Raw genomic sequence first — 57,671 nt, forward strand, 5'->3', positions numbered from 1 at the left:
GGCTTCCGGCGCCCGGGACGCCCCGGGCGCCGGAAGCCCGCACAGCCGGCCAGGCCACCCGGCCAGCGGGCCGGCGGGGCGCACCACCCGGTCAGCGGGCCGCACGGGACCTGACCCCACCCGCTGCGGCCGGCGACGGGCCGCACCACGCCCACCGGCCGGGGACGCCCGGGCCGCAGCACACCACCCACCGGCCCGCACACGCCGCACCGCACCGCGCCACCCGCGCCACCGGCCCGCACACCCGCACCACGCCACGGCCGGCCCGCACACCCCGCACCGCACCACCCCGCCCGCGCCACCGGCCCGCACACCCGCACCACGCCACGGCCGGCCCGCACACCCCGCACCGCACCACCCCACCCGCACACCCCGCACCGCACCCCCGCACCGCACCACCCCGCCCGCACCACCCCGCCCGCGCCACCGGCCCGCACACCCCGGGCCGTGCCACGGCGGGCCCGCACCACGACCGGTCCGCGCCGCCGGCCCGCCACGCCCCGGCCTCCGGCCGGAGCACCAAGGACCACGGGCGGCCCCGGCCGTCGGACGTCATCTCGTAGGGAGCCTCACGCATGGACCGCGACATCACCCTCACCGATGCCGACGCGGATGCCTACGAGGTACTCCGGCGACGGCTCCAGGAACAGGCCGCCGAGCTGGTCAGGCGGGCCGAGGCGCTCAACGCGCGCCGGACCGAGGAGTTCGGCTCCGCCGCGCTGCACCTGCTCGCCACCGAGCAGGTGCGCACCGGGCACCCGTCGGTGGCCCGCGACCTCGTCGCCGTGGGCGGGCGCCTCCTGTTCGGCTTCGAGCGCGGCCCGGGCGCGCGTGAGGACACCGGCGTCGGTGACGTGCTCGTGCTGCGCGACCCCGGCCTGGAGGAGGCACGGGACGGCCTGCTGGACGACGAGTCCTTCGTACGGGAGTTCGCGGGCCTGCACCGCTACTACCGCGACGCCCGGCTGCTCCGGCTGCGGCGCGTCAACGGCCGGCTGCTCGCCGTGTTCCGTACCGGCGACACCGACGACGACATCCGCGTCCTGCGCTGGGAGCTGGGCGCCGACGGCGCGCCCGGCGCCTTCCTCGACGCCCGGGGCGACCGTGACCACGTCTTCCCTCCCTCGCACGACGTCGACTGGACGCCCGCGGGGCGGGACGCCCATGTGACCGGTCGGCACCCGTACATCTCCGTCCTGGACACGGTCTTCGTGGACACGCTGGGCGGCACCCTCACGGTCAGGACCACCGGCGACACGGAATCCCCCGACGGGATCCACGAGGAGCCCGTCGACGAGCCGTTGCAGTCCCTGGCCGACGCGGCCGTCGAACACGCCGTGGCCGGGCCGCTGATCCTGCTGCGGGTGCGCCCGTACAAGGAGGAGGCCTGGCGCTACCTGGTCTTCAACACCCTGCTGTCCACCGTCGTACGCCTCGACGCGATCGGCCCGTCGCTCCGGCGGCTGCCCGAGGACCAGGGGATCATCTTCCCCGGCGGCTACCACCTGACGACCGGCAGGACCAGGACCTTCGACACCGCCGGGGAGCTCGGCGACCCCGTCTTCGAGGGCGCGGTCCGCTCGCCCAACGGCGAGGACGTGCTGTACGTCTTCCGCTCCCGCGACGAGAACCGCACCCTGCTCCTCCCCTACAACCTGATCCGGCAGGAGGTCGCCACCCCCCTGCTCGGCCGGGGCCACGCCCTCCTGGACGACGGCACCCTGGTCCTGCTCAAGGACGGCGCGGACGGCCCCGGCCGCGTCCACCCGCTCCAGCGGTGGCGGACCCCGTACGTCTCCGACACCTACGCCGCGTCCCGCCCCGCCGGCACCGGCCCGCTCGCCCGTACCGGCAACGCCGACCTGGTGCGCGGGATCTCCGACTGCCTGGCCCTGGCGCACGGCGTACGGGACATGACGCCGACCACCGCCGTGTACAGCAGGCTCGTCGAGGACTGCGGCCGGGCGGGCGACCGCTACCACTGGCTCACCGACCCCGGGCTCGGCGCGCTCGCCGAACCGCTGGGGGAACTGCGGGACACCGCCCGCCAGGTGCTGGCCGAGTTCGGGACGGTCCAGGAGCTGACCGCGCAGGCCGCCGCCGCACTGGAGGAGGCGGTCACCGGGCTCACCGCCCTGGTCCGCCGCACCCGGGGCGAGTCCCCGCGCACCGCCGCCGCGTGGGTGGACAGGCTCACCGAACTCCGGCGCTCCCACGGCCGCCTGGCGACCCTCGCCGACATGCGGTACGCCGACACGGACCGCATCGCCGCCCTCAGCGAGGAGACCGGCCGGGACCTCGAATCGGCCGCCCAGCGGGCGGTCGCCTTCCTGGCCCGCGAGGACGCGTTCGCCGGGTACCACGAGGACCTCGGGGAGATCGCCGCGACCGCGGGCGCGCTGGACACCGTCGCCGCCGCCACGTCGGCCGGTGAGCGGCTGGCGGAGCTCACGGACGGCCTGCGGACCGTCACGGACGTCGTCGCCGGGCTGGACATGGGCGACGCCACCGTCCGTACGGCCGTCCTGGAGCGGATCGCCGAGGTCCTCGGCGGCGCCAACCGTGCCCGCGCCACGCTCGACGCCCGGCGCCGGGAGCTGGTGTCCCAGGAGGGGCAGGCCGAGTTCGCCGCCGAGTTCGCCCTGCTCGGGCAGGCCGTCACCGGGGCACTCGCGTCGGCCGACTCCCCCGGCTCCTGCGACGAGCAGCTCGCCCGGGTGCTTCTCCAGCTGGAGGACCTGGAGTCCCGTTTCGCGGAGTCGGGCGACTTCCTGTCCCGCCTGTCCGAGCGCCGCACCGAGGTGTACGAGGCGTTCTCGGGCCGCAAGCAGACACTCCAGGACGCGCGGGCCCGGCGCGCGGAGCGGCTCGCGGAGTCCGCGGCCCGGGTCCTGGAGACGGTCTCGCGGCGGCTGACGGGGCTGGAGGATCTGGACGCCGTCCACACCTACTTCGCCTCCGACCCCATGGTCGCCAAGGTCCGCCGCACGGCGGACGAGCTGCGCGCGCTCGGCGACCCCGTGCGTGCCGAGGAGCTGGACGGCCGGCTGAAGGCGGCCCGGCAGGAGGCCGGGCGCGCCCTGCGCGACCGGGGCGAGCTGTACGCGGACGGCGGGTCGGTGATCCGTCTGGGCCGCCACCGGTTCGCGGTGGAGAACCGGCCGTTCGACCTGACCCTGGTCCCGTCCGGGGACGGCGTCGCCTTCGCGCTCACCGGCACGGACTACCGGTCGCCCGTCACCGACCCGGAGTTCGCGGCGACCCGTGCGCACTGGGACCAGCTGCTGCCCTCGGAGAACCCGGACGTCTACCGCGCGGAGCACCTGGCCGCCCGGCTCCTCGACGAGCACGGCGCGGACGCCCTGGCCGGGGCGGACCTCGGCGCGCTCGTGCGGGAGGCGGCGGCCGCCGCGTACGACGAGGGGTACCAGCGGGGTGTCCACGACGAGGACGCCCTGACCGTCCTGACCGTCCTGCTGCGCCTGCTCGCCGGGGCGGGCCTGCTGCGCTTCCCGTCCTCGGTGCGGGCGGCGGCGCAGCTCTTCTGGGCGTACGAGGCCGACGACGCCCTGCGCACGTCCTGGGCACGGCAGGCCGGGTCGCTGGCACGGGCCCGCGACACGTTCGGCCTGGCCCCCGCCATCGCCACGCTCCAGGAGGAGTGGGCCGCGGCGATGGGGGCGGGGAAGGACACCGCCGAGTACCTCTTCGAGGAGCTGGCGGGCGGACCCGCCGGGTTCGTCACGAGCGCCGCGGTCCGGACGCTCCTGGACAAGTTCCGCCGCGCCGTGGGCACCTCGGCGTACGACGAGGACCTGGCGGCCCTGACGGACGACCTCCCGGCCCGGCGCAGGCTGGTGGAGGGCTGGCTCACCTCGTACGCCGCCGCGAGCGGCTCGGACGTGGACGACGGGGACCTCGCGGAGGCGGTCGCCGTGGAGCTGTGCCCGGAGCTGGAGCGCTACGACCGCGACGCGCCGCTCACCGCGACCGCGGAAGGCCTCCTCGGCGACCACCCGCGCGTGGTGCGGGGACGCATGACGGTCAGGCTGGACGAACTGCTCGCCCGTACGGCCGCGTTCAGGGCCCGCACCGTGCCGGCCTTCCGTGCCTACCAGCGGCTGCGCACCACCCTGGTCGCGGCGGAGCGCTCCCGGCTGCGGCTGGACGACCACCGCCCGCGCGCCCTGCCGGCGTTCGTCCGCAACCGGCTGCTGGACGAGGTCTACCTGCCGCTGATCGGGGACAGCCTGGCCAAGCAGCTCGGCACCGCCGACGGGGACCGGCGCACCGACTCGCAGGGCCTGCTGCTGCTCATGTCGCCGCCCGGCTACGGCAAGACGACCCTCGTGGAGTACGTCGCGGAGCGGCTCGGGATGGTCCTGGTCAAGGTGAGCGGGCCGAACCTCGGCCACGAGGTGACCTCCCTCGACCCGGCCCTGGCTCCCGGCGCGACCGCGCGCCACGAGATCGAGAAGATCAACTTCGCGTTCGAGTCGGGCGGCAACACCCTGCTCTACCTGGACGACATCCAGCACACCTCGCCCGAGCTGCTCCAGAAGTTCATTCCGCTCTGCGACGCCACCCGCCGCGTGGAGGGGGTGTGGGACGGGCAGCCGCGCAGCTACGACCTGCGGGGGAAGCGGTTCGCCGTGGTGATGGCGGGCAATCCGTACACCGAGTCCGGCGCCAGGTTCCGGATTCCGGACATGCTCGCCAACCGGGCCGACGTCTGGAATCTCGGTGAGGTGCTGGGCGGCCGGGACGAGGTCTTCGCCCTGAGCTTCGTGGAGAACGCCCTGACCGCCAACCCGGTGCTGGCCCCGCTCGCCGCCCGCTCCCGGGGCGACCTCGACCTGCTGGTGCGCCTCGCCCGGGGCGGCGGTCCAGACGCCCGGGCGGACCGCCTCGAACACCCGTGCAGCCCGGCCGAACTGGACCGGATCCTCTCCGTCCTGCGCCATCTGCTCACCGCCCGGGACACGGTCCTCGCGGTGAACGCGGCGTACATCGCGTCGGCGGCGATGACGGACGCGACGCGCACCGAACCGCCGTTCCGGCTACAGGGCTCCTACCGCGACATGAACAGGATCGCGCAGCGGATCGTGCCGGTCATGAACGACGCCGAGCTCGCCGCCGTCATCGACGACCACTACGCGGGGGAGGCCAGGACGCTCACCTCGGACGCCGAGTCGAACCTGCTGAAGCTGGCCGCCCTGCGGGGCACGCTCACCCCGGAGCAGGCGGAGCGCCGGGCGGCGGTCACCTCCGCCTACGTACGCGTGCGGGCACTCGGCGGCCCGGAGAGCGACCCCGCCACCCGCGCGGTCGGGGCGCTGGGGCTGCTGGCGGACCGGATCGAGGCCGTCGAGGCCGCGATCGAGCGCGCCACGGGCCCCCGCCGTCCCGACGCGGGTCCACGTCCCCGTCACGCGATGATCACCGATACGCCCGACTGAAACGGTGGGAGCAAGGCATGCTGGGTTCCGTGTCCTCACTTCCTCAACAGCCCCAACGCCCCCCGAGCAGTGGCCACATGGTGGTCTGCGGCGACGACACCCTCGCCCGCCGGCTCGCCGTGGAGCTGCGCTACGTCTACGGGGAGCGGGTCACCCTCCTGGTGCCGCCGGGCCGCGACGCACGCCGGCCGGAGCTGCCGCTGACCCAGCGGGCGCGTGCCGGAGCCCTGTTCGGGCGGATGTCCGCGGCGATGAGCCGCAACGCGGCGGGCGGCGGGGACGGCGACACGAACGCCGGGGTCGAGGCCGTCCGGATCATGGAGGCCCACGAGCCCTCCGACGACGTGCTGGAGGAGGCCGGTGTCGAGCGGGCCGCCGCACTCGCGCTCGTCTACGACGACGACGAGCTCAACATCCGCGCCGCGCTGACGGCCCGCCGGCTCAATCCGCGCCTGCGCCTGGTCATCCGGCTCTACAACCGCAAGCTCGGCCAGCACCTGGAGACCCTGCTCGACCAGGCGGCGGCGGTCTCCATGACCGGCCTCGACCCGGCCGTGGCGGACGCCTCCACCACCGTCCTGTCCGACGCCGACACCGCCGCACCCGCCCTGGCCGCCACCGCGCTCACCGGCAGCAGCAAGGTGATCCAGGCCGAGGGCTTACTCCTGCGCGCCGTCGAACGCACCCCGCCCCGGCCCGGTGAACTCGCCGACCCCGGGCTGTGCACCCTGGCCCTGCTCTCCTCGACCAGCCAGGACCCGGCCGGCGCCGAGGGCTCCGACAGCAGCGGCGCGGAGGGCCCCCAGCTCCTGCCCGACCTGGCGACGGTGAACGCCGCCACGGGCCGGGGCACGATCGTCCTGGAGGCCATCAGCCAGGCCGGGCCCGACAGGGGCCCCACCCGCATGGGCGGCAGGGGCGCGCCGCTCGGCCAGGTGTTCTCACGCCGGCTGCGCTGGTCGGCGCTGGGCGTCGCGGCGGCCGTCGTCGCCCTGGCCGTCGCCTCGGTGATCACGACGGGCGACAGCCCGCTGCACGCCGCCTACCTGACCCTCCTGGACCTGCTGGCGATGGGGGACCCCGCGGTCGAGGACACCGACTCCTCGTCCCGGCAGATCATCCAGCTGCTCTCCGGCGTGGCCGGTCTCCTGCTGCTGCCCCTGCTGGTCGCCGCCGTCCTGGAGGCGTTCGGCTCGCTGCGCAACGTCTCCGCGCTGCGCCGCCCGCCGCGCGGCCTGTCCGGCCACGTGGTCCTGCTGGGGCTCGGCAAGATCGGTACACGCGTCCTGGTGCGCCTCCGCGAACTGGACATCCCGGTGGTGGTCGTCGAGGAGGACCCGGAGGCGCGCGGCATCCCGCTGGCCCGCGGCCTGCACGTCCCGACGGTCCTGGGCGACGTGACCCAGGAGGGCGTCCTGGAGGCGGCCAAGATCCGCCGGGCCCGCGCGCTGCTCGCCCTGACCAGCGTCGACACCACGAACCTCGAAGCCGCGCTGTACGCACGCTCGGTGAAGCCGGACCTCAGGGTGGCCCTGCGGCTGTACGACGACGAGTTCGCCACCGCCGTCTACCGCACCCTGCGCACGGCCCACCCCGGGGCCCTGACCCGCTCCCGCTCCGTGTCGCACCTGGCCGCGCCGTCGTTCGCGGTCGCCATGATGGGCCGGCAGATCCTGGGCGCGATCCCGGTCGAGCGCAAGGTGATGCTGTTCGCGGCCCTGGAGGTGGCGGGCCACCCCCAGCTGGAGGGCAGGACCGTCGACCAGGCGTTCCGGGCGGGCGCCTGGCGGGTCCTGGCCCTGGACGCCACCCCGCCCGCCGACCGCCTCCCGGACCTGGCCGCCCCACCGCCGTACGACCCCCTGGACCCGTCGGGCCAGGCAGGGCCCGACCGCCCCTCCGGCCTGGTCTGGGACCTGCACCCGGGCTACGTGCTGCGGCCGTCGGACCGGGTGGTGATCGCCGCGACCCGGCGCGGTCTGGCCGAGCTGCTGCGCGGCCGGCGTTCCGTGGCCCGCCGCTGAGACCGGCGCGGGTGGCGCGCCGGTGCCTCCGGGGGCGGGGCGCGCCCCTCAGCGGAACATCCCCATCGCGTCCCGCACCTCCCGCAGGGTCGCCTCGGCCACCGCGTTCGCCCGCTCGTTCCCGGCGCGCAGCACGTCCCGTACGTAACCCATGTCCCGGGCGTACTCCGCCCGCCGGGCGCGGATCGGGGCCATGCGCGCGTTGACGGCCTCCGTCACGGTCCGTTTGAGACCGGCCGCGCCGCCGTTCCCGATCTCCTCGGCCACCTCGTGCGGTTCACGGCCGAGGCAGAGCGCGGCCAGCAGCACCAGGCTCGACACCCCGGGCCGCCGTCCGGGTTCGTAGGTGATGTGCCGCTCGGCGTCGGTGGTGGCGCCCTTGATCAGCCGGGCGGTCTCGTCGACACCGGCCCCGAGGGCGATGGCGTTGCCGCGGCTCTTGCTCATCTTGGTCGCGTCGGTGCCCAGCAGCAGGGGCGCGGCGGAGAGCAGCGCCTCGGGCTCGGGGAAGACCTCTCCGTACCGCTCGTTGAAGCGCCGGGCCACGGTGCGGGTGATCTCCAGGTGCGGCAGCTGGTCCTGGCCGACGGGCACGACGTCGCCCTTGCAGAACAGGATGTCGGCGGCCTGGTGCACCGGGTAGGTGTACATGAGCCCGCTGACGGCGGACTGCCGGGAGTGCGCGATCTCGTCCTTCACGGTGGGGTTGCGGCCGAGCTCGGCGACGGAGACGAGGGACAGGAAGGGCAGCAGCAGCTGGTTGAGCGCGGGCACGGCGCTGTGGTTGAAGACCGTCGAACGGGCCGGGTCGATCCCGATCGCGAGGTAGTCCAGGAGCAGCCCCTCCACGTGCTCGGTGAGCCGCTCGGCGACGTCCCGGTCGGTGAGGACCTGGTAGTCGGCGATGAGCACGAAGACGTCAGCGCCGAGGTCCTGGAGGCGCACCCGGTTGTGGAGGGTGCCGAAGTAGTGCCCGAGGTGCAGGGCCCCGGTGGGCCGGTCCCCGGTGAGGACCCGGAAGCGGCCCGGGTCCAGGGCGAGCCGCTGTTCCAGTTCGGCGCTGCGGCGCCGGGCAGGGGCGACGGACGGGTCGGTGGTCGTGGTCATGGGGGCTCTCCTCGCCGGTGGTGTGCACGTGGAGGACGGCCCACCGCGGGGGCGCCGGGGCAGCGGAAAGGGCCGTCCATGTCGAACGGCCCTGGTTCCGCGCAGATGAAGGTGGCCGCTCCTAGGAGGAGCGCCACCGGTTCCGGCACGGTACGGAGGTCATGGCGCCGAGTGTAACGCGCACGGGTCCCCCGGCCGCCGTGACCGCACGGCCCGGGGACGTCTACGGGGGCGGCGGCGCATGCCGCCGGTCGGCGTGTCCGCCCGCGCGGGATGTGTGCGCCCGCGCGGAGGAGGAGCATGGCGAGAGACGCGCCGCGAGGACGGGCAGCCCGGCGCCGCGCTCCCTCCGGCGTGCGCTCCCGCTCGCCGGTCACCCTGGCGCGGCGGCCGCGCACGGGCCCCGTCCACGTCGAGCGGAGCGGACATGGGGGCCTCCCTGAACGGGGGCGGAATAGAGAAAGCCGGTGCTCCGTTGTAGGGTGTGTTCACATAGTTCAACGTTCAACCAACCTCGCTCAACACTTTTGGAGGCGGGCGCCATGCAGTTCGGGATCTTCACCGTCGGGGATGTCACCACCGACCCCACGACCGGTACGACGCCGAGCGAGAACGAGCGGATCAAGGCGACCCTCGCCATCGCGCTCAAGGCCGAGGAGGTCGGCCTGGACGTCTTCGCGACCGGCGAGCACCACAACCCGCCGTTCGTCCCGTCCTCGCCGACGACCACGCTCGGCTACATCGCCGCCCGCACCGAGAAGCTGCTCCTCTCGACCTCCACCACGCTGATCACCACCAACGACCCGGTGAAGATCGCCGAGGACTACGCCACGCTCCAGCACCTGGCCGACGGCCGCGTCGACCTGATGATGGGCCGCGGCAACACCGGGCCGGTCTACCCCTGGTTCGGCAAGGACATCCGGCAGGGCATCCCGCTCGCGATCGAGAACTACGCCCTGCTCCACCAGCTGTGGCGCGAGGACGTCGTCGACTGGGAGGGGAAGTTCCGCACCCCGCTCCAGTCCTTCACCGCCACCCCGCGCCCGCTGGACGGCGTCCCGCCGTTCGTCTGGCACGGCTCCATCCGCTCCCCGGAGATCGCCGAGCAGGCCGCCTACTACGGCGACGGCTTCTTCCACAACAACATCTTCTGGCCCATGGAGCACACCAGGAAGATGGTCGACCTCTACCGGCGCCGCTACGCCCACTACGGCCACGGCACCGCCGAGCAGGCCATCGTGGGCCTCGGCGGCCAGGTGTTCATGCGGAAGAACTCGCAGGACGCGGTGCGGGAGTTCCGCCCGTACTTCGACAACGCGCCGGTCTACGGCCACGGGCCCTCGCTGGAGGACTTCACCCAGCAGACCCCGTTGACCGTGGGCTCTCCGCAGGAGGTCATCGAGCGGACGCTGTCCTTCCGTGAGGACGTCGGCGACTACCAGCGCCAGCTCTTCCTGATGGACCACGCGGGACTGCCGCTGAAGACGGTCCTGGAACAGCTCGACATCCTGGGCGAGGAGGTCGTGCCCGTCCTGCGCAAGGAGTTCGCCCGCCTGCGCCCGGCCGGAGTGCCGGACGCCCCCGTCCACCCGGCGGTCGCCGCCGCCCGCGCGGCTGCCGCCGCCGACCCCGAGGAGCTCCGATGACCATGCCCGCCACGGCACCCCTGAGGATCGTCGCCGTCGCCGCCGGACTCAGCAGCCCCTCGTCCACCCGGCTGCTGGCCGACCGGCTCGCCGAGGCCGCCCGCGAACGGCTGGCGGCCGGGCAGGACCGCGCCGTCGAGGTCGAGGTCGTCGAGCTGCGCGACCTGGCCGTCGACATCGCCAACCACCTGGTCACCGGCTTCCCGGCGGCCGGTCTGAGGAAGGCGCTCGACGCGGTGACCGGGGCGGACGGCCTGATCGCGGTGACCCCCGTGTTCACCGCCTCGTACAGCGGGCTGTTCAAGTCCTTCTTCGACCTGGTCGAGAACACCGCGCTGACCGGCAAGCCCGTCGTCATCGCGGCGACCGGCGGGACCCCGCGCCACTCGCTGGTCCTGGAGCACGCGCTGCGCCCGCTCTTCGCCTACCTGCGGGCCGTCGTCCTGCCGACCTCCGTGTACGCGGCGTCGGAGGACTGGGGCTCGCACGGCGACGAGTACACCGAGGGACTGCCCTCCCGGATCCGCCGTGCGGGCGGCGAGCTCGCCTCGGCCGTCACGGGGCGGACCGTCTCGGGGGCCTCACGCACCCTCACGCTCGACGACGGCGAGGACGCGGTCGTCCCGTTCGAGCAGCAGCTCGCGGAGCTGCGCGCCGGCTGACCGGACGTCCGGGGGCCGCACGGCCCCCGGACGTTCCGTTTGACTAGAGTTGGTGGCTGTATGCCGTAAATGTTCGAGCAGCTGGAGGCAGACATGGGCAGGATCGTCGTGGGCGTCGACGGATCGGACGCTTCGATCAAGGCGCTGCGCTGGGCCGTACGCCAGGCCGAGCTGACCGGCGACACCGTCGAGGCGGTCAACAGCTGGGAGTACCCCGCCACCAGCTGGGGGTCCCTGATGCCGGGCATGCCGGAGGACTTCGACCCGCAGGCCGTGGCGAGCGTGGCGCTCACCGAGGCACTGGAGGAGGCCCTCGGCGCCGAGGGAGCGGCGGCGGTGGACAAGATCGTCGTGATCGGCAACCCGGCCCTCTCGCTGCTGGAGCGCGCCAGGGGCGCGAACCTGCTGGTCGTGGGGGCCCGCGGCTACAGCGGCTTCAAGGCGACCCTGCTCGGCTCGGTCAGCCTCCACGTCACCCAGCACGCGACCTGCCCGGTCACCGTCGTCCGCGACTGAGGACCGGCCACCACGACGGGCGGGCCCACCGGTACGCCGGCGGGCCCGCCCGTCGTGGTGCGAGGCGGCGGGCCGGGTCAGTCCTCGCGGGTGTAGTAGGCGTAGAACATCGTGCAGGTCATCCCCGCCGCCAGCAGCAGCCCGAGCAGGCTCGACGCCAGCACGCTGTTGCCGTGGAGGCTGTAGAGGAAGCCGACCGCACCCCCGGTCAGCACTCCGTACGCCGCGGCGCGCAGTTCGCGCGGCAGGGCCCACCGGACCCGCACGAGTGCGTAGCAGAGCACGGCGAAGGCCACCCCTGACACGACTCCGAGCCAGATCTGGCCGTTGGTGGTCGCTCCGCCGTCCCGCTTGATGAAGAAGGCCCAGAATCCGAGGATCACGCCCAGCGTGACGGGCACCGCCCAGCTCAGCGCGCTGGGCCCGTGGTGCGCGGGGGTGCTCACCTGCCTGCGGCGGCGCGTCGGCATCGTCGCGTGTGTGGCCATGGCGCACAGCTCCTTCCGTCCGCCCCCGTGTCCGTACACCCAGCGCACACCCGCCCGGGCCGCCCGGCAACTCGAATGGCGTACGGGCGGCGGCGCCCCGCCGCCGCACGGGATTGGCTGGGGCCTGTGCGCACCTCTCTCTCAGCGGCCCTGTCGGCGGTGCTGCTCGTCGTGCTCGCCGTGCTGGTGCCGTTGAGCGCGCTCTCGGCCTGGGTCGACCTGGAGCTCGACGACACCGACCGCTATCTCGCCACGGTCTCCCCGCTGGCCTCCGACGAGGACGTACGGAACACCGTGGCCACCCTGGTCACGGACGAGGCGCTGAAGAACATCGACGTCGGGCCGCTCCAGGAGACCGTGGGGCGGTTCCTGCACGAGACCGCCCTGTCCTTCACCGGGACCGAGGCCTTCCAGCACGTGTGGGACAGCGCGAACCGGGCGGCCCACCGCGCCGTGACCGCCTCGCTGCACGGGGAGAGCGGGCAGGCGGTGACCATCGACCTGGCGCCCGTGATCGAGGAGGTCAAGAAGGAACTGGTCGACGACGGCGTCCCGTTCGCCGAGCAGATCCCGGTCCACCGGACCTCGGTCACCGTGCTCTCCGCCGACCGCGCCGACGAACTGCGCTCCTCCTTCCGGTGGCTGCGGTACTGCGGCGTCTGGCCGGCCGTCGGCACGGTGGTCCTGCTCGTCCTGGTGCTGGGCCTCGCGTCGGTGCGCGGCGGCCCGCGCGCCGGTCCGACGACCGCGGCCGTGGCCGGCGGCGGGCTGGTGCTCGGCGCGGCCCTGCTGCGCCTCGCCGTCGCCGTCGGCCGGAACCAGGTGCTGGACCAGGTGCCGGGAACCGACCGGAACGCGGCCGCCGCGGTGTACGACGCGCTGACCGCCTCCCTGCGTACGACGGCGTGGACCGTGCTGCTCGTGGGGGCGGTGCTGGCGGTCGGCGGCGTGGTGGGACGGTCCCTGGCGGCCCGGCGCGGGTAGGCCCCGGGGCGGGCCCTCCCGTGCCCAGGACCCGACGTGCGCGGGTGGGTGGGCCGGGCGACAGTGGGAGTCGTGGGCGGGGGCGACTGGGAGGTCTGCCGTATGCGAGCCATCGCCGTGAGCGCGTTCCGTGCGGAGCCCCGACTCGTCGAGCTGCCGAAACCCGGCCCCCGGGCCGGGGAGGTCCGGGTGAAGGTCGAGTACGCGGCGCTCAACCCGCTCGACCGGCAGACCGCGGACGGCGCGGGGGACGACGCGGGCCCGGCCGTCTTCCCGCTCGTCCTGGGCACCGACTTCGCGGGCCGGGTCGACATGATCGGCAGCGGCGACAACAGGTTCCGGGTGGGCGACCAGGTCTTCGGCCGGGTGACGGCGCCGCCCCCCGGGCCCTGCGGGTCGTACGGCGAGTACCTGTGCGTGCCCCAGGACTCCCCGATCACCCTGGTCCCGCGCGACGTGCCGCTCCAGGCCGCCGCGGCGCTGCCGACCGCCGGGACCGCGGCAGCGCAGATCCTGTCGGGGATCGCCCCGGGCCGCGGACCGGGTCTGCTCGTCGTGGGGGCGACCGGCGGGGTGGGAAGCTTCCTGACCCAGCTCGCGGCGGCCCGGGGGACAGCGGTCGTCGCGGCCGTGCGGGGGGACGAGGGGCGGCGGATGGGGGCGCTCGGCGCCACCGCCACCGTCGACACGACCGCCGGACCCGAAGCGCTGTCGGCCGCGGTGCGCGCCCTGTGCCCGGGGGGCGTGGACGCGCTCGTGGACCTCGTCTCCACGGACCCCGCCTCGTTCGCCGCGTACGCCGCCCTCCTGCGCGACGGCGGGGTCGCGGTCACCACGCGGGGCGCCGCGGTGGCACGGGGCGTCGCCCGGTCCGCCTTCCGGATCGCGCCCAGCGCCGCGCTGCTGGACGATCTGGTCTCGGCGGTGGCACGCGGGGAGCTCGTGGTGCCCATCGACATGGAGCTCCCCCTGGAGAAGGCGCCGCAGGCGCTCGCCCAGAACCGCGCGGGCGGGGCCCGCGGCAAGACCGTCTTCGCCGTCTGACGCACGACGTACAGGAACGGGAGAGACCCATGGCCGACCAGGACATCTTCGAGGACATCGACGGGCTGATCGCCGAGGAGCGCGCCCTGCGCGCCCGCTCCACCGCGGAACTGGGCCTCTCGGCCGACGAGCGGATCCGGCTGCGCGAGGTCGAGGTCCAGCTGGACCAGTGCTGGGACCTGCTGCGCCAGCGGCGGGCCCTCAGTGAGTACGGCGAGGACCCCGGGGAGGCGCGGGTGCGGCCCGCCGGCGAGGTGGAGGGGTACCAGAGCTGAGGGGCGCCGTCCGCGTCGCACCGGTCCCGCATGGGCCCGGCAGTATCCCCGGACCGCCCGGGTGCGACCGGTGCGGGACCCCCTCAGCCGAGCGGCGCACCGCGCTCCTGCGGTGCGGAGCCGGTCGAGGACGGCCACGGGCCAGCGCTCAGGCCCCGCCCCGGATCACGCGCGCCGGAAGCGGCGGCTCCCGGGACGGCCTGTCCGCCCCACGACGGATCCGCGCGCCGCCGGCCCGGTCGTCAGTCTCCGGCGGGGCCGCCCCGGCCCTGGAGGCGTTCCATCTCACGGCGGTCCCGCTTGGTCGGGCGGCCCGCGCCCCGGTCACGGACCGGGACCTGGACCGCCGTCTCGCGGGGCGGCGGGGGCGGGCTGTTGTCGACGAAGCACTCGGCCGCCACCGGCGGGCCCACACGCTTCTTCACGATCCTGGACACGACCACGATCCGGTCCCGGCCCGCATGCCTCAACCGCACCTCGTCGCCCGCGCGCAGGGTCTGGGCGGGCTTCGCGCGCTCGCCGTTGACCCGCACGTGTCCCGCGCGGCAGGCGGCAGCCGCCTGGGACCGGGTCTTCGTCAGCCGGACCGCCCAGATCCAGGCATCGACCCGGACACTTCCCTCCGCCTGCGGCGCCTCACCGGAAACCATGGCTCCGACTCTAATCCGACGGGACGCCGCCGTGGGGCGGGGAGCCGAAGCCGCCGCCGGCGGTCAGGCTCCCTCCCCGACGGCCGGGGGCCCCGGGCGGTCGCGCGAGGTGCGCGTCCCCCGGAGCCCTCGCCCGTGTCAGACGCCGATGTCGCGGCCGTCCTCGCGCCAGACGGCGACGACCGACGGGCGGACGATCCGGCCCGGCCCGTCGGGCCAGGCGCTCGCGGGCTTCTCGACGGAGGCGCCGTCCACCTCGCCCGGGTGCTGCACGGCCACGAGGACGCGGCGGTCCTGGATCACCGGCCCGCAGGTCTCGGCCCCGGCCGGAACGGTCAGGAACTGCTTCAGCTCACCCCGCCGCTCACCCGCCGTCGCGACGCCGAAGAGACCGTCGTGCGAGCCCAGTTGGTTGCCGTCCGTGGAGATCCACAGGTTGCCGTGGTCGTCGAAGGCCACGTTGTCCGGGCAGGAGATGGGACTGACCTTCTCCTTCGGGAACCCGGAGAAGTACGTCGCCGGGTCCTCCGGGTCGCCCGCCACCAGGAAGAGCCGCCAGGCGAACCTCTCACCGGCCGGGTCGTCCCGGTTCTCGGCGAGCTCCAGGATCTGGCCGTGCTTGTTGGCGTTGCGCGGGTTGGCCTCGTCAGGGCCGGCCTTGCCCGCCTTGCCCCGGTCGGTGTTGTTGGTCAGCGCGACGTAGACCCGGCCCGTGCGCGGCGAGGGCTCGACGTCCTCGGGCCGGTCCATCTTCGTGGCGCCGACCTTGTCACCGGCCAGGCGCGTGAAGACGTACACCTCCTCGGCCGTCATGCCGGGGACGTGCGAGGTGCTGCCCGTGGCGAGCGGGATCCAGACGCCGCCGCCGTCGAACTCGCCGTCGGAGGGCAGCTTGCCGGTGCCGTCGATCTCGGAGGCCGGGGAGTCGCCCGTCAGCTTGGCGACGTACAGCGTGCCCTCGTCCAGCAGCGTCAGGTTGTGCTCCCGGGCGGCCCGCGAGCCGCCCTTCTTCATCCGCTTGCTGGAGACGAACTTGTAGAAGTAGTCGAACCGTTCGTCGTCGCCCATGTAGACCACGGGACGCCCGTCGGCGGTCAGCCTGGGCTGCGCCGCCTCGTGCTTGAAACGGCCGAGCGCGGTGCGCTTGCGGGGCGTGGAGTCGGGGTCGTACGGGTCGAGTTCGACGACCCAGCCGAAGCGGTGCGCCTCGTTGGGCTCCTGCGCCAGGTCGAAGCGCTTGTCGAACCGCTCCCACTTGCGCTCGGTCGCGGCCGTTCCGATGCCGTACCGCTTGTCGGTGTCGCTGGAACCGTTGGCGAAGTACTGGTTGAAGTTCTCCTCGCCGTGCAGCGTGGTGCCCCACGGGGTGGTGCCGCCGGCGCAGTTGTTGAGGGTGCCGAGCACCGTGCGGCCGGTGCGGTCGGCGGAGGTGCGCAGCAGCGGGCTGCCGGCGGCCGGACCGGTGACCCGGAACTCGCTCGTCACCGTGAGGCGCCGGTTCAGCGGATGGCGGTTGACGGGCGCGAGCCTGCCGGTGCGGTTCTCCTCCTGGACGACGACCACGGAGAGTCCGTGCGCGGCCCAGGCGATCTCGACCTGCTCACGCGTCGGGCTGGCCGGATCGTATCCACGGAACATCAGGTTCTCGTCCGTGTACTCGTGGTTGGCGACCAGCACCTGGCGGCCGCGCTCGCCGCGGAGCGGGAGCAGGGAGAGGAAGTCGTTGTTGTAACCGAACTGGCCCGCCTGCGCCTTCGCGGACTGCTTGTCCGGGTCGAAGGCGGGAGCGCCGCGCAGGATCGGTTCGCCCCAGCGGATCACGACGTTCTGGCCGTAGCCCTCCGGGACCGTGACACGGTCGTCCCTGTTGGGTGCCACAGCGGCGAAGCGCAGCCCCCGGGCACCCCGGGCGGCGGGCTCCGGCCGGCCGCCGGGACGGCCCGCGAGCGGCGCGGCCACGGCGTCGGGCGCGGCGGGACCGGTGAGAGCGGCGGTCCCGGCGGCGGTGGCCACGGTGACGACGGCGGCGGCGCGCATCATCGAACGGCGGGACAGGGCACCGGCGATGATGTCGCCGGCGTACTCGTTGTCGCTGGTGTTCGGGATCTCCTGGAAGCAGGCGTCACCGCAGCGGTAGCGGCAGGTCAGCGCAGAGCGCCCGCCCGGGTGCGAGCCGATGAGCGGCAGCAGGTTGCGCATGTTTTCGTCCCTCCGTCTGTGTGTCACGCGTGACGGTAGGGCCGCGTCCACCCCGTACGTGGGACTGCCGGTGAACGGAGGGTGAAGTCCGGGACACCGCTGGGCTCCCGGCGGTCCGGGGCCTTGCACAGGGCCCGGTGACGGCTCGGCCGGAGCCCGGCCGACGCGGGGGCGGGCCGCGCCACCGAACGGCCGGATCCGGCCGCTAACCTTACGTATCCGCCCTGGCCAGGGATCAATTCCCGCAGTACGGACATTTATCGCACCCAACTCATGCGAAAGGCCTCGCCCATGGGCATTCGGAGCTTGCTGCGCAAGGTGTTCGGCCGGACGGAGCAGGACGAGCCGGCCACGGCCACCGTCCCTCCCCAGGCCGATCGCACCCAGCCCACGGAGACGGAGCCGGAGACCGCCGCTTCGGCGGCCGAGCCCGCGAAGGCCTCGGTACCGGCCCCGGCCTCCCCCTCGGACCGCTCGGCCGGTGCCGAGCACGACAGCGGACGCGCGTCCGACCTGGTGGCGGCTGCCTTCGACAAGGCGTCCGCACCGGCCTCCACGCCCGCGCCCCGGGTTCCCGCCCAGGGATCGGCCCCGGAGGCGAAGGCGTCCCCGGACACCGCGGTGCCCGGCGAGGACGCCGCCGCGGAGACGGCCGCGGCCCCCATCACGATCGACATGGACCCGGAGCCGGAGCCCGAAGCGGCTCCCTCCCAGGCGCCCGCCGCGACGGACGGGCCGACGGCCGTGGAGCCCGCCCCGCGGAGCGCGCCGGCGGCCCAGGACGAGGCCGCTCCCGAGGCCGTCGAGGATTCCTCTGCCACTGAGGCACCTGCTGCCCAGGCGCCCGCCGACGAGGCGAAGGCGGAGGCGGCCACCGAGGCATCCGCCGCTGAGGCGGCTCCCGCGCCGGAGGCCGAGGCGGCCACCGGGCCGGCCGCGGTGACCACGCCCATGGCGGAAACCGCCCCGGAGGCGGCCCCCGAGCCCCTCGCCGAGACGTCCCCCGCCACGGACACCGAGCCCGTGACCGCCGAGACGGCTCCCGCCACGGACACCCAGCCCGTGGCCGCCGAGACGGACCCCGCTACGGCCGCCGAGCCCGTGGCAGCCGACCCCGAGCCCCTGAGCGCCGGGCCCGTCGCGGCGCCGAAGGCCGCCCCCGTCGGCAAGCCGGCCGTCACCCTCGCCCGGGTCAGGTCAGCGGCGCCCGGGCTCGTCGCCCCGTACAAGGCGGCGCAGGCCGCGCTCAAGGCCCACGGCCTGACCGGGCTGCGGGCCACGGTGTACCTCGTGCTCGACCGTTCCGGTTCCATGCGGCCGTTCTACAAGGACGGCAGCGCCCAGCACCTGGGTGACCGCGCCCTGGCGCTCGCCGCGCACCTCGACGCCGACGCCACCGTGCCCGTCGTCTTCTTCTCGACCGACATCGACGGCACCGGCGCCGTCGACCTCACCGCGCACGAGGGCCGGATCGACGAGCTGCACGCGGGACTCGGCCGCCTGGGCCGTACGAACTACCACCGGGCCGTCGAGGAGGTCGTCGCGCACTACGAGAAGTCCGGGGCGACCGGCCCGGCGCTCGTGATCTTCCAGACGGACGGCGCCCCGGACGCGAAGGTGGCGGCCAAGCAGGCCCTCACCGACGCGGCCCGGCTGCCGCTGTTCTTCCAGTTCGTCGCGTTCGGCGACGAGGACGCGAAGGGCTTCGACTTCCTGCGCAGGCTGGACGTCGCCAACGCCGGGTTCTTCCACGCGGGCCCCGCCCCCCGTGAGGTGCCCGACGCGACGTTCTACCGGGAGGCGCTCGCCGGGCTGCCCGCCTGGACCGCCGCCCGCGGAGTCGTCGCGGAGGACTGACCCACCGGCAGCCGTACGGTCACGGCGAGCCCGCCCTCCGGGCCGGGTACCGCCGTGGCCGTACCGCCGTGGGCCACCGCGATCGACCGTACGATCGACAGCCCGAGCCCCGAGCCCTGCCCCATCCGGTCCCGCCCCTCCCCGCGCCGGAACGGCTGGAAGAACCCGGCGATGTCCCCCTCGGCCACCACGGGGCCGGTGTTGCGGACCACCAGGGTCCCGTCCGCCGACAGCGACACCCGCACCCGGCCGCCGGGCGCGTTGTACCGCACCGCGTTGGACAGCAGGTTCGCCACCAGCTGCGCGAGCAGCTGCCGGTTCCCCCGTACGACGCACGGTTCGGCCTCGACGGTCACGTCGGGCCGGGACGCCGGGGAACGCTCCGTCGCCGTCAGGGGCCGGCCGGCCTCCTCGGTCACCACCCGCGCCAGGTCGACCGCCGTGCGCTCGCTGTTCGCCAGGCCCCCCTCGCTGCGCGCCAGCACCAGCAGCCCCTCGATCAGCCGCTCACTGCGCCGGTTGTTGTCCAGCAGCGTCTGCCGGGTGCGTACGAGGTCCTCCGGCGACGGATCGTCGAGGCCGACCTGGATCGCCGCCCGCTGGGTGGCCAGCGGGGTCCGCAGCTCGTGCGAGGCGTTGGCGATGAACCGCCGCTGGCTGTCGAAGGCCTTCTCCAGCCGGGCCAGCAGGGCGTCCAGCGTCTCCCCCAGCTCCTTCAGCTCGTCGTCCGGTCCGCTCGACGCGATCCGCTCGTGCAGCGTGTGCTCGGAGAGCCGCCGCGCCTTCGAGGTCATCGCGTGGACGGGCCGCAGCACCCGGCCCGCCGTCCACCAGCCCACCCCGACCGCGCACCCCGTCATCACGAGCAGCGCGGCGGCCGACCAGTACAGGAGTTCCCTGCTGGCGGCGTCACTGACGTCGTCCGTGAGGTCGTAGACCGTGGGCGGTCCGAGGGGGCCCCGGGCGTGCAGGGGACCGTTGACCGCGAACCCCGGCTGGGAGACGGCGGCGGAGGTGGCGATGGCGCGGGCCTGAGAGTCCGTGCCCGCGCGCGACGCCAGGTTGACCGTGGCCAGCAGCGCCGTGCCGAGGACCAGGAACACCCCGCCGTAGACGAGGGCGATCCGCATCCGGATCGTCGAGTGGCGGACCTGCGCGGCTCCGGTCGCCCGGACCAGTCGCAGCAGCCGGCTCACAGGGCGTACCCGACACCCTGCACGGTGCGGATCAGCGCCGGCTCCCCCAGCTTGGCGCGCAGCTTGCTCATGCAGACGCGGACGGCGCCCGTGAAGGGGTCGGCGTTGGCGTCCCAGGCACGCTCCAGCAGCTCCTCCGCGCTGACCGTGCCCCCGTCGGCCTCCAGCAGCAGCTGCAGCACGGTGAACTCCTTCGGCGACAGGTCGAGGTCCTGCCCGTCCCGGGTGGCGGCTCGGCGCACGCTGTCGAGCCGGATGCCGTGTCTCTCCAGCTGCGGCGGCACCGGCCGGGCGCTGCGCCGGCGCAGGGCGCGGACCCGGGACACCAGCTCGGGGAACTCGAAGGGCTTGCTGACGTAGTCGTCGGCCCCGAGGTCGAGCCCCTCCACCCGGTCCTCCATGGTCCCGGAGGCGGTGAGCATCAGGATCCGGGTGCGCGAGCCGGTGGACACGAGCCTGCGGGCCACGTCGTCGCCGTGCACCCGGGGGAGATCACGGTCCAGGACGACGACGTCGTAGTCGTGCAGCCCCAGGTAGGCGAGCGCGGCGTCCCCGCTGTACACGGTGTCGACGGCGAACCCCGCCCGCCGCAGTCCGGTCGCCACCAGCTCCGCCAGGATCTCCTCGTCCTCGGCGACCAGTACCCGCATCGTGTTGTCCCCTGTCTCGTGCACGCGTGCCCACTCCTCCCAGGATGCGTCTTTGGTACGGGAAAGGATGTTTCGCAAAGCTCTCCGCGGCCGGGGCCGCCCTCGCCGGGGTGAGTGGATCTCCCACGGACCGTTAGGATTTCGACCATGGCGGCCACTGGATCCGAGAAGCAAGGGGGCGACGGCGTGAAGAGTTTCTACGTATCGACCCCCATCTACTACGTCAACGACGCTCCTCACCTGGGCCACGCCTACACGACCGTCGCAGGCGACGTGCTCACCCGCTGGCACCGCCAGCGCGGCGAGAAGGTGTGGTACCTCACCGGCACGGACGAGCACGGTCAGAAGATCATGCGCACGGCCGAGGCGAACGACGTCACGCCCCAGGCCTGGTGCGACAAGCTCGTCGAGGAGGCCTGGAAGCCCCTCTGGGAGCACCTGAACATCGCGAACGACGACTTCATCCGTACGACGGAGAAGCGGCACACGGACCGTGTGCAGGAGTTCGTGCAGGACCTGTTCGACAAGGACCAGATCTACAAGGGCGGCTACGAGGGCCCGTACTGCGTGGGCTGCGAGGAGTACAAGCTCCCCGGTGACCTGATCGAGGCCGAGGACGGCACGAAGCTGTGCCCGATCCACAAGAAGCCGGTGGAGCTCCTCAAGGAGGAGAACTACTTCTTCAAGCTGAGCGAGTACGGCCCGAAGCTCATGGAGTTCTACGCGGCCAACCCGGACTTCATCCAGCCCGAGTCCGCCCGCAACGAGATCGTGAACTTCGTCAAGCAGGGCCTTCAGGACCTGTCGATCTCCCGCTCGACCTTCGACTGGGGCGTCCCGGTCCCCTGGGACCCGAAGCACGTCATCTACGTGTGGATCGACGCCCTGCTGAACTACGCGACCGCGGTCGGCTACGGCGCCAACCAGGAGAAGTTCGACGCCACCTTCCCGGCCGACGTGCACCTCATCGGCAAGGACATCCTGCGCTTCCACTCGGTCATCTGGCCGGCGATGCTGATGGCGCAGGGCCTGCCGCTGCCCGGCAAGGTCGTCGCCAACGGCTGGCTGATGGTCGGCGGCGAGAAGATGTCCAAGTCGAACCTGACCGGCATCAAGCCGCAGGACCTGACCTCGCACTTCGGGGTGGACGCCTACCGCTGGTACTTCCTCCGGGCCATCGCGTACGGCAGCGACGGCTCGTTCTCCTGGGAGGACTTCAGCGCCCGCTACACCTCCGAGCTCGCCAACGACTACGGCAACCTCGCCTCGCGGGTCGCGGCCATGGTCGGCAAGTACTTCGGCGGTGCGCTCCCGGAGGCCACGGCCGACGGTGACGCGGAGCGGGCGGTCCAGGAGGGGCTGGCCAGGGCCGTCGCCACGGCCGACGCCAGGATCGGCGACGAGCTGGACTTCCAGGGCGGCATCCTGGCGATCTTCGACTTCGTCAAGCAGGTCAACGGTTACATCACCGAGCAGGAGCCCTGGAAGGTCGCCAAGGACACGTCGCCCGAGGGCCAGGCCAGGCTCGCGACCATCCTGTACACGGCGGCCGAGTCGCTGCGCGGTGTCGCGGTCCTGCTGAACGCCGTCATGCCGGACACCTCGCAGAAGCTGTGGGAGTCCCTGGGCGCCGAGGCGTCCCTGGGCGCCCTGGCCGGCCAGCGGGTCCAGGACGCCGGTGACTGGGGCCGGCTGCCCGCCGGTTCGACGGTGACGAAGGGCGCGGTGCTGTTCCCGCGCCTGGAGGAGAAGCCCGCGTAAGCGGCGCACACGGCGCGGGAGCCCGGGTCCGGTTCGTCCGGGGCCCGGGCTCCCGCCGTGTCAGGCACGGCCCGCTCCGGGGCGCCCGCGCCCTCACCGGGCCAGTGAGGCGGCGTCCCCCATCACGATCACGGGGTGCTTCTCGGGGTCCAGGGTGAGCAGGAGCTCCCGCATCCGGTCCTCGGTCAGGGAGACGCAGCCCTGCGTGGGGCCGCCGTGGTCCACGTGGATCCAGATGCCGCCGCCCCGCTCCCCGCCGAGCGGCCGGGTGCGGTCCAGGGGGCTCGTCCCGGGGGTCCGGTTGTAGTTGATGGCGACGACGTAGTCGAAGGAGCCCTCCAGGGGCTCCCCCAGGAAGCCCTCGCCGCTCACCGCGAAGCGGGCCTCCTCGTCGTACGGGAGCAGGGCACCCGGGTCGGGGAACCGGCCGCCCGCGTCGGTGAGGCCGAAGACGCCGACGGGGGATCTGAGGTCGTTGGCCAGGTGGTGGTCCGTCCAGCCCTCCATGCCGTTGTGGGCGGGCCAGGGACCCGCCCCGGGTCTCCAGCCGAGAGCGGGGTCGTCAAGCTGGTGGAGCAGGACGGCCGAGCGGTTGGAATCGGGGCCCTGCCCGGTCACGACGAGGACCTGCCGGGCGGTGGCGGGGATCTGCGCCCGGGTCATCGGACCCAGGTCCGGGATCTGTGCCGGGCTGCGGAACGGCTCCGCAGTCCGGGCCGGCGCGGGCCCGGGGCCGGGGCCGGCGGCACCGCTGGACGCGTCGGGACCGGAGGTCCGCCCCGCTCCGGCGGAACAGCCGGCGACCAGCAGGAACAGGACGACGAGCAGGGCGTGGGGGCGACACGGGACGGACACGGTGCGGAACTCCTCGGTGGGGGCGGACGAGCACTTCCCGTGCCAGTCCTTGCCGGGCCCGACGGCGCCGAATCGGAACCGGGGCCATCCGGAGGTACCCGGTTCGTGTACCCGCCGCCCGGAAAGTTCCGCACGGTCCACCCGTACGCAGTCACGGGGCCCGGCACCGCCGGTCGCGGTTCCGGGCCCTTCGCGCAGGGTTCCGCCGAGGCCGGCGCGGCCCCGGGCGGCTCTAGAGGTCCGTGCCGTCGTGGGTCTCGTCGGGATCGACGCCCATGGTGATCGAGCCCGTCACGCCGCGCGCCATCCCGCCCTTGCGGTACGAGAGCCTGAGCAGCCCGCCCGTCACACCGCTCCGGTCGTAGATGGTGTCCTCGGTCAGCGTCGTCCGGGTGGTGGTGCTCGTCGCGTACGGCTCCTCCTTCGCGGAGTCCAGGACCGCCGCCTCGGAGAAGAAGAACTGGCCGGTGTGGCAGGTGTGGCCGCCCTCGTACCCGGCGTCCGTCATCTTCCCGCCGACGTGCACCTTGGTGTGGATGTGCACGGCACGGCCCTGGTACCAGCCGGGGAAGACCGTCGTGAACTCCACGTACCCGTGCCGGTCGGTGAGCTGGGTGCCCCGCAGGTAGCGCTCGTCGTCGGTGGGCTCGCTGTGCCCGCCGCCGCCCCCGCCCGGACCGCCCGAGGGGGGCGTCCCGGTGGGAGTGCCGGTGGGCGCGTCGGTGGGCGCACCGCTCGGCGGGGTGCCGCCGCCGGGGCCGCCCTGGCTCATGCTCTCGTAGCCGGAGTAGATCCCCAGCGCGTCGCAGTGCCAGATGTCGACGGCCGCCTTCTTCAGCGGCTCGCAGGTGTCGGAGTCGATCACCTTCAGCCGGAGGGTCAGCGGGATGCCCTCCTTGTCCTCCGTGATGTCCTTCCGGATCTTGTCCGCGTCGATGTAGTACGGGCCCTCGGTGGTCTCCGAGGTCAGCCGGTAGCACGTCTCGCCCTGACCGGCCGCCGTGCCGGAGGCCGCGGTCCTCTCCTCGTCGGCCGAGGCGGTGGCGACGAGCCCCGCTCCGACCCCTGCCGCGGCCACGACCGCTCCACCGGCCAGGATCACCCGGCGCCGGGTCACGTCCCTCTTGTGTGCGGGTCCCTGATTCTCTGTCATGAGCCGGGAGACTAGGCAGTCCGGCTGGCAGGAGCATGGGTGCGGGCTGTGTGTTCCTGTGAGGCGGTGGCCGGCGGGCCGCACGGACGTGAAACAGTCCCCGGCCGGGCGGCCGGGGACTGTTTCACGTGGAACCGGAGCGGAACGAGCGACGCCTACTTCGCGCCGGTGTCCCTCGCGACCGAGTCCTTGGCCTCCGCCTTGTCCTTGGCCGTCGCGGCGGGCTTGCGGAGCTGGATGTTCAGCTCGCGCAGCCGGGCCTCGTCGAGGACGGTCGGGGCGCCCATCATCAGGTCCTGGGCGTTGCCGTTGAGCGGGAAGGCGATCGTCTCGCGGATGTTGGGCTCGTCGGCGAGCAGCATGACGATGCGGTCGACGCCGGGGGCGATGCCACCGTGCGGCGGGGCGCCGAGGCGGAAGGCGCGGAGCATGCCCGCGAACTCGTGCTCGACGGTCTCGCGGTCGTAACCGGCGATCTCGAAGGCCTTGATCATCAGCTCGGGCTCGTGGTTGCGGATCGCGCCGGAGGACAGCTCGATGCCGTTGCAGACGATGTCGTACTGCCAGGCGAGGATGTCCAGCGGGTCCTTCGTCTCCAGGTCCTCCAGGCCGCCCTGCGGCATCGAGAAGGGGTTGTGCGAGAAGTCGATCCGGCCCGTCTCCTCGTCCTTCTCGTACATCGGGAAGTCGACGACCCAGCAGAACCGGAAGACGCCCTCCTCGAAGTGCCCGGCGCGCTTGGCGGCCTCGACACGGACGGCGGACATGATCTTGGAGACCTCGTCGAACTCGCCGGCGCCGAAGAAGACCGCGTGGCCGGGGGCGAGGGAGAGGCGCTCGGTGAGCGTCTTGACGTCCGTCTCCGTGAGGAACTTGGCGATCGGACCGGCCAGGGTGCCGTCCTCGCCGACCCGGACCCAGGCGAGACCCTTGGCGCCGTGCTCGACGGCGTACTCACCGAGGCCGTCGAAGAACTTCCGGGACTGGCCGGCGGTGTCCGGGACCGGGAGGGCGCGCACGTGCTTGCCGGCGAACGCCTTGAACCCGGAGTCGGCGAACACGTCGGAGATGTCGACGAGCTCCAGCTTGGCCCGGAGGTCCGGCTTGTCGTTGCCGTACTTCAGCATCGACTCGCGGAAGGGGATCCGCGGGAACGGCGAGGTGACGTGGCGGCCGTTGCCGAACTCCTCGAAGAGCTCGGTCATCAGCTTCTCGATCGGCCGGAAGATGTCCTCCTGCTCCACGAACGACATCTCGACGTCGAGCTGGTAGAACTCGCCCGGCGAGCGGTCGGCGCGGGCGTCCTCGTCGCGGAAGCACGGCGCGATCTGGAAGTAGCGGTCGAAGCCGGAGATCATCAGCAGCTGCTTGAACTGCTGCGGCGCCTGGGGCAGCGCGTAGAACTTGCCCGGGTTCAGCCGGGACGGGACCACGAAGTCACGGGCGCCCTCGGGGGAGGTCGCGGTGAGGATCGGGGTCGCCATCTCGTTGAAGCCGAGGGCGACCATCTTGGACCGGATCGAGGCGATCACGGAGGAGCGCAGCATGATGTTGCGGTGCATGCGCTCACGGCGCAGGTCGAGGAAGCGGTACTCCAGACGCCGCTCCTCGTTGACGCCGTCCTCAGTGTTGATGGTGAAGGGCAGCGGAGCGGCCTCGCCCAGCACCTCGACCTCGGTGACCTCGATCTCGATCTCGCCGGTCGGGAGCTCCGGGTTGACGTTGTCGGCGCCGCGCGCGGAGACCTTGCCGTCGATCCGGACGACGGTCTCCTTGGTCAGCTTCGCCAGGGCGTCGTTGCCGGCGGTGCCGGGGCGGGCGACGAGCTGCACCAGACCGTAGTGGTCGCGCAGATCGATGAAGAGGATGCCGCCCAGGTCTCGGCGATTGTGCAGCCAGCCGCTCAGCCGGACGTCGGTGCCGACGTCAGAGGCGCGGAGCTCGCCGCAGGTGTGGGACCTGTACCGATGCATCGTCGTTCATCCAGTCTTCGCGGTCGGGGTGGAATGACACCCCAGGCTACCGCCCGTGGACGCACCGCATCATGGGCATGGTCGCCGCACGGCCGTACGGGGCGCGCCCGGAGGCCTCCGGCGGCCGGGGGCCCGCGCTCGTCCCTCGGTGGCGACCAGGAAGACAATCTTCCTAAAGTAGGGCAATGCGCACCGAGGAGATCCTGGCCGCGATCGGGACCGGTCTGTGGAGCTGGGACAGCTCGGCGGGCACGGTCACGCTCGACGCCGAGGCGGCACGGCTGATGGGGCTGCCCGCCGAACCCACCGTCCGCCCCGGCGACGAGGTGCGCCCCCGCTTCCACCCGGCCGACTGGAACGAGATCGACGGCATCGTGAACTTCGCGATCGCCGAGGGCACGGTGGCCGAGGCCCGGATGCGCGTCGTGGACGGGAACGGCACGGTCGTGCGCACCGTGCGCAGCCGGTCCAAGCCGGTCGCGCTGGACACCCCGGGCCGCCACACGTACGTCCTGATGGGCACCCTCCAGGAGGTCGTCCCGCCCCCCGGATCGGCCGCGTCGCAGACCCCGCTCACGGGCGACTGGCGGCGCGCGCGGGAGGCGTTCCTGCTGGACGCGGGGCGGGCGCTGGCCGAGGCCGTGTCCACCGAGGAGGTACTGCGGGTCGCCGGTTCGCTCTCCATGCCCGGCTTCTCGCCGGACGGGCTCGCCGTCTTCGGGGTCTCCGGCGAGCGGCTGACGGTCGTCGGGCACCACGGACAGAACGTCGGCGACGAGAAGCCGTTCACGGAGATGTCCCTCCAGACCGACTACCCGGCCGCCGAGGTCGTGCGCACCGGCCAGGCGATCTACCTCGCGTCGCCCGCTGAGTACCGCCGCCGCTTCCCCGCCACCTGGCCCCTCGCCCGGGGCTTCGGACGCCGGTCCTGGGCCTTCCTGCCGCTCATCTCGTCCGGGCACACGATGGGCGCCTGGATGGCGGGGTTCCGGCACAACGTGGCCTTCTCGCCGGACGAGCGCGCCGTGCTCTCGACGGTGGCCAGGATGCTCGCTCAGGCGCTGACCCGCGCCGGTGCCGCCGAGACCGAGCGCGAGCTGTCGCTGGGCCTCCAGAGGGCGATGAGGCCGTCCCTCGGCCCCGACGTCCCCGGTCTGACGGTGGCGGCACGCTACATCCCGACGGGGGGCGGCCTCCAGGTCGGCGGCGACTGGTACGACGTGATCCCGCTCCCCAACGGCCGTATCGCCCTCGTCATCGGAGACGTGCAGGGGCACGACGTACGGGCGGCCGGGCTGATGGGCCAGCTGCGGATCGCCCTGCGCGCCTACGCCTCCGAGGGGCACCGCCCCGACGCCGTGCTGTCCCGGGCCTCGCGCTTCCTGTCCGGGCTGACGGAGACGTACGGCCTCGCCGACGGGGAGGACCGCTCCGACGCGACGCGCTTCGCGACCTGTCTGTACGCGGAGGCCGACCCCGGGACCGGAACCCTCGACATCGCCCGGGCGGGCCACCCGGACCCCGTGGTGATCAGCGTCGACGGCACCGCGGTGATCCGGCAGACCGCCGGAGGGCTGCCGCTGGGCGTCGAGAAGGACGCCGACTACCCGACGACCCGTGTCGTCCTGGGGCACGGCGAGACGGTCATGCTGTGCACGGACGGGCTCATCGAGACCGGCGGCCATGACATGGCCACCGGATGGACCCGGCTCAAGCCGGTCCTGGAGAAGCCCGTGGAGGACCTGGAGGAGCTCGCTGACGCCCTCGTGCAGACCGTGCACGGCCCGGGCTCGCACTACACGACCGGGCCGCTGGCGGACCGTCGCGAGGACGACATCGCGGTCCTGGTGCTGCGCCGCGACGGGGAGCGGACGCGCAGGACCCCGGGGCGGCGCTCGGCCATGACCATCGCGCAGGCGGAGCCCGAGCGGGTCGCCGCCGCCCGGCAGCAGCTGCGGGAGCTGCTGCACGACTGGGCCGACGCGGAGCAGGTCGACTCCGCGGAGCTGATGGTCTCCGAGATGTCCACGAACGTGCTCGTCCACACGGACGGCGACGCGCTGCTCGTGGCGGAGGTGACGGGCGAGTGGGGGGAGCGGCGGCTGCGGGTCGAGGTGGCCGACGCCAGCGACGAGCTGCCGCACAAGCGGCGCCCCGGGGAGATGGCGTCCAGCGGGCGCGGGCTGGTGCTGATGGAGATGCTCGCGGACGCGTGGGGGGTGGATCCGCGGGGCGAGGGGAAGTCGATCTGGTTCGAGCTGTACGAGTCGGCGGAACCGGTGGAGCTGGGCGCCGCCGGTTCATGAGCCCCCGGGTGCCGGGGGCCCCTCGCCGCGCTCCTCGTACCCCTTGCGCAGCTCGCCGGCCACCCCGAACGCCGCCGCGCACAGCGGCACCGCCAGCAGCATGCCCAGCAGCCCCGCGACGCTCGCCCCCGCGGTCAGCGCGATCATGATCATGGCCGGGTGCATCTGCACGGTCCGGCTCTGGATGACGGGCTGGAGCACATGGCCCTCCAGCACCTGCACCGCGAGGACCACCCCGAGCGCCCAGAGCGCGATCACGATGCCCCGGTCCGCGAGAGCGACGAGCACGGCGACGGCGCCGGAGATGAAGGCCCCCAGATAGGGGATGTACGCGCCGACGAACACCAGCGCCCCGAGCCCCGCCGCACCCGGCACCCGGAGGATCAGCAGGCCCACCGTGATGCACACGGCGTCGATCAGGGCGATGAAGGTGGTGCCGCGCATGAACCCTTCGACGGCCTCGAAGGCCCTGCGCCCCATGGCCTCCACGAGGTCGCCGGTGCCGCGCGGGGCGACGCTGTGGGCGAGCTTCGCGGCACGGTCCGCGTCACGGAGGAAGAAGAAGGTCAGCAGGAGCGCCAGGACGCTGGTGGCCACGAGCGACCCGATGATGCTGATTCCGCTGAGCAGTCCGCCCGCCGCGCTCGCACCGAACTTCCCGACGAGGCTCTTCGCGTTGTTCGCGAGGTCGTCCACGTTGGCGACGCCCTCGATCTGGAAGTGGTCGATGACCCACTGCGCGGCGGCCTTCAGCGAGTCCACGATCTGGGAGCCGCTGTCGACGAGCGCGGTGACGACGATGTACCCGGCGCCCCCGACCACCGCGACGAGCGTGGCGCAGGTGAGTCCGGCCGCCACCGACCGGTTCACCTTGTGGGCGGTCAGCCAGCGCTGCACCGGGCCGAGGAGCGCCGTGCCGAGCAGGGCCAGCAGGACCGGGGTGACCGCCGTCTTGAGCGCGACGCTCAGCCAGACGACCACTGCCGCGACACCGGCGACCAGGAGCAGGACGCCGCACCAGGCGGCCGTCCGCCACGCGACATCGGGCAGGAGGGACTTCCGGGTAGGCACCTCCCCACCCGACCACGGGCCGGGGGCGCTGTCCCTTCCGCACGGGCGTACGGGTGACGCGGCCGGGAGCCGCACCGGACGTTCCGTCACATGCCGGGACGGGGAAGGGAGACGCCGGCGGAACCCGACGGTCCGTCACCGCCGTCGACGCTCCGGCCGTCCGGCACGGCCCGCGCCCGGCGGGGTCTCCCGTCCCGCGCGCAGGGGGCGTACGAGCGCGCGGTGCGGTTGACGGAAGGCACACCCGCGCCGCGCCCGGCGGTGCGCGCCGCCGGGCCCGGCACGGTGTCCGGCGCGGCACGGTGTCCGGCGCGGCACGGTGTCCGGCGGCCGGCGCGGGACGGATCCCGTGGCCGGCCGCCGGGCCGGGTCACATCCCGTGCACGGCGGGGACGGTGCCCAGGCGGCCCTTCTGGAAGTCCTCGAAGGCCTGCTTGAGCTCGTCCTGGGTGTTCATGACGAACGGCCCGTAGTGCGCCATCGGCTCACGGATCGGACGTCCGCCGAGCAGCACGACCTCCAGGTCCGGCGTGTTGCCGTCCTGCGACTCGTCGGCACGGACGGTCAGCGAGGACCCCTTGCCGAAGACCGCGGTCTGCCCGGTGCGGACGGGCCGGCGCTCCTCGCCGACACTGCCGCGCCCGGCGAGGACGTACGCGAGGCCGTTGAAGTCCTCGCGCCAGGGGAGGGTCACCTCGGCACCCGGCCGGACGGTCGCGTGGACCATCGTGATCGGGGTGTGCGTGATGCCCGGACCCCGGTGGCCGTCGAGGTCACCGGCGATGACGCGGAGCAGCGCGCCGCCGTCCGGGGAGGCGAGGAGCTGGACCTGGCCACCGCGGATGTCCTGGTAGCGCGGCGCCATCATCTTGTCGGACCTGGGCAGGTTCACCCAGAGCTGGAGGCCGTGGAAGAGGCCTCCGGACATGACGAGCGCCTCCGGCGGCGTCTCGATGTGGAGGAGGCCCGACCCGGCCGTCATCCACTGGGTGTCACCGTTCTCGATGGCACCGCCGCCACCGTTGCTGTCCTGGTGGATGAAGCTCCCGTCGATGATGTACGTGACGGTCTCGAAGCCGCGGTGCGGGTGCCAGGGCGTGCCCTTCGGCTCGCCGGCGGCGTACTCCACCTCACCCATCTGGTCCATCATGATGAACGGGTCGAGGTGCCGGTAGTTGATCCCGGCGAAGGCGCGCCGCACCGGGAACCCCTCGCCCTCGAAACCGCTCGGCGCGGTCGTGACGGTCAGCACGGGACGGGCCACGGCCTCGGCCTGCACGGCGACCTTCGGCAGGGTCAGCGGGTTTTCGACGGTCACTGCGGGCATGGGAGCCACCTCCGGGAGTCTTCTGATCCCAATTTAGTTGAACGGTGAACATCCTGCAAGGCGCCATTCATTCCCGCCGCGCCCCGGACAGCCCTGAGGGCCCGCACCAGGGACGGTGCGGGCCCTCAGGGCACCTCGGACTGACGGGCGCCCGTCAGCCGTACATACGGCGCATCGCGAAGTCCACCATCTGCTCGACCGCCTTGGCGTCGAAGACCATGCGGTGGTCGCCCTCCATGTCCAGGACGAAGCCGTAGCCGGTCGGCAGCAGGTCGATCACCTCGGCACCGGTGATCACGAAGTACTTGGACTCCTTGCCCGCGTAGCTCCGCAGCTCCTTGAGCGTGGTGAACATGGGGATCACCGGCTGCTGGGTGTTGTGGAGGGCCAGGAACCCCGGGTTGTCGCCGCGCGGGCAGTAGACCTTGGCCGTGGCGAAGATCTGCTGGAAGTCCTCCGCGGACATCGAACCGGTCGTGAAGGCCCGTACCGCGTCGGCCAGGGACGGCGGAGAGGGCTCGGGGTACAACGGCTGCTCGCCGTAGCCGCCGCCCATCTGCTGCTGTGCACCCGGGTTCTGGTCGTAGCCATACATGCGGCAAAGAGTAATCGGACACATCTCTGCCTTGAGGGGTTGCGTCTTATTACTGGCGGGTAGCATCATCGTAGAGGTCAGGTGAGAGACCCACGCCCGGCCGTCCGCCGCCCGAACCACACTCCTCCACGGGGCGCTGCGCGCCACTGCTATTGATTACGGAGCCTTCCCATGGGGCACTACAAGTCGAATCTCCGCGACATCGAGTTCAACCTCTTCGAGGTCCTCGGGCGCGACAAGCTGTACGGCACCGGTCCGTTCGCGGAGATGGACGTCGACACCGCGAAGAGCATCCTGGACGAGGTCACCCGCCTCGCCGAGAACGAGCTCGCCGACTCGTACGCCGACGCCGACCGCAACCCGCCGGTCTTCGACCCCGAGACGAACACGGCACCCGTCCCGGGCTCCTTCAAGAAGTCCTACCAGTCGTTCATGGACTCCGAGTACTGGCGCCTGGGTCTGCCCGAGGAGATCGGCGGCACCACCTCCCCGCGCTCCCTGATCTGGGGGTACGCGGAGCTCCTGCTCGGCTCCAACCCGGCCGTCTGGATGTACTCCTCCGGCCCCGCGTTCGCCGGCATCCTCTTCGACGAGGGCAACGAGGCGCAGAAGAAGGTCGCCGAGATCGCCGTCGAGCGGCAGTGGGGCTCGACGATGGTGCTCACCGAGCCGGACGCCGGTTCGGACGTGGGCGCCGGGCGCACCAAGGCGGTCGAGCAGGAGGACGGCTCCTGGCACATCGAGGGTGTGAAGCGCTTCATCACCTCGGGCGAGCACGACATGTCCGAGAACATCCTCCACTACGTCCTGGCACGCCCCGAGGGCGCGGGCCCGGGCACCAAGGGGCTCTCCCTCTTCCTGGTCCCGAAGTTCCACTTCGACTGGACCACCGGTGAGCTCGGTGAGCGCAACGGCGTGTACGCGACGAACGTCGAGCACAAGATGGGCCTCAAGGCCTCGAACACCTGCGAGATGACCTTCGGCGACCAGCACCCCGCCAAGGGCTGGCTGATCGGCGACAAGCACGACGGCATCCGCCAGATGTTCCGCATCATCGAGTTCGCCCGCATGATGGTCGGCACGAAGGCCATCGCGGCCCTCTCGACGGGCTACCTCAACGCACTGGAATACGCCAAGGAGCGCGTCCAGGGCACCGACCTGTCGCAGTTCATGGACAAGACGGCCCCCAAGGTCACCATCACGCACCACCCCGACGTGCGCCGCTCCCTCATGACGCAGAAGGCGTACGCCGAGGGCATGCGCTCCCTCGTGCTGTACACCGCCTCCGTCCAGGACGCGATCCAGGTCAAGGAGGCCGCGGGCGAGGACGCCAAGGCGCTCAACGGCCTCAACGACCTGCTGCTCCCGATCGTGAAGGGCTACGGCTCCGAGAAGTCCTACGAGCAGCTCGCGCAGTCGCTCCAGACATTCGGCGGCTCCGGTTACCTCCAGGAGTACCCGGTCGAGCAGTACATCCGTGACGCCAAGATCGACACCCTGTACGAGGGCACGACGGCGATCCAGGGCCAGGACTTCTTCTTCCGGAAGATCGTCCGCGACCAGGGCGCCTCGCTGAACGCCCTCTCCGAGGAGATCAAGAAGTTCCTCGCGGGTGCCCAGGGCGACGGGGAACTGTCCGGCTCGCTGGACAACCTCGCCAAGGCCGCGGTGGACCTGGAGGCGATCGTCGGCACGATGATCACCGACCTCACCGCGACCGGCGAGGACGTCAAGAACATCTACAAGGTCGGCCTCAACACCACCCGCCTCCTGATGGCGTCCGGCGATGTCGTCGTCGGATACCTGCTGCTCAAGGGCGCCGTGGTGGCCTCCGAGAAGCTGCGCGACGCCTCCGCCAGGGACACCGCCTTCTACCAGGGCAAGATCGCCGCCGCGAAGTTCTTCGCCGCGAACATCCTGCCGGGCGTCTCCGGCGAGCGTGCGCTGGCCGAGGCCGTCGACAACTCGCTGATGGAGCTGGACGAGGCCGCGTTCTAGTCCTCGCCCGAGCCGCTCCGCCACCGCCGCCGTCCGGATCCCTCCGGGCGGCGGCGGTGTCCTGCCCGGGGGCAACTTTCCGGACACGGTCCGCCGGGGGCGGCCGTCCACCGTGGGGGGTGCGCGTCACTCGTCGTTAAAGTGAAGAACATGAGCACTTCCCTCCGCTTCGACCGCGGGCACACCGACGATCTGATGGCCTTCCTGATGGCCAGCCCCTCCCCGTACCACGCCGTGGCCACCGCTGCCGCGCGGCTGGAGAAGGCCGGTTTCCGGCAGGTCGAGGAGACGGACGCGTGGGACGGCTCCACGGGCGGGAAGTACGTCCTGCGGGGCGGTGCGATCGTCGCCTGGTACGTGCCGGAGGGTGCGGACGCCCACACCCCGTTCCGGATCGTGGGGGCCCACACGGACTCCCCCAACCTGCGGGTCAAGCCCCTGCCCGACACGGGCGCGCACGGCTGGCGCCAGGTCGCCGTCGAGGTCTACGGCGGGACGCTCCTGAACACCTGGCTCGACCGGGACCTGGGCCTGGCCGGGCGCGTCTCGCTGCGCGACGGCACGCACCGGCTGGTCGACATCGCCCGCCCCGTCCTGCGCGTCCCCCAGCTGGCCGTGCACCTGGACCGGTCCGCCAACCCCGAGGGGCTCAAGCTCGACCGCCAGAAGCACATGCAGCCGATCTGGGGGCTGGGTGAGGTCGAGGAGGGCGACCTCATCCGCTTCGTCGCCGAGGAGGCGGGCGTCGACCCCGAGGAGATCACCGGCTGGGACCTCATGCCGCACCCCGTCGAGCCGCCGGCCTACCTGGGCCGGGACCGTGAGCTGCTCGCGGGCCCGCGCATGGACAACCTGCTCTCGGTGCACGCCGGGACCGCCGCGCTGGCCGCCGTGGCCGCGCAGCCGGACGGCGAGATCCCGTACATCCCCGTACTGGCCGCCTTCGACCACGAGGAGAACGGCTCCCAGTCCGACACGGGCGCGGACGGACCGCTGCTCGGCACGGTCCTGGAGCGCTCCGTGTTCGCCCGCGGAGGCTCGTACGAGGACCGCGCCCGGGCCTTCGCCGGCACCGTCTGCCTGTCCTCGGACACCGGCCACGCCGTGCACCCCAACTACGCCGAGCGGCACGACCCGACGCACCACCCGGTGGCCAACGGCGGGCCGATCCTCAAGGTCAACGTCAACATGCGCTACGCGACCGACGGCGGCGGCCGCGCCGTGTTCGCCGCGGCCTGCGAGAAGGCGGGCGTGCCCTGGCAGACGTTCGTCTCCAACAACTCGATGCCGTGCGGCACCACGATCGGCCCCATCACCGCGGCACGCCACGGCATCCGGACCGTGGACATCGGTGTGGCGATCCTGTCGATGCACAGCGCGCGCGAACTCTGCGGCGCCGACGACCCGTACCTCCTGGCCAACGCGCTGGCCGCGTTCCTCGCGGGCTGACCCTCCGCCGTCCCAACCTCCCCGGCGGACATGCTTGTTGCCGGGCCGGGTACGCGATCCGTACACCGGCCCGGATTCACCGGGCCGTCGAGGAGGCGGAAATCATGGGACTCGGAGGATGCATTCTCCTGATCGGTGGCGGGGCGATCCTGGCGTTCGCCACGGACTGGGAGATGGACACCGTCAACGTCGACCTGGTCGGCTGGATCATGATGCTCGTCGGCCTCGTCGGGGTCTTCGTCTACGTGAGCATCGCGCGCCGTCGCCGCATGGTCGTGCCGCCCACCACCACCGTCGTCTCGGAGGACGAGCGCCACTACCACTGACGTGCCCGGGCGGGCAGCGCCGCTGGGCGCCGCCGCCCCGGCCCGCCGGACGACGCGGCCCGTTCACGGCCCCGGCGGCCGGTGGCCGGCACGGGTGCCGGCCACCCGGGACGGTGCCGCGGGAGCGGGGCCCTCAGCCCCGGTCGTCCTGTCGGCCCTGGTCGTCCATGCCCGCCAGCACCAGCGGGAGCCTGGACACCCCCGAGGCGGTGACGCTCACGGGCACACCCCAGTCCTGCTGGTGCACATGGCAGGCCGGGTACTCGTTGGCCGGGTCGTCGTCGCAGGACGCAGCCATCGCCGAGACGTGCAGGACGCCCTCGGTGACGCCGTCGGCCAGGACCAGGTCACGGCTCAGATCACTGCCCGGGCCCGCCCCCTCGGCCAGCAGGTCCGGCGGGGTCGAGGAGACCAGCAGCCGGGTGGAGGGGCCGTACCGGGTGTCCAGCTTCTGCCCGGCGGGGGCCTGGAAGACCACGTCCAGCCGCAGCGTTCCGGCGGCGACCTCGGTGGCCGCCCGCTGGGTCCGGTGGGCCCGGTCCGCGACCCGCACGGCCTCCTCGGGAAGCCTCAGCCGGGTCAGCCGGTGCCGTGCGGACTCGACGACGACCAGGTCACCGTCGGCCAGCACCGCGTCGCTCGGCTCCCGCAGATCCGTGGCCAGCGTGGTGACCTCGCCGCTCTCCGGGTCGTACCGCCGCAGCGCGTGGTTGTAGGTGTCGCTCACGGCGACCGAGCCGTCCGGAAGCGCCGTGACGCCCAGCGGATGCTGGAGGAGCGCCTGACCGGCGGGGCCGTCGCGGTGCCCGAAGTCGAAGAGGCCCGTACCGACGGCCGTGTGCACGGCGCCCTCCAGGTCCACCCAGCGCAGCGCGGAGGTCTCGGAGTCGGCGACCCAGAGACGGTCGCCGGCGGCGGCCAGGCCCGACGGCTGCGCGAACCACGCCTCGCCCCCGGGCCCGTCGACCAGCCCCTCGTTGGTCGTACCCGCGGCGACCCGGACCGTGCCCTCACCGGGGTCGTACGTCCACAGCTGGTGCACCCCGGCCATCGCGATCCACAGACGGCCGCCGAACCAGGCGATGTCCCACGGCGACGAAAGGTCCACCTCCGTGGCCGGGCCGCTGGTCGCCGAGCCCTGCCACCACTGGCGACCGGTGCCGGCGAGCGTGCTCGTCACGCCCGTCGTGAGGTCGAGCGCCCTGATCGCGTGGTTGACGGTGTCCGCGACGGCGATCCGGCCGTCGGGCAGCACGGCGAGGCCCTGCGGCTCGCTGAACCGGGCCTCCTCCGGCCCGCCGTCCGCGAAGCCGCGCTCACCGGCGCCGAAGTGGCCCCGCACGGTCTCACCGTCGGCCTCCAGCTCGACCAGGCGGTGCCGGGTGGTGTCCGAGACCAGGAAGCCGCCGTCGGGCAGGGCGAGCGCCTTGCCCGGGAACCGCAGATGCGTGGCGACCGGCTCCGGGGCGACGTAGGGACCGTCGCCGCGCCGCAGGGTGCCCTTCGCCGCGTGCTCGGCCTCCAGCTCCTCGACCAGCTTCGCGATGGCGTGCGCGTGGCCCTCACCGGCGTGCTGGGCCACGACGTAGCCCTCGGGGTCCACGACGACGAGCGTGGGCCAGGCCCGCACGGCGTACTGCTTCCAGGTGGCGAGCTCGGGGTCGTCGAGGACGGGGTGGTGCACCTCGTACCGCTCGACGGCGTCGACCACGGCCTGGTGCTCCGCCTCGTGCACGAACTTCGGCGAGTGGACACCGATGATCACCACGGTGTCGCGGTGCTTCTCCTCCAGCTCGCGGAGCTCGTCGAGCACATGCAGGCAGTTCACACAGCAGAAGGTCCAGAAATCCAGGATGACGATGCGTCCCCGCAGGTCAGCAAGGGTGTACTGCCGGTCGCCTGTATTGAGCCAGCCGCCCTTGCCGATCAGTTCGGGGGCGCGGACACGTGCACGTGCTGTCATGACAACAGTCAACAGCACCGCGGCCTGCGCGCATTCCGGCGAGGCGTCGGGGAACCTGTGATCCATGAGACTTCTCGTACGTGAGCGCGTGTTCGGCATCGGCGACGACTACTGGATCGAGGACGCGGACGGGCACAAGCTCTTCCTCGTCGACGGCAAGGCCATGCGGCTGCGTGACACCTTCGAGCTGAAGGACACCAACGGCCAGGTACTGGTGGAGATCCGCCAGAAGCTGATCAGCATCCGCGACACCATGCTCATCGAGCGCGACGGCGACGAACTCGCCAAGGTCAGGCGGAAGCGGCTCTCACTGCTGCGCAACCACTACCGGGTCAGCCTGGTGGACGGCACCGAGCTGGACGTCAGCGGCAAGATCCTGGACCGCGAGTTCGCCGTCGACTACGACGGCGAACTGCTCGCCCAGATCTCCCGGCGCTGGCTGACGATCCGCGACACCTACGGGATCGACATCGTGCGGGAGGACGCCGACGTGCCCCTGCTCGTCGCGGTCGCGGTGTGTGTGATCGTCCTCGCGGACAAGGAGCGTGACAAGGACCACGACGAGGACTGACGGGCAGGGCGGCCCGTCCCGGCGGCGGTGTCGGCCCTGTTCGCTCCGATGGCCCTGTTTCACGTGAAACAGGGCCATCGGTGCCTGTATGTATGCGTCAGGCCAGCCGGCGCGGGGCGAGGCCCAGGCGGCGGTCCTTGAGGGCCGGGAACTGCTCCCGGGTGGCGGTGGCCCTGGCCGGGTCGAACTCGACGGTCAGCACTTCCTCGTCGGCGCCCGCCTCGGCGAGCACCTCGCCCCAGGGGTCGACGACGATGCTGTGGCCCGCCTGCTCGACCCCCGCGTGGGTGCCCGACGATCCGACCGCCAGGACAAACGCCTGGTTCTCGACGGCGCGGGCCTGCGCCAGCAGCGTCCAGTGCGCGCGCCGGCGCTCCGGCCAGCCGGCCGCGACGACCATGGTCTCGGCCCCTGCGTCGACGAGCCCCCGGAACTGCTCGGGGAAGCGCAGGTCGTAGCAGGTGGCGAGACCGAGGACGGTCTCGGGCAGAGCGACGGTGACCAGCTCCTCACCGGCCCCCATCAGCACGGCCTCGCCCTGGTCGAAGCCGAAGCGGTGGATCTTGCGGTAGGCGGCGGCCCGCTCGCCCTCGGGCGAGAACACCAGCGAGGTGTTGTACAGGGTGCCGTCCCCGGCACGCTCGACGAAGGACCCCGCGTGCAGCCAGACACCGGCCTCGGCGGCGGCCTTCGCCATGACGGCGTGCGTCGGCCCGTCCAGCGGTTCGGCCTCCCCGGCGAACGCGGTGTAGTCGAAGGCACCCACCGGCCAGAGCTCGGGAAGGACGACCAGGTCCGCCCCCCGCTGGGCCACGACCAGTGAAGCCGCGCGCTCTCTACGGGAATTGACCGATTCATCCGGGTTTACTGCAATCTGGATGAGGGAGGCGTGCACACTACCACCGTCCTGGCATGGAAGCCGTCAACGCGGGCCTACGATCGTCACACGAAAGCACTGCCGGGGTGCCTGCTCGCAGCGTAACTTAGCGAGCGAACCTCCCACGCAGCCCGCAGACAGCACCGTCGGTGCCGGCAGAGTCGTCGGCACCCCTGCTCGCCAGCCCATGCACCGCAGAACCGCACGAGGGGTCACGTGACCGTCCATCCCAGCCTCCAGACCTATGCCGATGCCTGGACCCACTCCATCGAGTCGATAGCCGAGCTGGTCAAGCCACTCGTCGAGGGGGAGTGGAACCGCCGCACGCCATGCCCGGGCTGGTCGGTGCGTGACATCGTCTCGCACGTCATCGGCGTGGAGTGCGAGCAGCTCGGCGATCCCCGCCCGATCCACACCCTCCCGCGCGACCTGTACCACGTGCAGAACGACCACCAGCGCTACATGGAGATGCAGGTCGACGTACGGCGCCACCACACCGCGCCGGAGATGACCTCGGAGCTGGAGTACACGCTGATCCGGCGCATGCGCCAGCTGCGCAACGAGTCGCGCGCCCCGGAGACCATGGTGCGGGCCCCTCTGGGCGCCGAGCAGACGCTGGAACTGGCCCTGCGCATGCGGGCCTTCGACGTCTGGGTGCACGAGCAGGACCTGCGTACGACGCTGGGGCAGCCCGGCAACCTGGATTCCCCCGGGGCCCTGATCGTGCGGGACACCCTGCTGGCCGGGCTCGCGAAGGTGGTCGCCAAGGACGCGGGCGCGCCGCACAATTCGGCCGTCGTCTTCGACGTGCACGGCCCGGTCGAGTTCCTGCGGACGGTCAGGGTCGACGGTGAGGGCCGCGGTTCGGTCGACGGCGCACCGTCGCTGGGACCGGTGGCGACCCTGGCGATGGACTGGGAGACGTACTACCGGCTGGCCTGCGGCCGCGTCCGGGCGCAGGCCGTGGAGGACCGGATCAAGATCGAGGGCGACCAGGAGCTGGCGGCGGAGATCCTGCGCCACTTCGCCGTGACCCCGTGACACCGCGCCCGGCGGCGCCCGTCCGCCGGCGGGACCGGGACGGGCGCGCCGGCGGGCGCTGTCAGGCGGGGACGTGTACGGCTTCGACCCGGCTGACCACGTGGTGGTCGCGTTCCCTGTGCGTGGCACTGGCGTACAGCCGCAGGATCTGCACGACGCCGAGCGCCTCCAGGACGAAGACCGAGGCGAACGCGACACGATAGTTGTCCCCCGTCGCGTCCAGCAGGACGCCGACGGCGAACAGCGTCGTCATCGAGGCGATGAAGCCGCCCATGTTCACGATGCCGGAGGCAGTGCCCTGGCGTTCCGGCGGGTTGGCCGGCCGGCCGAAGTCGAAGCCGATCATCGAGGCGGGGCCGCAGGAGCCGAGCACCACGCACAGGGTGATCAGCAGCCACATCGGCGCGTGGTCACCGGGGTAGAAGATCGTGGACGCCCAGAGCAGGGCGGTCAGCGCGACCGTGCCCAGGGCCAGCGGGGCGCGGGCCGCGTGATGGCGGGCGATGACCTGGCCGTAGACCAGTCCCACCACCATGTTGGACAGCACCACCAGGGTCAGCAGTTCACCGGCGGTGCCCCTGCTCAGCCCCTGCGCCTCGACCAGGAAGGGCATGCCCCACAGCAGCAGGAAGACCATGGCGGGGAACTGCGTGGTGAAGTGCACCCACATGCCCAGCCGGGTGCCCGGCTCCCGCCAGGACGCGGCGATCTGCTTCCGCACGTACGCCCCTCCGGCGTGCTCGGCGGGCGGCGGCTCGTGGCCCTCGGGGTGGTCCTTGAGGAAGAGCAGGAGCAGGACCAGCACCACCACGCCCGCCATCGAGCTGCCGACGAAGGTCGTGGTCCAGCCGAAACCGTGCAGCGCGCGGGCGATGAAGAGCGTCGAGACGAGGTTGCCCGCCATCCCGAAGAGCGCGGCCACCTGACCGATCAGTGGCCCGCGCCGCGCCGGGAACCAGCGGGTGCCGAGCCGGAGCACGCTGATGAACGTCATCGCGTCCCCGCAGCCGAGCAGCGCGCGGGAGGCGAGCGCCATGCCGTACGAGGGGGAGAGCGCGAAGCCCAGCTGGCCCACCGTGAACAGCACCACGCCGATGGTGAGGACCTTCTTGGTGCCGAGCCGGTCGACCATGAGGCCCACGGGTATCTGCATGCCGGCGTAGACCAGCAGCTGGAGGATCGAGAACGTCGACAGGGCCGAGGCGTTGACGTCGAACCGGTCGGCGGCGTCGAGTCCGGCGACCCCCAGGCTCGTGCGGAAGATGATGGCGACGAAGTAGACGGCGACCCCGATGCCCCAGACCCAGGCGGCCCGGCGACCGCCGGGCGGGTCTCCGGGCAGGGACAGGGTGGGTGAGGCGGAGCTCATCGGTCATCACCCCGGACCAGCACCTTGACCCGGCTGACGTGGCGCCGTACGACCTGAGCGGCCCCGTCGGCGTCGCCGGCGCGGATGGCCTCCAGCAGCTCGCCGTGCTCGGTGATGTTGGCGGCGATCCGGCCGGGGTGGGCCTCCATCACCGCGACGCCCATGCGCAGTTGCCGGTCCCGGAGCTGGTCGTAGAGGCGCGAGAGGATCTCGTTGCCCGCGTTCTTCACGATCTCGGCGTGGAAGCACCGGTCCTTGACGGACACCTCGGCGAGATCGCCCGCCTCGGCGAGCTCCCGCTGCTCCTCCAGAAGCTGTTCGAGCCGCGCGATCAGCTGTGCCGGGGCGGGCACGGCCTTGCGCGCGGCGAACTCCTCGACGAGCAGCCGGGTCTCCACCACGTCGGAGATCTCCTGCGCGGAGACCGCGAGCACCAGCGCGCCCTTCTTCGGGTAGAGCTTGATCAGCCCCTCGACCTCCAGGCGGAGCAGCGCTTCGCGCACCGGGGTCCGGGAGACGCCGACCGCCTCGGCCAGGTCGCCCTCGGTGAGGAGCGTGCCGCCCTCGTAGCGGCGGTCGAGGACCGCTTCCTTGATGTGGGTGTAGACACGCTCGGCGGCGGGCGGCGGCTTGGGGTGGTCCGCCTTGCGGACCGTGGGGGAGGCAGGGGGCGCGACAGGCATGCACACAGCATAGATACAAGATGGGTGCGTCCGCTCACGCGTCCGCGATCCGGACCCGGACCCGCTCACCGCCGGGCTCCCCGGCGCCCGCGGGCCGCGATCCGGACACCCCGGCGCGGGCCGGGCCGCATCCCGCACCATGGCGGAACTCACCCTCCCGGGTGTACAGCCATTCGGGACCCTCGTGAGTCTCATGACAGGGCGGCACTCCTGATGTGACTGCCCTTCCGGGACATTTGGAGCGTCTACTTTGAGACATGGCATTTCCGGCACCCGCCGCGCTTCCGTCGCGGCCACGGTCGCCCTGACGGCGGGGGCCGTCCTCGCGAGCGGGGCGTTCGCCTCCGCGGCCCGGGCGGCGGCGCCGCCGACTCCCACGGTCACCGCCAAGGGCGGGTTCGTGATGAACGACGGAACGGCGAAGACGCTCTACGGCAAGGCCGCGGACACCCGCCGCTCCACCGGCTCCACGACGAAGATAATGACCGCCAAGGTGGTGCTCGCCCAGAAGAACCTGAACCTCGACGCCAAGGTGACGGTCCAGAAGGCGTACAGCGACTACATCGTCTCCAACACCGCCTCCTCGGCCCGGCTGATCGTCGGCGACAAGGTCACGGTCCGCCAGCTCCTGTACGGCCTGATGCTGCCGTCGGGCTGCGACGCCGCGTACGCCCTGGCCGACAAGTTCGGCACCGGTACCACGCGTGCGGCCCGGGTGAAGTCCTTCATCGGCAAGATGAACGCCTCCGCGAAGAGCCTCGGTCTGAAGAACACCCACTTCGACTCGTTCGACGGCATCGGCGGCGGCTCGAACTACTCCACGCCCCGCGATCTCACGAAGATCGCCAGCAGCGCGATGAAGAACTCCACCTTCCGCGCGATCGTGAAGACGAAGTCGACGAAGCAGAAGGTCACCACGAAGACCGGCGGCTACCGCTACATGTCGTGGACCAACACCAACACCATGCTGGGCAGCTACACCGGCATGATCGGCGTGAAGACCGGCTCGGGCCCGACGGCCAAGTACTGCCTGGTCTTCGCCGCGACCAGGAACGGCAGAACGGTCATCGGCACCGTCCTCACCTCGACGTCCGCGACGACCCGGACGGCCGACGCGAAGAAGCTCCTGGACTACAGCTTCAAGAAGTGACCCGGTACGGGAAGGGGCCCGCCGCATCCCGCGGCGGGCCCCTTCTCCTGCGGCTCACTAGCCCCAGGTGATCAGCCTCTTGGGCTGCTCCAGGACCGCCGCGACGTCCGCGAGGACCTTGGAGCCGAGCTCGCCGTCGACCAGCCGGTGGTCGAAGGAGAGCGCCAGGGTGGTGACCTGGCGGGGCTTCACCTTGCCCTTGTGGACCCAGGGCTGGAGCTTGATCGCCCCGACCGCGAGGATCGCGGACTCGCCCGGGTTCAGGATGGGCGTCCCCGTGTCGACGCCGAAGACCCCGACGTTGGTGATGGTCACCGTGCCGCCGGCCATGGCCGCCGGGGACGTCCTGCCCTCGCGCGCCGTGGACACCAGCTCGCCGAGCGCCTCGGCCAGCTGGGGCAGGGCCTTGTCGTGCGCGTCCTTGATGTTCGGGACGATCAGGCCCCGCGGTGTGGCGGCCGCGATGCCCAGGTTGACGTAGTGCTTCTGCACGATCTCCTGGTTGGCCTCGTCCCAGGCGGCGTTGATCCCCGGGTTGCGCCGGATCGCGACGAGGAGCGCCTTGGCGATGATCAGGAGCGGATTGACCCGGACCCCCGCCATGTCCTTGTCCTCCTTGAGCTCCGCCACCAGCTTCATCGTGCGCGTCACGTCGACGGTCACGAACTCGGTGACGTGCGGCGCGGTGAACGCGCTGCCGACCATGGCCTGCGCGATGGCCTTGCGCACGCCCTTGACCGGGATGCGCGTCTCTCGGCCGGCCGCGGGCACGGCGGCGGCGGGCCCGGGGACGGCGGGCGCCTCCTCGGCCCGCACAGGGGCCTCCGCGGGGGCCGGTGCGGCGGCCGCGTGGACGTCCTCGCGGGTGATGACCCCGCCCTCACCGGTCGGGACGACGGCGGCGAGGTCGATGCCCAGGTCCTTCGCCAGCTTGCGCACCGGCGGCTTGGCCAGCGGGCGGCTCTCGGGGGCCTTGGCACCGTGGCCGTTGATCTCGGCCTGGATCGCGGCGGCGGCCGGACCCGGGATCTCGGCGCCCTTGCGGGCCCTGCGCCTGGTGGAGGTCTCGGCCACGCCGTACCCCACGAGCACCGGCTGGCGGCCCTTGGGGGCTTCCGGCTCGGCCTCCGGCACGGCCGCCGGGGCCACCGGCTCCCGGACGGGCTCCGCGGCGGCAGGGGCGTCACCGCTGCCCGGCGCCACGTCGACCGCGATGATCACCTCGCCGACGTCCACGGTCGTGCCCTCGGGGAAGCGCAGCTCGTGCACCACCCCGTCGAACGGGATCGGCAGCTCCACGGCGGCCTTGGCGGTCTCGACCTCGCACACCACCTGGCCGTCGGTGACGGTGTCACCGGGCTGGACGAACCACTTGAGGATCTCCGCCTCGGTGAGTCCCTCGCCCACGTCGGGCATCTTGAACTCGCGGAAACGAGCAGACGTTTCGGTCATCGTCGTCACGGCCCTCTCCTCAGTACGCAAGCGAGCGGTCGACGGCGTCGAGCACCCGGTCGAGACCCGGCAGGTACTCGTCCTCGAGCCGGGCCGGCGGGTAGGGGGCGTGGTAGCCGCCGACCCTCAGTACCGGTGCTTCGAGATGGTAGAAGCAGCGCTCGGTGATCCGCGCCGCGATCTCCGCCCCGGAACCGTAGAACACCGGGGCCTCGTGGACCACCACGAGCCTGCCGGTCCGCTCGACCGAGGTCTGTACGGCGTCGAAGTCGATCGGGGACATCGACCGCAGGTCCAGGACCTCGACCGACTTGCCCTCCTCCTGCGCCGCGGCGGCCGCCTCCAGGCAGACCTTCACCATCGGCCCGTACGCGACGAGCGTCAGGTCGGATCCCTCGCGGACGACGGCGGCCTTGTGGAGCGGGCCGGGGATGGACTCGGTGTCGAGCTCGCCCTTGTCCCAGTAGCGCCGCTTGGGCTCGAAGAAGATGATCGGATCGTCCGACTGGACGGCCTGCTGCATCATCCAGTAGGCGTCGCTCGCGTTGGACGGCGAGACGACCTTCAGCCCCGCCACGTGCGCGAACAGCGCTTCGGGCGACTCGCTGTGGTGCTCGACGGCACCGATGCCGCCGCCGTACGGGATGCGGATGACGACCGGCATCTTGATCTTGCCGAGCGCACGGGCGTGCATCTTGGCGAGCTGCGTGACGATCTGGTCGTACGCGGGGAAGACGAAGCCGTCGAACTGGATCTCGACGATCGGGCGGTAGCCGCGCAGGGCCAGGCCGATCGCCGTGCCGACGATGCCGGACTCCGCGAGCGGGGTGTCGATGACCCGGCCCTCGCCGAAGTCCTTCTGGAGGCCGTCCGTGATGCGGAAGACCCCGCCGAGCTTGCCGACGTCCTCGCCCATGATGAGGACCTTGGGGTCGGTCTCGAGCGCCTTGCGCAGCGACTCGTTGAGCGCCTTCGCGAGGGACATCTTCTCAACGGCCATGGCTAGTTGCCCTCCTCGGCGAACGATGCCTGGTAGGCGGCGAACTGGGCGCGCTCCTCGTCGACGAGCGGATTGCCGTCGGCGTAGGCGTGGTCGAAGATCGCGAGCCGGTCGGGGTCGGGCATGGACCGCACCGCTTCGCGCACGCGCTTGCCGAGGGCCTCGCTCTCCTCCTCCAGCGCGGTGAAGAACGCCGCGTCGGCGAGGTCCTGCTTCTCCAGGTACGTACGCAGCCGCAGGATCGGGTCCTTGGCCTCCCAGGCCGCCCGCTCCTCGTCCGCCCGGTACTTGGTCGGGTCGTCGGAGGTGGTGTGGGCGCCCATCCGGTAGGTGAACGCCTCGACGAGGGTCGGCCCCTCGCCCCGCCGGGCACGCTCCAGCGCCGACCTGGTGACGGCCAGGCACGCCAGCACGTCGTTGCCGTCCACCCGGATCCCGGGGAAGCCGAAGCCCTGCGCACGCTGGTAGAGCGGCACGCGGGTCTGCTTCTCGGTCGGCTCGGAGATCGCCCACTGGTTGTTCTGGCAGAAGAACACGACGGGGGCGTTGTAGACGGCGGAGAAGGTGAACGCCTCCGCGACGTCGCCCTGGCTGGAGGCCCCGTCGCCGAAGTACGCGATCACGGCCGAGTCCGCGCCGTCCTTGGCGACGCCCATGGCGTAGCCGGTGGCGTGCAGGGTCTGCGAGCCGATGACGATCGTGTAGAGGTGGAAGTTGTTGGTGCTCGGGTCCCAGCCGCCGTGGTTCACGCCGCGGAACATGCCGAGCAGGTTGGTCGGGTCGACACCCCTGCACCAGGCGACGCCGTGCTCCCGGTAGGTCGGGAAGACGTAGTCGTCGTCGCGCAGCGCGCGGCCGGAGCCGATCTGCGCGGCCTCCTGGCCCAGCAGCGAGGCCCACAGGCCCAGCTCGCCCTGGCGCTGCAGCGCGGTGGCCTCCGCGTCGAACCGCCGCGTCAGGACCATGTCCCGGTAGAGGCCGCGGAGCTCGTCCGCGCTCAGGTCGATCTCGAAGTCAGGGTGCTCGACGCGCTCGCCCTCGGGCGTCAGCAGCTGTACCAGCTGGGGGCCGGTGCCCTCCGCCGTCTTCGCGGGCGTCTTCGCGGCGCTGGTCCGCTTGCTGCTGCGTCGCGGTTTGCGCGCGGCAGTGCTCTCCACGGTCACGTGCGTGCTCCTCCGTCGGTCCGGCCCCCGGGGTGGCCGGGAACCAGTGCGGCTCGCCTGTGTCCGGACCCGTGCACGGGGTGGGTGCCGCTCGGCCGGGAACAGGCGTGACAGGTGCCCCGGCGAGCGTCCTGTCATAAGCACGTTACCCAGTGCATCGCATAACTGCGAAACACCTTGTGACCTGCGATTTTGCTTGGATTTCCAAGTAAATCCAGAAAATCGCGAACTCCCGCTGGTCACAGCACTGGTAACACCCTGGCAGGCGGCCGGAACAACGGCACGTTATCCCGGCCGGCAGGCGCAGGGAAGGGCGGACGACAAAGGAGTGTGTGAGACTGCGGATGTGCGCGAAGAAGGAAAAATCACGGTATTCCTGCTCGATGATCACGAAGTGGTCCGGCGCGGGGTGCACGAGCTGCTGTCCGCCGAGGAGGGCATCGAGGTCGTGGGCGAGGCCGGCACGGCCGCGGACGCGCTCGCCCGGATCCCGGCCACCCGGCCCGACGTCGCCGTCCTGGACGTACGCCTGCCGGACGGCAGCGGGGTGGAGGTCTGCCGCGAGGTCCGCTCGAAGGACGAGTCCATCAAGTGCCTGATGCTCACCTCGTACGCCGATGACGAGGCCCTCTTCGACGCGATCATGGCGGGCGCCTCCGGGTACGTGCTGAAGGCCATCCGCGGCAACGAGCTGCTCAGCGCCGTACGCGACGTGGCGGCCGGCAAGTCCCTGCTGGACCCGGCGGCCACCGCCCGGGTGCTGGAGCGGCTGCGGGAGGGCAAGGACGGCAAGGGTGACGACCGCCTGGCCGGGCTCACCGACCAGGAGCGCAGGATCCTCGACCTGATCGGTGAGGGCCTGACGAACCGGGTGATCGGCGAGCGGCTGCACCTCGCCGAGAAGACCATCAAGAACTACGTCTCCAGCCTGCTCTCCAAGCTGGGCATGGAGCGGCGGTCGCAGGCGGCGGCCTATGTGGCGAGGCTCCAGGCCGAGAAGCGCTGAGGCGGCGTACGCAGGGACTTTGGTCCCTGGCCGACGGGGGCGGCGGACTCTTACACGGCCCCTACCCGTACCCGAGAGTGGAAGCCATGCTCTCCTCCCGCCCCTCCGACACCGGGACCGCGAAGGGTTCCGGCACCACCGGCCCCTCCGGAGCCGCCGCCCCCTCCGTCATCGCCGCGGCCTCCGGTACGGACACCTCCCGCGCCATCGCGCTGCTCGGCAGCGTCCGCTACGGCCGGCTGGCCATGAGCATGCGGGCCCTGCCCTTCCTGGCGGTGGCCCGGCACCTGGTGATCGAGGGGCGCGTCGTCCTGCGGATGCACCGGGGGCTCGGCTTCCACGAGTCCTGCGACGGAAGCGTCGTCGCCTACGGGGCGGACAACTTCAACGCGCCCGTGGCCGGCGACGGGTCCGGGCGCATCCTCGGGGACACCTCCACGGGCACACCCGGCGGAACGGGCGGGGCCTCGTCCGCAAGCACCCGCGAGGGCACCAGCGGCCTCTGGTCGGTGCAGTTCACCGGCCCCGTCGAGATCATGGAACCGGCCCCCGGCCAGCGTGAACGCTTCGGGACGGGCCCGGCCGAGGTGAACGGCGAACGCTTCGATCCGGTGTACCTCCGCCTCGATCCGCACCTCGCCCACATGCACACTCTGAGCTTCGGCGCAAGTCCGTCAGGGCGGACACGTAGCGTCACTTAACATGTGTCGAGTGCTGCGCTCATCTGTGACCCTTCCACCTGTCCCTCCGGTCGACGAGGTGCTGCGGCGCTATCCGGACGCGGGCGAGCCCCTCGCCTGCGAGACCCTCAACAAGGGCCTGCTCAACCACGGTTATCGCGTCTCCACCACCCGTGGCTCGTACTTCCTCAAGCACCATCTCGACAAGCACCACCTCGACGACGCCAGCGGCGATCACGCCACGATCGTCCGGCAGCACCGGGCGACCCAGCAGCTGCACTCCCTCGGCGTCCCGGTAGCTCCGCCCCTGGCGGACACGGAGGGTGACACGGTCACGGTGATTGACGGGCAGTGCTACGCCCTGCACCGGTGGGTGGACGGCCTCCACCGGGACGGCACCCAGCTGACGACCGCCCAGTCCCGTCGGCTCGGGGCGCTCCTCGGCACCGTACACATGGGTCTGGAACAGGTCATGGAGGAGGACCCGCCGCCTCCGGTACGCGGGCAGAGCCCCGATCCCGCCGACACGTTCACGCTGATCGACGAGTTGCTGACGGCCGCACGGCGGCGTGGCCCGCGGGACGCGTTCGACGAGCTCGCCGTACACCGTCTCGTCGAACGGCGCGCCCTGCTGGAACGGCACGCCCACCGCCGCCCGCCCACGCCCGAGGGCTCCGCCCGGGGATGGGTGCACGGTGACTTCCACCCGCTGAACCTGCTCTACCGGGGCGCCGATCCCGTCGCGATCGTCGACTGGGACCGACTCGGCGTGCAGCCGCGAGCGGAGGAGGCGGTACGGGCGGCGGCGATCTTCTTCGTCCGCCCCGACGGGAAGCTGGCGCTGGAGAAGATCCGGGCGTACGCCCGCGCCTACCGGCGGTCGGCGGGCGCGGGGGCCGCGGAGCTGGCGGCCGCGGTGCACCGGGTGTGGTGGGAGCGCCTCAACGACTTCTGGATACTGCGCTGGCGCTACCGCCTGCACGACCGCAGGGCCGACCCGCAGTTCCCTGCGGTGTCGGCCCTGGCGGTGTGGTGGACGCGGGAGTACGAGGCGGTCGGCGAGGCCTTCACGGGGTGAAGGCCTCCGTCACCGCTCGACCGGCCCCGTCACTCCCCTGTGGTGCCCGCCTGTCCCGCGGCGGATCCCGCGGCGGCTCCGGCCTGGGTGCCGGCGGTGGTGCCCTCCACGGTGCCTCCGGAGTCGTCCCCGGTGCTCCCCTCGTCGGTGCCGCCGTCGGTGGTGCCACCGTCGTCCCCGGTGCCGCCGTCCGTCGTCGTGCTGCCGTCACTCGTGCCCGGCGCCGGTGAGGAGGGGGTCACGGTGGGCTTCGAGGTCTGCCGGGTCGGGCCCTCCGACGGGGTCCACGTCGGGTCGTTGTTCTGCCACGTCTGCCCGCCCGTGGAGTCGTCCGGCTCCTGGGTCTCCTCGGTCTCCTCGTCCGTCGGCTCGGGTGAGGAGGGGGTCGGCGAGGGGCTCACCGTCGCGGAGGGCGTGGTCGGGGACTTCGTGCCCCCGCTGTCGCCGCTCGCCGCCTGGAGGGCGAACGCGACGCCCGCGCCGATCGCGATCAGCGCGAGGAGGACGAAGAGCCACATCTTGCTGCGGCCGCCGCCGTTGTGATGACCACCCGCGTACCCGCCGTCGTCCGGGTTCATCGGGGGCAGGATCGGGCCCTGCGAGGTGTCCCCGTGCATGGGGTGCCCCATGGCGGCCGTGTTGCCGCCGACGTTCATCGCCGCCGTGTGGCCGACGTCGTGCGCGTTGACCGGGCCGGTGTTCCAGGTGCCCGTGTGCCCGCCCTGCACCTGGAGCATCTGCAGGCTGTACTGGACCAGGCCGCGCATCTCCTCGGCGCTCTGGAACCGGTCGTCCGGGTCCTTCGCGAGGGAGCGCATGACGAGCCCGTCCAGCTCCGGCGGGACGGACCCGGCGACGTCGGACGGCGGGACCGGCATGTCCTGGACGTGCTGGTACACGACGGAGAGCGGGGTCTCGCCCGTGAAGGGGGGCCGCAGGGCGAGCAGCTCGTAGAGCAGGCAGCCGGTGGCGTACAGGTCGGAACGGTGGTCGACCGCCTTGCCGAGCGCCTGCTCGGGGGAGAGGTACTGGGGCGTGCCCATGACCATGCCGGTCTGGGTCATCGTCGACTGGGCCCCGTGCAGGGCACGGGCGATGCCGAAGTCCATCACCTTGACCGCGCCGGAGTGCGTGATGATCACGTTCGCCGGCTTGATGTCCCGGTGCACGATGCCGTGCTGGTGGGAGTAGGCCAGGGCCTCCAGAACGCCCGAGACGATGATCAGCGCCTGCTCGGGCGGCGGGGCCTCGGCCTCCAGCAGCAGATCACGGATGGTGTTGCCCTCGACGAGCTCCATCACGATGTAGGGGACGGTCGCCCCGCCCACGATGTCCTCGCCGGAGTCGTACACGGCGACGATCGCGTGGTGGTTGAGCCCCGCGACCGACTGTGCCTCGCGGGTGAAGCGGGCCTTGGACACCGGGTCCTCGGCGAGATCGGAACGGAGCAGTTTCACCGCCACCGTGCGTCCCAGACGGACGTCCTCCGCGGCATAGACCTCGGCCATACCGCCGCGGCCCAGCCGGTGCGTCATGCGGTAGCGGCCGTCCCCGACCACACCGCCGACACCCCAGGAGTCGGTGCCATCCGAAACTCCGCCGCCGTTTGCTTCGGAATCGGGTGCCATCAGTCCTCGCCGTCGTATCTGTCCGCGCGTCCGCGGGTTCTCACGGTGCTTTGCTGCATTGCCACGTCACGCTACAGGCTCTGCCCGGCACACCGGTTTCCAGAGTGACGGGCCATCCAATCGGCTCGCGCGCCGTACGCGCAAATTCGATGCGCATCCTGTAACGCTTCCGAGACGCTTCCCGTGCGTAGGGTCACGGAACGGGCACCGCGCTTGACGTGTCGTACCCCTCGGGCAGACTTGGCCCGTACTAGGGATGATCGCGTCCGCCGGGCGCCGAGGGGGATGCAAGTCATGAGCCACGACGGCGCACACGGGCGGTACGCGGGCGGATCCGTGGCCGGCGGCCGGTACCAGCTGCGTGACCTGCTCGGCGAGGGCGGCATGGCCTCCGTGTACCTCGCGTACGACTCCGCCCTGGACCGGCAGGTGGCCATCAAGACCCTGCACACCGAGCTGGGACGCGAGCAGTCCTTCCGTGAGCGGTTCCGGCGCGAGGCGCAGGCCGTCGCCAAGCTGCAGCACACCAACATCGTCTCGGTCTTCGACACGGGCGAGGACGAGCTCGGCGGCGCGCTGATGCCGTACATCGTCATGGAGTACGTCGAGGGGCAGCCGCTCGGCTCCGTGCTCCAGGCGGACATCCAGCAGTACGGCGCCATGCCCGCCGACAAGGCCCTCAAGGTGACGGCCGACGTGCTCGCCGCCCTGGACACCAGCCACGAGATGGGCCTGGTCCACCGGGACATCAAGCCCGGCAACGTGATGATGACCAAGCGCGGCATCGTCAAGGTGATGGACTTCGGGATCGCCCGCGCGATGCAGTCGGGCGTCACCTCGATGACCCAGACGGGCATGGTCGTCGGCACCCCGCAGTACCTCTCCCCCGAGCAGGCGCTCGGCCGCGGTGTCGACGCGCGCTCCGACCTGTACTCGGTCGGCATCATGCTCTTCCAGCTCCTGACGGGCCGCATCCCGTTCGACGCGGACTCCGCGCTCGCCATCGCGTACGCGCACGTGCAGGAGGAGCCGGTCGCGCCGTCCAGCATCAACCGCTCGGTCACTCCCGCGATGGACGCCCTCGTCGCCCGCGCGCTGAAGAAGAACCCGAACGAGCGCTTCCCGAGCGCCTCGGCGATGCAGGACGAGATCGCGCGCGTGCTGAGCGCGGGCGGCCCCGCGGGCGCTCCCGTGATCATCGGTGGTGGCGGGGGTCCGGCGAACAGCGGATCGGGCGTCGGCTCGGCCGTCTTCCCGCCCGTCGACCAGACCGCCCCGGCACCGCACGGCGTGCAGACGCCCTACCAGCCGCACCCCCACCAGCAGCACCAGCCGGGCCCCTACGGCACGCCGACGCCCACGCCCGGCTACGGCTACCCGCAGGCGGCCCAGCCGTACGGGAGCCCGGCGCACCTGGGGCCGCGGACACCGCCTCCGTACACGATGTCCCCGCAGACGGCGGCGGGTACGGCCGGCCGCGCGTCCAAGCGCAACATGCCGGTCGTCGTGGGGTCGATCGTCGTCGCCCTCGTCGCGATCGGCGGCCTCGTCGCCTTCCTCAACCTTCAGGACGACACGGGCAACGGCGGGGGCGCCGAGCCGGGCGCGAGCGGGTCGGCCGTGGCCGGCGAGCACAAGGCTCCGGAGCGGAACCGGACGATGAAGGTGGAGAAGTGCACCGACGCCACGGAGGACAGCGATGATCCGGCGAAGGTCCAGGCTCCGAGCTTCATGTACAAGGACATCCAGTCCGCCAAGAACTGCACCGACGCGGCCGGCTGGACGGTCAAGGTGATCGAGGTGAAGGGCAACACCTACGCCGAGGACCAGGTCATCGACCAGTTCCCGTCCTCGGGTACGGCCGTGCCCGAGCGGGGCGCCCACTTCGAGCTGAGGATCTCCACGGGCGACCCGGCCTGACGGGCCTTCCCGCCTGCCTTCGCCGTCCCGGCGCTCGTCCGCCTTCTTCCCTTCCCTTCTTCTCTTCCCGTCTTCCCTTCCCACGCTCGTCCTCCTCCTGGCACTCGTCTTCCTCCTGGCACTCGTCTCCGTTCCGTGATCGACATCGTTCCGGTGACCGTCGCGTGCTTTTGACCGTCGCGTTCTGGTGATCGTCAGGTGTCGGTGACCGCCGCGTCCGGTGACCGCCAGGTGCCAGTGACCGCCGTATCCCGATGACCGCCAAGTGCCGATGACCGCCAGGTGCCGGTGACCGCCAGGTGCCGGTGACCGTCAGGTTCCGGTGACCGCCGCGTCCTGGTGACCGCCAGGTGCCGGTGACCGTGAGGTGCCGGTGACCGTGAGGTGCCGGTGACCGTGAGGTGCCGGTGACCGTGAGGTGCCGGTAGTCGCCGCGTCCCGGTGATCGTCGTCGCTTCTTTGCGTCCGCCTCCGCTTCTTCCACTCCCTCTTCGGCCCCCCTCTTCCTCTTCTGTGTCCCTCCTCTGTCTCCCTCTCCTGTCCTCCCTGCTGGTTCTGCTGAGGTCCAGGTGACGCGTGAGTGCGGGTCGGCTTCCGGGCGTACTCGGGATGCCGGACATATCGGGCCATGTGACGCTGAACCCATGCCTCCAGGACTCCCGGCTTCACGGTCGTCACGGTGCGTCGTCTGTCTGGTGACAGCGATCGGGGTGGCACTGGGACCCACTGCCTGGGCCTCCGAGGGCGACGGGGCCTCCGCGTCGACGCGGACGGGCCTCCTGGCACCCGTGAAGCCCTCGGGCTCCCCCTCTTCCGCCGGCTCCGCCTCGGGCGAGCCACCTCTGGCGGGGCGGCTGGCAGGGGAGGGCCGGGCGCGGCCGGGGCGGTCGCTTCCTCCCCCGGAACCGGCTGACTCCGAGGCCGCGGACCCCGACGACACCGACGCAGAGGCCACGGACCCGGAGACCGCGGACTCGGAAGCCACTGCGGACGAGATGCCGCCGGAGCAGGAGCCGGCCCAGGTGCCCACGGCCACAGCGACGGCAGACGCCTTTCCGGAGCCCACCAGAAAGACGAAGCCCCAGCGCGCACTGGACAAGCCGGCCGCGCGTCAGGTGCGTGATGTCTCGCTGGGCAGCGGGATCGCGTTGGTCGGACTGGGGCTGGGGTTTCTGGCCGTCCGCATGCGCCGCGTGAACTGACCAGGCCGAGCGGAGAACCACGAGCGGCAGCGCCGGGCTGTCGGCCGACGGTAGGGCGGCACGGCGGCACGGCGGCACGGCGGCAGGGGCGCGAAGGGACGGCGGTCGGGGCGGCGCGAGGTCCGGAGCGCGAAGGTACGCCGGTCCGAGCGCGGCGTACACCGTACTGCGAGGCGGCGGTCAGGGCGCGACGGTACGGGCGGTCGAGGGCTGGTCGGGGGCTGATCGGGGGCTGATCGGGGCGCGGCAGCACGGTGGTCAGGGCGCGGCAATCTTTCTTCCGGACGGCATGCCGCTTCGCACGGCGACCCACTCCGAAACGCCGTCCCCTGCGGCTGGCGATCCCTCGCCTGGCGGCAATGGGTTTGGTGGCCGAGCGCATGCAGTCAGGCAACCAGGGCCATTCGGGGTCGGGCCGTTCCACGTCAGGGCCGTTCGACAGCCTGGCGCGCCGGGAGCGAACGGGCGAGCAGACGGGCAGACGGGCAGACGGGCAGACGGGCAGACGGGGCAGACGGGGCAGACGGGGCAGACGGGGCAGACGGGGCAGACGGGCGAGCGTGCGGCAAGCGGCAGGCGGCAGGCGGCAGGCGGCAGGACAAGGCCTGGGGCCCGTCGCCGGTACCGGTGCTCCCACCCGGCCCGCGGGTGACCGACGGGAAGGTGATCATCTTTTTCCGGGGGCACCACCATGTGGTGAGGCCTGTGTGCGAGACAATGGCGGCATGGAGATGCCGAGGAATGAACGGTCGCAGGAGCACCCCCAAGTCCTCGTGGTGGGGCAGGACGGAATGGCTATCGGCGGCGGCGGTGACGACGAATCGCGCGAGGTCCCGGTGACGGAGATGGTCGAGCAGCCCGCGAAGGTCATGCGCATCGGCAGCATGATCAAGCAGCTTCTGGAGGAGGTCAGGGCGGCTCCTCTCGACGAGGCGAGCCGGGTCCGGCTGAAGGAGATCCACGCGAGCTCGGTGAAGGAGCTCGAGGACGGCCTGGCACCGGAGCTCGTGGAGGAGCTGGAGCGGCTCTCACTGCCGTTCACCGAGGAGTCCGTCCCCTCCGAGGCCGAGCTCCGGATCGCGCAGGCCCAGCTGGTCGGCTGGCTGGAAGGCCTCTTCCACGGGATTCAAACGGCGCTGTTCGCCCAGCAGATGGCGGCCCGTGCGCAGCTGGAGCAGATGCGCCGCGCCCTGCCTCCCGGCGTCGCCCATGAGGACGAGGAAGGCGGCCTGGACCCGCACGGGCCGGCGCGCTCCGGCCCGTACCTGTAGTCCCTGCCACCGCTCGCTCCGCCCACGGCACATAACGGGGCCCGGCACACCTCGCGTGTGCCGGGCCCCGACGTTCACCCCGGGTACGGGGTACGGGGTACGCGGACCGGCCCACGCGACGTCCGCTCACTCACCGCTGGAGTGCTCGTGCCGCACGCGGGCCATCGGGCCCGCGTGCGGCAGACCTGTGCGTTCCGGCACCTCAGGGCCCCGCCGCGCTCAGGCCTATCGGTCGACAGCCTGCCCCTCTGCCCTCGAGGCGCCACGCGCAGCGGCCCCACTGGCGTCAGGCCCGCTGTCGGAGCCGACTCCGGAAGGACCCGCCCCTGAAGCGCGCTCGTAAAGGCCGCGAGGGGGGCTGACGGCGACCCAGGAGTGGCCCGGTCCGGGTTGGTCCCGACCTGCTCGTGGCGGGCCTACCCGCGGCGGCTGCCCTGCATGATCGCCGTGCGCGATCAGGCCTGCTCATGGCGCCCCTGCCCGCCTCCGGGCCTGCCTGGCGGCAATCCCCATGCAGCGCTTGGGCCCCCTCGATACAGGCCCGTAGCCGTCAGGCCTGCTCGTGGGGGCGAGCTCATCGCAGGCACGCTGGTGTCAGGCCTTCGGCGCTGCCAGGAGGATCTTGCCGATGTGGGTGCTGGACTCCATCAGCTGGTGGGCCTCCGCGGCCTGCGCCATCGGGAGCGTACGGTCCACGACCGGCCGGACGACGCCGTCGGCGAGCAGCGGCCACACGTGCTCACGTACGGCGGCGATGATCGCGGCCTTCTCGGCGAGCGGGCGGGCGCGCAGGGAGGTCGCCGTGACAGCGGCCCGCTTGCTCAGCAGGGCGCTCAGGTTCAGCTCACCCTTGGCTCCGCCCTGGAGGCCGATGATGGCGAGCCGTCCGTTCACCGCCAGTGCCCGTACGTTCCGGTCGAGGTACTTGGCCCCGACGATGTCGAGGATCACGTCCGCTCCCACACCGTCCGTGGCCTGACGCACCTCCTCGACGAAATCCTGCTCGCGGTAGTCGATCAGGATGTCGGCACCGAGCTCCTGGCAGCGGGCCAGCTTCTCCGGTCCTCCCGCTGTCACCGCGACCCGCGCACCGACGGCCTTGGCGAGCTGGATCGCCATGGTGCCGATCCCGCTGGATCCGCCGTGGACCAGAAGGGTCTCGCCAGGGCGCAGGTGGGCGACCATGAAGACGTTGGACCAGACCGTCGCCGCCACCTCGGGAAGCGCCGCCGCCTCGGCCAGGTCCACTCCGTCGGGTACGGGCAGCAGCTGGCCGGCCGGCACCGCGACCTTCTCCGCGTATCCACCGCCCGCCAGCAGTCCGCACACCTCGTCACCCACGGACCATCCGGTCACCCCGGGGCCGACGGCGGCGACGCGGCCGGCACATTCCAGGCCGGGGTAGGGGGAGGCACCGGGCGGAGGGTTGTAGAAGCCCTGCCGCTGGAGGACATCGGCCCGGTTGACGGCGCTGGACACAACCTCGACGAGGACCTCGCCGTCACCTGGTACGGGATCGGGGACCTCGGCCCATACGAGCGCTTCGGGGCCGCCGGGTTCGGGGATCGTGATCGCATACATGGCCGCGAGGCTACTCCGTGAGGAGTCCCGGACGTGGGCAGACCTGCCCGCGCCGTATCCGGGCCCTTGTCCCTACGGCCGCTGGTTGGGCGACGGCAGCGGGCTCGTCGGTGACGTGTGGAGCGGTGAGGCCCGCACGATCGTGATCACCCGGTCCGTCAGCTGCAACGGGCTGGCCGCCGGATCGTCGTAACCCAGCAGGCGGTGACCGCGCAGGACACTGACCACCAGGTCATCGGTCTCCCGGACGTTCCGGCCGACCTCCGCCTTTATCACCGGCCGCTCGACGAGATCGAGGCCGCTGCCCTGCTGGATGAGGTCCTCCATCACCGTGCCCGCACTGGGGCTGAGGACGGAGAGCCCGAGCAGACGGCCTGCCGCGCTCGCACTGGTGATCACGGCGTCGGCGCCGGACTGCCGGAGCAAGGGGGCGTTCTCCTCCTCGCGCACGGCGGCCACGATCTT

45 protein-coding genes (1 of these 45 running past the window's edge) are annotated in these 57,671 nt (G+C 72.3%); 23 read left to right on the forward strand and 22 right to left on the reverse strand.

Translation table 11 applies throughout. The annotated features are described in order from the left end of the window. Positions 1-575 precede the first annotated feature (575 nt). Both ACFVS9_RS10020 and ACFVS9_RS10025 read left to right on the forward strand, forming a co-directional pair. Entirely contained in the window at positions 576-5,459 is a 4,884-nt protein-coding gene (locus ACFVS9_RS10020; RefSeq protein ID WP_389931308.1) for a DNA repair ATPase, read from the forward strand. Between the two features lie 17 nt (positions 5,460-5,476). Continuing rightward, on the forward strand, positions 5,477-7,483 hold the full coding sequence (locus tag ACFVS9_RS10025) for an NAD-binding protein (protein ID WP_383113194.1): 2,007 nt from the start codon (positions 5,477-5,479) through the stop codon (positions 7,481-7,483). 48 nt (positions 7,484-7,531) lie between these two features. Here the strand turns inward: ACFVS9_RS10025 and trpS are convergent, their stop codons facing one another. After that, a complete protein-coding gene (gene trpS, locus ACFVS9_RS10030) occupies positions 7,532-8,590 on the reverse strand; it encodes a tryptophan--tRNA ligase (RefSeq protein WP_389931310.1) in 1,059 nt (352 codons plus the stop codon). Between the two features lie 542 nt (positions 8,591-9,132). Between trpS and ACFVS9_RS10035 the strand changes: the two genes are divergently transcribed. The 3 genes from ACFVS9_RS10035 (at position 9,133) to ACFVS9_RS10045 (ending at position 11,414) form a co-directional block, all read left to right on the forward strand. Continuing rightward, positions 9,133-10,236 (forward strand): LLM class flavin-dependent oxidoreductase, encoded by a 1,104-nt coding sequence (locus ACFVS9_RS10035; RefSeq protein ID WP_383113192.1) that lies wholly within the window; start codon positions 9,133-9,135, stop codon positions 10,234-10,236. A gap of 2 nt (positions 10,237-10,238) precedes the next feature. Then, complete coding sequence (locus ACFVS9_RS10040; RefSeq protein ID WP_389931482.1) at positions 10,239-10,898, forward strand: FMN reductase; 660 nt, start codon at positions 10,239-10,241, stop codon at positions 10,896-10,898. Positions 10,899-10,991: 93 nt separating this feature from the next. Further along, positions 10,992-11,414 (forward strand): universal stress protein, encoded by a 423-nt coding sequence (locus tag ACFVS9_RS10045; RefSeq protein ID WP_383113261.1) that lies wholly within the window; start codon positions 10,992-10,994, stop codon positions 11,412-11,414. A gap of 77 nt (positions 11,415-11,491) precedes the next feature. Here ACFVS9_RS10045 and ACFVS9_RS10050 read toward each other — a convergent pair whose 3' ends face one another. Next, positions 11,492-11,902 carry a hypothetical protein gene (locus ACFVS9_RS10050; protein WP_389931311.1) on the reverse strand — a complete coding sequence of 137 codons (411 nt, stop codon included), beginning with the start codon at positions 11,900-11,902 and terminating at the stop codon, positions 11,492-11,494. A gap of 126 nt (positions 11,903-12,028) precedes the next feature. Between ACFVS9_RS10050 and ACFVS9_RS10055 the strand changes: the two genes are divergently transcribed. From ACFVS9_RS10055 to ACFVS9_RS10065, 3 genes are all read left to right on the forward strand, one after another. After that, entirely contained in the window at positions 12,029-12,886 is an 858-nt protein-coding gene (locus ACFVS9_RS10055; protein WP_389931313.1) for a hypothetical protein, read from the forward strand. Positions 12,887-12,988: 102 nt separating this feature from the next. Continuing rightward, a complete protein-coding gene (locus tag ACFVS9_RS10060) occupies positions 12,989-13,930 on the forward strand; it encodes an NADP-dependent oxidoreductase (protein ID WP_383113189.1) in 942 nt (313 codons plus the stop codon). 29 nt (positions 13,931-13,959) lie between these two features. After that, on the forward strand, positions 13,960-14,205 hold the full coding sequence (locus tag ACFVS9_RS10065; protein ID WP_383113188.1) for a DUF2630 family protein: 246 nt from the start codon (positions 13,960-13,962) through the stop codon (positions 14,203-14,205). A 242-nt stretch (positions 14,206-14,447) separates the two neighbouring features. Here the strand turns inward: ACFVS9_RS10065 and ACFVS9_RS10070 are convergent, their stop codons facing one another. Together ACFVS9_RS10070 and ACFVS9_RS10075 are read right to left on the reverse strand one after the other, a co-directional pair. Beyond that, entirely contained in the window at positions 14,448-14,855 is a 408-nt protein-coding gene (locus tag ACFVS9_RS10070; protein WP_383113187.1) for an RNA-binding S4 domain-containing protein, read from the reverse strand. 138 nt (positions 14,856-14,993) lie between these two features. Next, the gene (locus ACFVS9_RS10075) at positions 14,994-17,054 is read right to left on the reverse strand and encodes a PhoX family protein (protein ID WP_383113186.1); all 2,061 of its coding nucleotides are present in this window, start codon (positions 17,052-17,054) and stop codon (positions 14,994-14,996) included. A 291-nt stretch (positions 17,055-17,345) separates the two neighbouring features. Between ACFVS9_RS10075 and ACFVS9_RS10080 the strand changes: the two genes are divergently transcribed. Continuing rightward, entirely contained in the window at positions 17,346-18,911 is a 1,566-nt protein-coding gene (locus ACFVS9_RS10080) for a VWA domain-containing protein (protein ID WP_389931315.1), read from the forward strand. On the opposite strand, the gene ACFVS9_RS10085 is transcribed toward ACFVS9_RS10080, so the two are convergent. Both ACFVS9_RS10085 and ACFVS9_RS10090 read right to left on the reverse strand, forming a co-directional pair. Beyond that, a complete protein-coding gene (locus tag ACFVS9_RS10085; protein ID WP_383113184.1) occupies positions 18,845-20,107 on the reverse strand; it encodes a sensor histidine kinase in 1,263 nt (420 codons plus the stop codon). The two genes, ACFVS9_RS10080 and ACFVS9_RS10085, sit on opposite strands and share 67 nt — an antisense overlap. Then, positions 20,104-20,757, reverse strand: a complete 654-nt coding sequence (locus ACFVS9_RS10090) for a response regulator transcription factor (RefSeq protein ID WP_383113260.1) — start codon at positions 20,755-20,757, stop codon at positions 20,104-20,106. Before ACFVS9_RS10090 ends, ACFVS9_RS10085 begins: the two co-directional genes overlap by 4 nt. A 147-nt stretch (positions 20,758-20,904) precedes the next feature. On the opposite strand from ACFVS9_RS10090, the gene metG reads away from it, so the two are divergent. Continuing rightward, a complete protein-coding gene (gene metG / locus ACFVS9_RS10095) occupies positions 20,905-22,518 on the forward strand; it encodes a methionine--tRNA ligase (RefSeq protein ID WP_383113183.1) in 1,614 nt (537 codons plus the stop codon). 93 nt (positions 22,519-22,611) lie between these two features. On the opposite strand, the gene ACFVS9_RS10100 is transcribed toward metG, so the two are convergent. The 3 genes from ACFVS9_RS10100 to aspS all read right to left on the reverse strand — a co-directional run bounded on the left by ACFVS9_RS10100 (position 22,612) and on the right by aspS (position 26,499). Then, on the reverse strand, positions 22,612-23,373 hold the full coding sequence (locus ACFVS9_RS10100) for a hypothetical protein (protein ID WP_389931316.1): 762 nt from the start codon (positions 23,371-23,373) through the stop codon (positions 22,612-22,614). A 232-nt stretch (positions 23,374-23,605) separates the two neighbouring features. Next, entirely contained in the window at positions 23,606-24,526 is a 921-nt protein-coding gene (locus ACFVS9_RS10105) for an intradiol ring-cleavage dioxygenase (RefSeq protein WP_389931318.1), read from the reverse strand. 155 nt (positions 24,527-24,681) lie between these two features. Further along, on the reverse strand, positions 24,682-26,499 hold the full coding sequence (aspS, locus tag ACFVS9_RS10110; protein ID WP_383113180.1) for an aspartate--tRNA ligase: 1,818 nt from the start codon (positions 26,497-26,499) through the stop codon (positions 24,682-24,684). A gap of 185 nt (positions 26,500-26,684) precedes the next feature. On the opposite strand from aspS, the gene ACFVS9_RS10115 reads away from it, so the two are divergent. Beyond that, positions 26,685-28,805 carry a SpoIIE family protein phosphatase gene (locus ACFVS9_RS10115; protein ID WP_389931319.1) on the forward strand — a complete coding sequence of 707 codons (2,121 nt, stop codon included), beginning with the start codon at positions 26,685-26,687 and terminating at the stop codon, positions 28,803-28,805. On the opposite strand, the gene ACFVS9_RS10120 is transcribed toward ACFVS9_RS10115, so the two are convergent. From ACFVS9_RS10120 to ACFVS9_RS10130, 3 genes are all read right to left on the reverse strand, one after another. Then, positions 28,800-29,876, reverse strand: coding sequence for an AI-2E family transporter (locus tag ACFVS9_RS10120; RefSeq protein ID WP_389931321.1), 1,077 nt, complete (start codon positions 29,874-29,876; stop codon positions 28,800-28,802). The genes ACFVS9_RS10115 and ACFVS9_RS10120 overlap by 6 nt on opposite strands. A 370-nt stretch (positions 29,877-30,246) precedes the next feature. Then, positions 30,247-31,203 carry a pirin family protein gene (locus ACFVS9_RS10125; protein WP_383113177.1) on the reverse strand — a complete coding sequence of 319 codons (957 nt, stop codon included), beginning with the start codon at positions 31,201-31,203 and terminating at the stop codon, positions 30,247-30,249. A 154-nt stretch (positions 31,204-31,357) separates the two neighbouring features. Then, the gene (locus ACFVS9_RS10130; protein ID WP_383113176.1) at positions 31,358-31,798 is read right to left on the reverse strand and encodes an SseB family protein; all 441 of its coding nucleotides are present in this window, start codon (positions 31,796-31,798) and stop codon (positions 31,358-31,360) included. Between the two features lie 171 nt (positions 31,799-31,969). On the opposite strand from ACFVS9_RS10130, the gene ACFVS9_RS10135 reads away from it, so the two are divergent. The 3 genes from ACFVS9_RS10135 (at position 31,970) to ACFVS9_RS10145 (ending at position 35,571) form a co-directional block, all read left to right on the forward strand. Then, the gene (locus ACFVS9_RS10135; RefSeq protein ID WP_383113175.1) at positions 31,970-33,796 is read left to right on the forward strand and encodes an acyl-CoA dehydrogenase; all 1,827 of its coding nucleotides are present in this window, start codon (positions 31,970-31,972) and stop codon (positions 33,794-33,796) included. A 150-nt stretch (positions 33,797-33,946) separates the two neighbouring features. Continuing rightward, the gene (locus tag ACFVS9_RS10140) at positions 33,947-35,245 is read left to right on the forward strand and encodes a M18 family aminopeptidase (protein WP_383113174.1); all 1,299 of its coding nucleotides are present in this window, start codon (positions 33,947-33,949) and stop codon (positions 35,243-35,245) included. A gap of 104 nt (positions 35,246-35,349) precedes the next feature. Continuing rightward, positions 35,350-35,571, forward strand: coding sequence for a DUF6458 family protein (locus ACFVS9_RS10145; protein WP_383113173.1), 222 nt, complete (start codon positions 35,350-35,352; stop codon positions 35,569-35,571). 133 nt (positions 35,572-35,704) lie between these two features. Here ACFVS9_RS10145 and ACFVS9_RS10150 read toward each other — a convergent pair whose 3' ends face one another. Next, on the reverse strand, positions 35,705-37,534 hold the full coding sequence (locus tag ACFVS9_RS10150; protein WP_389931323.1) for an NHL domain-containing thioredoxin family protein: 1,830 nt from the start codon (positions 37,532-37,534) through the stop codon (positions 35,705-35,707). 64 nt (positions 37,535-37,598) lie between these two features. Between ACFVS9_RS10150 and ACFVS9_RS10155 the strand changes: the two genes are divergently transcribed. Further along, the gene (locus tag ACFVS9_RS10155) at positions 37,599-38,105 is read left to right on the forward strand and encodes an LURP-one-related/scramblase family protein (RefSeq protein WP_389931325.1); all 507 of its coding nucleotides are present in this window, start codon (positions 37,599-37,601) and stop codon (positions 38,103-38,105) included. 97 nt (positions 38,106-38,202) lie between these two features. On the opposite strand, the gene ACFVS9_RS10160 is transcribed toward ACFVS9_RS10155, so the two are convergent. Then, the gene (locus tag ACFVS9_RS10160) at positions 38,203-39,000 is read right to left on the reverse strand and encodes a carbon-nitrogen family hydrolase (protein WP_383113170.1); all 798 of its coding nucleotides are present in this window, start codon (positions 38,998-39,000) and stop codon (positions 38,203-38,205) included. Positions 39,001-39,198: 198 nt separating this feature from the next. On the opposite strand from ACFVS9_RS10160, the gene ACFVS9_RS10165 reads away from it, so the two are divergent. After that, positions 39,199-40,023 carry a maleylpyruvate isomerase family mycothiol-dependent enzyme gene (locus ACFVS9_RS10165; RefSeq protein ID WP_383113169.1) on the forward strand — a complete coding sequence of 275 codons (825 nt, stop codon included), beginning with the start codon at positions 39,199-39,201 and terminating at the stop codon, positions 40,021-40,023. 61 nt (positions 40,024-40,084) lie between these two features. On the opposite strand, the gene ACFVS9_RS10170 is transcribed toward ACFVS9_RS10165, so the two are convergent. Both ACFVS9_RS10170 and ACFVS9_RS10175 read right to left on the reverse strand, forming a co-directional pair. Further along, the gene (locus tag ACFVS9_RS10170) at positions 40,085-41,392 is read right to left on the reverse strand and encodes a nitrate/nitrite transporter (RefSeq protein WP_383113168.1); all 1,308 of its coding nucleotides are present in this window, start codon (positions 41,390-41,392) and stop codon (positions 40,085-40,087) included. Beyond that, positions 41,389-42,075 carry a GntR family transcriptional regulator gene (locus ACFVS9_RS10175; RefSeq protein WP_383113167.1) on the reverse strand — a complete coding sequence of 229 codons (687 nt, stop codon included), beginning with the start codon at positions 42,073-42,075 and terminating at the stop codon, positions 41,389-41,391. Before ACFVS9_RS10175 ends, ACFVS9_RS10170 begins: the two co-directional genes overlap by 4 nt. 250 nt (positions 42,076-42,325) lie before the next feature. Between ACFVS9_RS10175 and ACFVS9_RS10180 the strand changes: the two genes are divergently transcribed. Beyond that, positions 42,326-43,225, forward strand: a complete 900-nt coding sequence (locus ACFVS9_RS10180; protein WP_389931327.1) for a D-alanyl-D-alanine carboxypeptidase family protein — start codon at positions 42,326-42,328, stop codon at positions 43,223-43,225. A 57-nt stretch (positions 43,226-43,282) separates the two neighbouring features. On the opposite strand, the gene ACFVS9_RS10185 is transcribed toward ACFVS9_RS10180, so the two are convergent. Genes ACFVS9_RS10185 through pdhA form a run of 3 tightly spaced genes read right to left on the reverse strand, consistent with a single transcriptional unit; the run spans position 43,283 to position 46,840 of the window. Beyond that, positions 43,283-44,686 carry a dihydrolipoamide acetyltransferase family protein gene (locus ACFVS9_RS10185; protein WP_389931328.1) on the reverse strand — a complete coding sequence of 468 codons (1,404 nt, stop codon included), beginning with the start codon at positions 44,684-44,686 and terminating at the stop codon, positions 43,283-43,285. A 10-nt stretch (positions 44,687-44,696) separates the two neighbouring features. Continuing rightward, positions 44,697-45,677, reverse strand: a complete 981-nt coding sequence (locus ACFVS9_RS10190) for an alpha-ketoacid dehydrogenase subunit beta (protein ID WP_383112710.1) — start codon at positions 45,675-45,677, stop codon at positions 44,697-44,699. Positions 45,678-45,679: 2 nt separating this feature from the next. Beyond that, complete coding sequence (gene pdhA, locus ACFVS9_RS10195) at positions 45,680-46,840, reverse strand: pyruvate dehydrogenase (acetyl-transferring) E1 component subunit alpha (RefSeq protein WP_383112711.1); 1,161 nt, start codon at positions 46,838-46,840, stop codon at positions 45,680-45,682. A gap of 346 nt (positions 46,841-47,186) precedes the next feature. Here pdhA and ACFVS9_RS10200 point away from each other — a divergent pair, with 346 nt between their 5' ends. The 3 genes from ACFVS9_RS10200 (at position 47,187) to ACFVS9_RS10210 (ending at position 49,604) form a co-directional block, all read left to right on the forward strand. After that, complete coding sequence (locus ACFVS9_RS10200) at positions 47,187-47,846, forward strand: response regulator (protein ID WP_383112712.1); 660 nt, start codon at positions 47,187-47,189, stop codon at positions 47,844-47,846. 86 nt (positions 47,847-47,932) lie between these two features. Beyond that, positions 47,933-48,547 (forward strand): hypothetical protein, encoded by a 615-nt coding sequence (locus tag ACFVS9_RS10205; RefSeq protein ID WP_389931330.1) that lies wholly within the window; start codon positions 47,933-47,935, stop codon positions 48,545-48,547. A gap of 58 nt (positions 48,548-48,605) precedes the next feature. Then, positions 48,606-49,604, forward strand: a complete 999-nt coding sequence (locus ACFVS9_RS10210) for a phosphotransferase (protein WP_389931484.1) — start codon at positions 48,606-48,608, stop codon at positions 49,602-49,604. Between the two features lie 29 nt (positions 49,605-49,633). On the opposite strand, the gene ACFVS9_RS10215 is transcribed toward ACFVS9_RS10210, so the two are convergent. After that, positions 49,634-51,232 (reverse strand): protein kinase, encoded by a 1,599-nt coding sequence (locus tag ACFVS9_RS10215; protein ID WP_383112714.1) that lies wholly within the window; start codon positions 51,230-51,232, stop codon positions 49,634-49,636. Between the two features lie 294 nt (positions 51,233-51,526). Here ACFVS9_RS10215 and ACFVS9_RS10220 point away from each other — a divergent pair, with 294 nt between their 5' ends. From ACFVS9_RS10220 to ACFVS9_RS10230, 3 genes are all read left to right on the forward strand, one after another. Beyond that, complete coding sequence (locus ACFVS9_RS10220; protein WP_383112715.1) at positions 51,527-53,152, forward strand: protein kinase; 1,626 nt, start codon at positions 51,527-51,529, stop codon at positions 53,150-53,152. Positions 53,153-54,174: 1,022 nt separating this feature from the next. Continuing rightward, positions 54,175-54,354, forward strand: coding sequence for a hypothetical protein (locus ACFVS9_RS10225; RefSeq protein ID WP_389931332.1), 180 nt, complete (start codon positions 54,175-54,177; stop codon positions 54,352-54,354). Positions 54,355-55,079: 725 nt separating this feature from the next. Then, entirely contained in the window at positions 55,080-55,625 is a 546-nt protein-coding gene (locus tag ACFVS9_RS10230) for a bacterial proteasome activator family protein (protein WP_383112716.1), read from the forward strand. Positions 55,626-56,219: 594 nt separating this feature from the next. Here ACFVS9_RS10230 and ACFVS9_RS10235 read toward each other — a convergent pair. Together ACFVS9_RS10235 and ACFVS9_RS10240 are read right to left on the reverse strand one after the other, a co-directional pair. Further along, positions 56,220-57,206: an NAD(P)H-quinone oxidoreductase gene (locus ACFVS9_RS10235; protein ID WP_389931334.1), complete on the reverse strand. Its 987-nt coding sequence runs from the start codon at positions 57,204-57,206 to the stop codon at positions 56,220-56,222. 72 nt (positions 57,207-57,278) lie between these two features. Then, positions 57,279-57,671: the end of a potassium channel family protein gene (locus ACFVS9_RS10240; RefSeq protein WP_383112718.1), read on the reverse strand. It continues 750 nt past the right edge of the window; only the last 393 of its 1,143 coding nucleotides appear in the window; its start codon lies off the right edge, out of view; the stop codon is at positions 57,279-57,281.

This window comes from Streptomyces sp. NPDC058008 (genome assembly GCF_042886395.1).
Lineage (GTDB): Bacteria > Actinomycetota > Actinomycetes > Streptomycetales > Streptomycetaceae > Streptomyces.

What these genes read in the sequence shown, in the direction of transcription:
- ACFVS9_RS10190 (WP_383112710.1), bottom strand. Translation starts at nt 45,677, where the DNA reads ATGGCCGTTGAGAAGATGTCCCTCGCGAAGGCGCTCAACGAGTCGCTG.
- ACFVS9_RS10075 (WP_383113186.1), bottom strand. Translation starts at nt 17,054, where the DNA reads ATGCGCAACCTGCTGCCGCTCATCGGCTCGCACCCGGGCGGGCGCTCT.
- trpS (WP_389931310.1), bottom strand. Translation starts at nt 8,590, where the DNA reads ATGACCACGACCACCGACCCGTCCGTCGCCCCTGCCCGGCGCCGCAGC.
- ACFVS9_RS10070 (WP_383113187.1), bottom strand. Translation starts at nt 14,855, where the DNA reads ATGGTTTCCGGTGAGGCGCCGCAGGCGGAGGGAAGTGTCCGGGTCGAT.
- ACFVS9_RS10125 (WP_383113177.1), bottom strand. Translation starts at nt 31,203, where the DNA reads ATGCCCGCAGTGACCGTCGAAAACCCGCTGACCCTGCCGAAGGTCGCC.
- metG (WP_383113183.1), top strand. Translation starts at nt 20,905, where the DNA reads ATGGCGGCCACTGGATCCGAGAAGCAAGGGGGCGACGGCGTGAAGAGT.
- ACFVS9_RS10020 (WP_389931308.1), top strand. Translation starts at nt 576, where the DNA reads ATGGACCGCGACATCACCCTCACCGATGCCGACGCGGATGCCTACGAG.
- ACFVS9_RS10135 (WP_383113175.1), top strand. Translation starts at nt 31,970, where the DNA reads ATGGGGCACTACAAGTCGAATCTCCGCGACATCGAGTTCAACCTCTTC.
- ACFVS9_RS10040 (WP_389931482.1), top strand. Translation starts at nt 10,239, where the DNA reads ATGCCCGCCACGGCACCCCTGAGGATCGTCGCCGTCGCCGCCGGACTC.
- aspS (WP_383113180.1), bottom strand. Translation starts at nt 26,499, where the DNA reads ATGCATCGGTACAGGTCCCACACCTGCGGCGAGCTCCGCGCCTCTGAC.
- ACFVS9_RS10080 (WP_389931315.1), top strand. Translation starts at nt 17,346, where the DNA reads ATGGGCATTCGGAGCTTGCTGCGCAAGGTGTTCGGCCGGACGGAGCAG.
- ACFVS9_RS10150 (WP_389931323.1), bottom strand. Translation starts at nt 37,534, where the DNA reads ATGACAGCACGTGCACGTGTCCGCGCCCCCGAACTGATCGGCAAGGGC.
- ACFVS9_RS10025 (WP_383113194.1), top strand. Translation starts at nt 5,477, where the DNA reads ATGCTGGGTTCCGTGTCCTCACTTCCTCAACAGCCCCAACGCCCCCCG.
- ACFVS9_RS10235 (WP_389931334.1), bottom strand. Translation starts at nt 57,206, where the DNA reads ATGTATGCGATCACGATCCCCGAACCCGGCGGCCCCGAAGCGCTCGTA.
- ACFVS9_RS10220 (WP_383112715.1), top strand. Translation starts at nt 51,527, where the DNA reads ATGAGCCACGACGGCGCACACGGGCGGTACGCGGGCGGATCCGTGGCC.
- ACFVS9_RS10170 (WP_383113168.1), bottom strand. Translation starts at nt 41,392, where the DNA reads ATGAGCTCCGCCTCACCCACCCTGTCCCTGCCCGGAGACCCGCCCGGC.
- ACFVS9_RS10140 (WP_383113174.1), top strand. Translation starts at nt 33,947, where the DNA reads ATGAGCACTTCCCTCCGCTTCGACCGCGGGCACACCGACGATCTGATG.
- ACFVS9_RS10130 (WP_383113176.1), bottom strand. Translation starts at nt 31,798, where the DNA reads ATGTATGGCTACGACCAGAACCCGGGTGCACAGCAGCAGATGGGCGGC.
- ACFVS9_RS10155 (WP_389931325.1), top strand. Translation starts at nt 37,599, where the DNA reads ATGAGACTTCTCGTACGTGAGCGCGTGTTCGGCATCGGCGACGACTAC.
- ACFVS9_RS10215 (WP_383112714.1), bottom strand. Translation starts at nt 51,232, where the DNA reads ATGGCACCCGATTCCGAAGCAAACGGCGGCGGAGTTTCGGATGGCACC.
- ACFVS9_RS10090 (WP_383113260.1), bottom strand. Translation starts at nt 20,757, where the DNA reads ATGCGGGTACTGGTCGCCGAGGACGAGGAGATCCTGGCGGAGCTGGTG.
- ACFVS9_RS10065 (WP_383113188.1), top strand. Translation starts at nt 13,960, where the DNA reads ATGGCCGACCAGGACATCTTCGAGGACATCGACGGGCTGATCGCCGAG.
- ACFVS9_RS10115 (WP_389931319.1), top strand. Translation starts at nt 26,685, where the DNA reads ATGCGCACCGAGGAGATCCTGGCCGCGATCGGGACCGGTCTGTGGAGC.
- ACFVS9_RS10230 (WP_383112716.1), top strand. Translation starts at nt 55,080, where the DNA reads ATGGAGATGCCGAGGAATGAACGGTCGCAGGAGCACCCCCAAGTCCTC.
- ACFVS9_RS10205 (WP_389931330.1), top strand. Translation starts at nt 47,933, where the DNA reads ATGCTCTCCTCCCGCCCCTCCGACACCGGGACCGCGAAGGGTTCCGGC.
- ACFVS9_RS10175 (WP_383113167.1), bottom strand. Translation starts at nt 42,075, where the DNA reads ATGCCTGTCGCGCCCCCTGCCTCCCCCACGGTCCGCAAGGCGGACCAC.
- ACFVS9_RS10035 (WP_383113192.1), top strand. Translation starts at nt 9,133, where the DNA reads ATGCAGTTCGGGATCTTCACCGTCGGGGATGTCACCACCGACCCCACG.
- ACFVS9_RS10060 (WP_383113189.1), top strand. Translation starts at nt 12,989, where the DNA reads ATGCGAGCCATCGCCGTGAGCGCGTTCCGTGCGGAGCCCCGACTCGTC.
- ACFVS9_RS10045 (WP_383113261.1), top strand. Translation starts at nt 10,992, where the DNA reads ATGGGCAGGATCGTCGTGGGCGTCGACGGATCGGACGCTTCGATCAAG.
- ACFVS9_RS10105 (WP_389931318.1), bottom strand. Translation starts at nt 24,526, where the DNA reads ATGACAGAGAATCAGGGACCCGCACACAAGAGGGACGTGACCCGGCGC.
- ACFVS9_RS10145 (WP_383113173.1), top strand. Translation starts at nt 35,350, where the DNA reads ATGGGACTCGGAGGATGCATTCTCCTGATCGGTGGCGGGGCGATCCTG.
- ACFVS9_RS10050 (WP_389931311.1), bottom strand. Translation starts at nt 11,902, where the DNA reads ATGGCCACACACGCGACGATGCCGACGCGCCGCCGCAGGCAGGTGAGC.